This window comes from Haloparvum alkalitolerans (assembly GCF_055381565.1).
The window spans coordinates 2,163,913-2,216,313 of sequence record NZ_AP043938.1 but is presented as its reverse complement, the minus strand read 5'-3'; the positions used below and the strand labels follow the sequence as shown (position 1 = coordinate 2,216,313).

63 protein-coding genes and 1 tRNA gene (2 of these 64 cut by a window edge) are annotated in these 52,401 nt (G+C 71.0%); 30 read left to right on the top strand and 34 right to left on the bottom strand.

What is annotated here, in order from left to right:
* Positions 1-84, bottom strand: partial view of an MFS transporter gene (locus ACZ432_RS13345; protein ID WP_426961943.1) — the start only. It extends 1,101 nt beyond the left edge of the window; the window shows 84 of its 1,185 coding nt (coding positions 1-84); its start codon is at positions 82-84; its stop codon lies off the left edge, out of view.
* An 87-nt stretch (positions 85-171) separates the two neighbouring features.
* Positions 172-1,353, bottom strand: a complete 1,182-nt coding sequence (locus ACZ432_RS13340; RefSeq protein WP_426961944.1) for a M24 family metallopeptidase — start codon at positions 1,351-1,353, stop codon at positions 172-174.
* A gap of 283 nt (positions 1,354-1,636) precedes the next feature.
* Between ACZ432_RS13340 and ACZ432_RS13335 the strand changes: the two genes are divergently transcribed.
* The 4 genes from ACZ432_RS13335 to ACZ432_RS13320 all read left to right on the top strand — a co-directional run bounded on the left by ACZ432_RS13335 (position 1,637) and on the right by ACZ432_RS13320 (position 5,602).
* Positions 1,637-2,614 (top strand): transcription initiation factor IIB, encoded by a 978-nt coding sequence (locus ACZ432_RS13335; protein WP_426961945.1) that lies wholly within the window; start codon positions 1,637-1,639, stop codon positions 2,612-2,614.
* Between the two features lie 180 nt (positions 2,615-2,794).
* Positions 2,795-3,286 (top strand): redoxin domain-containing protein, encoded by a 492-nt coding sequence (locus tag ACZ432_RS13330; RefSeq protein ID WP_426961946.1) that lies wholly within the window; start codon positions 2,795-2,797, stop codon positions 3,284-3,286.
* A gap of 81 nt (positions 3,287-3,367) precedes the next feature.
* Entirely contained in the window at positions 3,368-4,192 is an 825-nt protein-coding gene (locus ACZ432_RS13325; protein WP_426961947.1) for an HD domain-containing protein, read from the top strand.
* Positions 4,193-4,300: 108 nt separating this feature from the next.
* Positions 4,301-5,602, top strand: a complete 1,302-nt coding sequence (locus ACZ432_RS13320; protein ID WP_426961948.1) for an MFS transporter — start codon at positions 4,301-4,303, stop codon at positions 5,600-5,602.
* A gap of 6 nt (positions 5,603-5,608) precedes the next feature.
* Here the strand turns inward: ACZ432_RS13320 and ACZ432_RS13315 are convergent, their stop codons facing one another.
* The 3 genes from ACZ432_RS13315 to ACZ432_RS13305 all read right to left on the bottom strand — a co-directional run bounded on the left by ACZ432_RS13315 (position 5,609) and on the right by ACZ432_RS13305 (position 7,579).
* Positions 5,609-5,923, bottom strand: a complete 315-nt coding sequence (locus ACZ432_RS13315; RefSeq protein ID WP_426961949.1) for a hypothetical protein — start codon at positions 5,921-5,923, stop codon at positions 5,609-5,611.
* Between the two features lie 128 nt (positions 5,924-6,051).
* On the bottom strand, positions 6,052-6,711 hold the full coding sequence (locus ACZ432_RS13310; RefSeq protein ID WP_426961950.1) for a fibrillarin-like rRNA/tRNA 2'-O-methyltransferase: 660 nt from the start codon (positions 6,709-6,711) through the stop codon (positions 6,052-6,054).
* Entirely contained in the window at positions 6,704-7,579 is an 876-nt protein-coding gene (locus ACZ432_RS13305; RefSeq protein WP_426961951.1) for an NOP5/NOP56 family protein, read from the bottom strand. Before ACZ432_RS13305 ends, ACZ432_RS13310 begins: the two co-directional genes overlap by 8 nt.
* A gap of 126 nt (positions 7,580-7,705) precedes the next feature.
* Here ACZ432_RS13305 and ACZ432_RS13300 point away from each other — a divergent pair, with 126 nt between their 5' ends.
* Positions 7,706-8,134, top strand: coding sequence for a GIY-YIG nuclease family protein (locus ACZ432_RS13300; RefSeq protein ID WP_426961952.1), 429 nt, complete (start codon positions 7,706-7,708; stop codon positions 8,132-8,134).
* A 499-nt stretch (positions 8,135-8,633) separates the two neighbouring features.
* On the opposite strand, the gene ACZ432_RS13295 is transcribed toward ACZ432_RS13300, so the two are convergent.
* Complete coding sequence (locus ACZ432_RS13295; RefSeq protein WP_426961953.1) at positions 8,634-9,782, bottom strand: pyridoxal phosphate-dependent aminotransferase; 1,149 nt, start codon at positions 9,780-9,782, stop codon at positions 8,634-8,636.
* Positions 9,779-10,183 carry a 6,7-dimethyl-8-ribityllumazine synthase gene (gene ribH / locus ACZ432_RS13290; RefSeq protein WP_426961954.1) on the bottom strand — a complete coding sequence of 135 codons (405 nt, stop codon included), beginning with the start codon at positions 10,181-10,183 and terminating at the stop codon, positions 9,779-9,781. The genes ACZ432_RS13295 and ribH overlap by 4 nt, the downstream gene beginning before the upstream one ends.
* A gap of 154 nt (positions 10,184-10,337) precedes the next feature.
* On the opposite strand from ribH, the gene msrA reads away from it, so the two are divergent.
* A complete protein-coding gene (gene msrA, locus ACZ432_RS13285) occupies positions 10,338-10,889 on the top strand; it encodes a peptide-methionine (S)-S-oxide reductase MsrA (RefSeq protein WP_426961955.1) in 552 nt (183 codons plus the stop codon).
* Between the two features lie 49 nt (positions 10,890-10,938).
* On the opposite strand, the gene ACZ432_RS13280 is transcribed toward msrA, so the two are convergent.
* The 4 genes from ACZ432_RS13280 to guaB all read right to left on the bottom strand — a co-directional run bounded on the left by ACZ432_RS13280 (position 10,939) and on the right by guaB (position 15,089).
* Positions 10,939-11,493 (bottom strand): DoxX family protein, encoded by a 555-nt coding sequence (locus ACZ432_RS13280; RefSeq protein WP_426961956.1) that lies wholly within the window; start codon positions 11,491-11,493, stop codon positions 10,939-10,941.
* A 93-nt stretch (positions 11,494-11,586) separates the two neighbouring features.
* Entirely contained in the window at positions 11,587-12,222 is a 636-nt protein-coding gene (locus ACZ432_RS13275) for a HalX domain-containing protein (protein WP_426961957.1), read from the bottom strand.
* Between the two features lie 91 nt (positions 12,223-12,313).
* Positions 12,314-13,486, bottom strand: coding sequence for a TrmB family transcriptional regulator sugar-binding domain-containing protein (locus ACZ432_RS13270; RefSeq protein WP_426961958.1), 1,173 nt, complete (start codon positions 13,484-13,486; stop codon positions 12,314-12,316).
* A 106-nt stretch (positions 13,487-13,592) separates the two neighbouring features.
* Positions 13,593-15,089: an IMP dehydrogenase gene (gene guaB / locus ACZ432_RS13265; RefSeq protein WP_426961959.1), complete on the bottom strand. Its 1,497-nt coding sequence runs from the start codon at positions 15,087-15,089 to the stop codon at positions 13,593-13,595.
* Positions 15,090-15,433: 344 nt separating this feature from the next.
* Here guaB and ACZ432_RS13260 point away from each other — a divergent pair, with 344 nt between their 5' ends.
* The 4 genes from ACZ432_RS13260 (at position 15,434) to ACZ432_RS13245 (ending at position 17,322) form a co-directional block, all read left to right on the top strand.
* Positions 15,434-15,634 (top strand): hypothetical protein, encoded by a 201-nt coding sequence (locus tag ACZ432_RS13260; protein ID WP_426961960.1) that lies wholly within the window; start codon positions 15,434-15,436, stop codon positions 15,632-15,634.
* Positions 15,635-16,720: a DUF5794 domain-containing protein gene (locus tag ACZ432_RS13255; RefSeq protein WP_426961961.1), complete on the top strand. Its 1,086-nt coding sequence runs from the start codon at positions 15,635-15,637 to the stop codon at positions 16,718-16,720.
* A gap of 59 nt (positions 16,721-16,779) precedes the next feature.
* Positions 16,780-17,007 (top strand): DUF5795 family protein, encoded by a 228-nt coding sequence (locus ACZ432_RS13250; RefSeq protein ID WP_058364960.1) that lies wholly within the window; start codon positions 16,780-16,782, stop codon positions 17,005-17,007.
* Positions 17,008-17,147: 140 nt separating this feature from the next.
* Positions 17,148-17,322: transfer RNA gene (locus ACZ432_RS13245), tRNA-Trp, on the top strand.
* Positions 17,323-17,461: 139 nt separating this feature from the next.
* Here ACZ432_RS13245 and ACZ432_RS13240 read toward each other — a convergent pair.
* From ACZ432_RS13240 to ACZ432_RS13225, 4 genes are all read right to left on the bottom strand, one after another.
* Positions 17,462-17,758 carry a DUF3006 family protein gene (locus ACZ432_RS13240; RefSeq protein ID WP_426961962.1) on the bottom strand — a complete coding sequence of 99 codons (297 nt, stop codon included), beginning with the start codon at positions 17,756-17,758 and terminating at the stop codon, positions 17,462-17,464.
* Complete coding sequence (locus ACZ432_RS13235) at positions 17,755-19,191, bottom strand: lamin tail domain-containing protein (protein ID WP_426961963.1); 1,437 nt, start codon at positions 19,189-19,191, stop codon at positions 17,755-17,757. The genes ACZ432_RS13240 and ACZ432_RS13235 overlap by 4 nt, the downstream gene beginning before the upstream one ends.
* 245 nt (positions 19,192-19,436) lie before the next feature.
* Complete coding sequence (locus ACZ432_RS13230) at positions 19,437-19,673, bottom strand: hypothetical protein (RefSeq protein ID WP_426961964.1); 237 nt, start codon at positions 19,671-19,673, stop codon at positions 19,437-19,439.
* A 179-nt stretch (positions 19,674-19,852) separates the two neighbouring features.
* Entirely contained in the window at positions 19,853-20,623 is a 771-nt protein-coding gene (locus ACZ432_RS13225; protein WP_426961965.1) for a GTP cyclohydrolase III, read from the bottom strand.
* Positions 20,624-20,786: 163 nt separating this feature from the next.
* Here ACZ432_RS13225 and ACZ432_RS13220 point away from each other — a divergent pair, with 163 nt between their 5' ends.
* Together ACZ432_RS13220 and ACZ432_RS13215 are read left to right on the top strand one after the other, a co-directional pair.
* Positions 20,787-21,566 carry an HAD-IIA family hydrolase gene (locus ACZ432_RS13220; protein ID WP_426961966.1) on the top strand — a complete coding sequence of 260 codons (780 nt, stop codon included), beginning with the start codon at positions 20,787-20,789 and terminating at the stop codon, positions 21,564-21,566.
* Between the two features lie 110 nt (positions 21,567-21,676).
* Positions 21,677-21,802 carry a hypothetical protein gene (locus ACZ432_RS13215; RefSeq protein ID WP_426961967.1) on the top strand — a complete coding sequence of 42 codons (126 nt, stop codon included), beginning with the start codon at positions 21,677-21,679 and terminating at the stop codon, positions 21,800-21,802.
* 186 nt (positions 21,803-21,988) lie between these two features.
* On the opposite strand, the gene ACZ432_RS13210 is transcribed toward ACZ432_RS13215, so the two are convergent.
* Positions 21,989-22,387: an OsmC family protein gene (locus ACZ432_RS13210; protein WP_058364954.1), complete on the bottom strand. Its 399-nt coding sequence runs from the start codon at positions 22,385-22,387 to the stop codon at positions 21,989-21,991.
* 101 nt (positions 22,388-22,488) lie between these two features.
* Positions 22,489-23,208 carry a metal-dependent hydrolase gene (locus tag ACZ432_RS13205; RefSeq protein WP_426961968.1) on the bottom strand — a complete coding sequence of 240 codons (720 nt, stop codon included), beginning with the start codon at positions 23,206-23,208 and terminating at the stop codon, positions 22,489-22,491.
* 434 nt (positions 23,209-23,642) lie between these two features.
* Here ACZ432_RS13205 and hflX point away from each other — a divergent pair, with 434 nt between their 5' ends.
* From hflX to ACZ432_RS13170, 7 genes are all read left to right on the top strand, one after another.
* The gene (hflX, locus tag ACZ432_RS13200) at positions 23,643-25,073 is read left to right on the top strand and encodes a GTPase HflX (RefSeq protein ID WP_426961969.1); all 1,431 of its coding nucleotides are present in this window, start codon (positions 23,643-23,645) and stop codon (positions 25,071-25,073) included.
* Between the two features lie 48 nt (positions 25,074-25,121).
* A complete protein-coding gene (gene hisC / locus ACZ432_RS13195; RefSeq protein WP_426961970.1) occupies positions 25,122-26,246 on the top strand; it encodes a histidinol-phosphate transaminase in 1,125 nt (374 codons plus the stop codon).
* On the top strand, positions 26,246-26,767 hold the full coding sequence (locus ACZ432_RS13190; RefSeq protein WP_426961971.1) for an adenylate kinase family protein: 522 nt from the start codon (positions 26,246-26,248) through the stop codon (positions 26,765-26,767). The genes hisC and ACZ432_RS13190 overlap by 1 nt, the downstream gene beginning before the upstream one ends.
* Positions 26,768-26,792: 25 nt before the next feature.
* Positions 26,793-27,395, top strand: a complete 603-nt coding sequence (locus tag ACZ432_RS13185; protein ID WP_426961972.1) for a CDP-alcohol phosphatidyltransferase family protein — start codon at positions 26,793-26,795, stop codon at positions 27,393-27,395.
* Between the two features lie 93 nt (positions 27,396-27,488).
* Positions 27,489-27,986 (top strand): LabA-like NYN domain-containing protein, encoded by a 498-nt coding sequence (locus tag ACZ432_RS13180; protein WP_426961973.1) that lies wholly within the window; start codon positions 27,489-27,491, stop codon positions 27,984-27,986.
* 23 nt (positions 27,987-28,009) lie between these two features.
* Positions 28,010-28,207 carry a hypothetical protein gene (locus ACZ432_RS13175; protein WP_426961974.1) on the top strand — a complete coding sequence of 66 codons (198 nt, stop codon included), beginning with the start codon at positions 28,010-28,012 and terminating at the stop codon, positions 28,205-28,207.
* A 99-nt stretch (positions 28,208-28,306) separates the two neighbouring features.
* Positions 28,307-28,810, top strand: coding sequence for a PUA domain-containing protein (locus tag ACZ432_RS13170; RefSeq protein ID WP_426961975.1), 504 nt, complete (start codon positions 28,307-28,309; stop codon positions 28,808-28,810).
* 48 nt (positions 28,811-28,858) lie between these two features.
* On the opposite strand, the gene ACZ432_RS13165 is transcribed toward ACZ432_RS13170, so the two are convergent.
* The 12 genes from ACZ432_RS13165 to ACZ432_RS13110 form a co-directional block, all read right to left on the bottom strand.
* Positions 28,859-29,863: a presenilin family intramembrane aspartyl protease PSH gene (locus ACZ432_RS13165; protein WP_426961976.1), complete on the bottom strand. Its 1,005-nt coding sequence runs from the start codon at positions 29,861-29,863 to the stop codon at positions 28,859-28,861.
* A gap of 75 nt (positions 29,864-29,938) precedes the next feature.
* Positions 29,939-30,784, bottom strand: coding sequence for a CPBP family glutamic-type intramembrane protease (locus ACZ432_RS13160; protein WP_426961977.1), 846 nt, complete (start codon positions 30,782-30,784; stop codon positions 29,939-29,941).
* Between the two features lie 169 nt (positions 30,785-30,953).
* Entirely contained in the window at positions 30,954-31,190 is a 237-nt protein-coding gene (locus ACZ432_RS13155; RefSeq protein WP_426961978.1) for an H/ACA ribonucleoprotein complex subunit GAR1, read from the bottom strand.
* Positions 31,187-31,471: a signal recognition particle subunit SRP19 gene (srp19, locus tag ACZ432_RS13150; protein ID WP_426961979.1), complete on the bottom strand. Its 285-nt coding sequence runs from the start codon at positions 31,469-31,471 to the stop codon at positions 31,187-31,189. Before srp19 ends, ACZ432_RS13155 begins: the two co-directional genes overlap by 4 nt.
* Before the next feature lie 297 nt (positions 31,472-31,768).
* Positions 31,769-32,845, bottom strand: a complete 1,077-nt coding sequence (locus tag ACZ432_RS13145) for an MBL fold metallo-hydrolase (protein WP_426961980.1) — start codon at positions 32,843-32,845, stop codon at positions 31,769-31,771.
* Between the two features lie 477 nt (positions 32,846-33,322).
* A complete protein-coding gene (locus ACZ432_RS13140) occupies positions 33,323-33,964 on the bottom strand; it encodes a 30S ribosomal protein S3ae (protein WP_426961981.1) in 642 nt (213 codons plus the stop codon).
* A complete protein-coding gene (locus ACZ432_RS13135; RefSeq protein WP_426961982.1) occupies positions 33,961-34,284 on the bottom strand; it encodes a KEOPS complex subunit Pcc1 in 324 nt (107 codons plus the stop codon). The genes ACZ432_RS13140 and ACZ432_RS13135 overlap by 4 nt, the downstream gene beginning before the upstream one ends.
* Positions 34,281-35,438, bottom strand: coding sequence for an exonuclease RecJ (locus ACZ432_RS13130; RefSeq protein WP_426961983.1), 1,158 nt, complete (start codon positions 35,436-35,438; stop codon positions 34,281-34,283). Before ACZ432_RS13130 ends, ACZ432_RS13135 begins: the two co-directional genes overlap by 4 nt.
* Positions 35,439-35,529: 91 nt before the next feature.
* A complete protein-coding gene (locus ACZ432_RS13125; RefSeq protein ID WP_058364939.1) occupies positions 35,530-35,997 on the bottom strand; it encodes a 30S ribosomal protein S15 in 468 nt (155 codons plus the stop codon).
* Positions 35,998-36,231: 234 nt separating this feature from the next.
* Positions 36,232-36,609 carry a hypothetical protein gene (locus ACZ432_RS13120; RefSeq protein WP_426961984.1) on the bottom strand — a complete coding sequence of 126 codons (378 nt, stop codon included), beginning with the start codon at positions 36,607-36,609 and terminating at the stop codon, positions 36,232-36,234.
* A gap of 369 nt (positions 36,610-36,978) precedes the next feature.
* Entirely contained in the window at positions 36,979-38,127 is a 1,149-nt protein-coding gene (locus ACZ432_RS13115) for an acyl-CoA dehydrogenase family protein (RefSeq protein ID WP_426961985.1), read from the bottom strand.
* Between the two features lie 126 nt (positions 38,128-38,253).
* A complete protein-coding gene (locus tag ACZ432_RS13110; protein ID WP_426961986.1) occupies positions 38,254-39,228 on the bottom strand; it encodes a calcium/sodium antiporter in 975 nt (324 codons plus the stop codon).
* Between the two features lie 151 nt (positions 39,229-39,379).
* On the opposite strand from ACZ432_RS13110, the gene ACZ432_RS13105 reads away from it, so the two are divergent.
* From ACZ432_RS13105 to ACZ432_RS13085, 5 genes are all read left to right on the top strand, one after another.
* Positions 39,380-40,030: a hypothetical protein gene (locus tag ACZ432_RS13105; RefSeq protein WP_426961987.1), complete on the top strand. Its 651-nt coding sequence runs from the start codon at positions 39,380-39,382 to the stop codon at positions 40,028-40,030.
* Positions 40,027-40,458: a hypothetical protein gene (locus ACZ432_RS13100; protein ID WP_426961988.1), complete on the top strand. Its 432-nt coding sequence runs from the start codon at positions 40,027-40,029 to the stop codon at positions 40,456-40,458. The genes ACZ432_RS13105 and ACZ432_RS13100 overlap by 4 nt, the downstream gene beginning before the upstream one ends.
* Before the next feature lie 65 nt (positions 40,459-40,523).
* Positions 40,524-40,913 (top strand): hypothetical protein, encoded by a 390-nt coding sequence (locus ACZ432_RS13095; RefSeq protein WP_426961989.1) that lies wholly within the window; start codon positions 40,524-40,526, stop codon positions 40,911-40,913.
* A gap of 127 nt (positions 40,914-41,040) precedes the next feature.
* Entirely contained in the window at positions 41,041-42,141 is a 1,101-nt protein-coding gene (locus ACZ432_RS13090) for an ATP-NAD kinase family protein (protein WP_426961990.1), read from the top strand.
* A 100-nt stretch (positions 42,142-42,241) separates the two neighbouring features.
* Positions 42,242-43,312 carry an NAD(P)/FAD-dependent oxidoreductase gene (locus ACZ432_RS13085; protein WP_426961991.1) on the top strand — a complete coding sequence of 357 codons (1,071 nt, stop codon included), beginning with the start codon at positions 42,242-42,244 and terminating at the stop codon, positions 43,310-43,312.
* A gap of 51 nt (positions 43,313-43,363) precedes the next feature.
* Here the strand turns inward: ACZ432_RS13085 and ACZ432_RS13080 are convergent, their stop codons facing one another.
* Entirely contained in the window at positions 43,364-43,966 is a 603-nt protein-coding gene (locus tag ACZ432_RS13080; RefSeq protein ID WP_426961992.1) for an amphi-Trp domain-containing protein, read from the bottom strand.
* Between the two features lie 138 nt (positions 43,967-44,104).
* Here ACZ432_RS13080 and ACZ432_RS13075 point away from each other — a divergent pair, with 138 nt between their 5' ends.
* Both ACZ432_RS13075 and ACZ432_RS13070 read left to right on the top strand, forming a co-directional pair.
* The gene (locus tag ACZ432_RS13075; RefSeq protein WP_426961993.1) at positions 44,105-44,356 is read left to right on the top strand and encodes a DUF7557 family protein; all 252 of its coding nucleotides are present in this window, start codon (positions 44,105-44,107) and stop codon (positions 44,354-44,356) included.
* Positions 44,353-44,754, top strand: a complete 402-nt coding sequence (locus ACZ432_RS13070) for a PIN domain-containing protein (RefSeq protein WP_426961994.1) — start codon at positions 44,353-44,355, stop codon at positions 44,752-44,754. Before ACZ432_RS13075 ends, ACZ432_RS13070 begins: the two co-directional genes overlap by 4 nt.
* 9 nt (positions 44,755-44,763) lie before the next feature.
* Here the strand turns inward: ACZ432_RS13070 and ileS are convergent, their stop codons facing one another.
* Positions 44,764-47,910, bottom strand: coding sequence for an isoleucine--tRNA ligase (ileS, locus tag ACZ432_RS13065; protein WP_426961995.1), 3,147 nt, complete (start codon positions 47,908-47,910; stop codon positions 44,764-44,766).
* Positions 47,911-48,077: 167 nt separating this feature from the next.
* On the opposite strand from ileS, the gene ACZ432_RS13060 reads away from it, so the two are divergent.
* A complete protein-coding gene (locus ACZ432_RS13060; protein WP_426961996.1) occupies positions 48,078-48,527 on the top strand; it encodes a DUF6653 family protein in 450 nt (149 codons plus the stop codon).
* A 60-nt stretch (positions 48,528-48,587) separates the two neighbouring features.
* Here ACZ432_RS13060 and cobT read toward each other — a convergent pair whose 3' ends face one another.
* Both cobT and ACZ432_RS13050 read right to left on the bottom strand, forming a co-directional pair.
* Positions 48,588-49,688 (bottom strand): nicotinate-nucleotide--dimethylbenzimidazole phosphoribosyltransferase, encoded by a 1,101-nt coding sequence (cobT, locus tag ACZ432_RS13055; protein WP_426961997.1) that lies wholly within the window; start codon positions 49,686-49,688, stop codon positions 48,588-48,590.
* 1 nt (position 49,689) lies between these two features.
* Entirely contained in the window at positions 49,690-50,184 is a 495-nt protein-coding gene (locus tag ACZ432_RS13050; protein ID WP_426961998.1) for a hypothetical protein, read from the bottom strand.
* A gap of 192 nt (positions 50,185-50,376) precedes the next feature.
* Between ACZ432_RS13050 and ACZ432_RS13045 the strand changes: the two genes are divergently transcribed.
* Together ACZ432_RS13045 and ACZ432_RS13040 are read left to right on the top strand one after the other, a co-directional pair.
* Positions 50,377-51,411, top strand: a complete 1,035-nt coding sequence (locus ACZ432_RS13045; RefSeq protein WP_426961999.1) for a S1C family serine protease — start codon at positions 50,377-50,379, stop codon at positions 51,409-51,411.
* An 84-nt stretch (positions 51,412-51,495) separates the two neighbouring features.
* Positions 51,496-51,639 carry a hypothetical protein gene (locus ACZ432_RS13040; protein ID WP_426962000.1) on the top strand — a complete coding sequence of 48 codons (144 nt, stop codon included), beginning with the start codon at positions 51,496-51,498 and terminating at the stop codon, positions 51,637-51,639.
* A 95-nt stretch (positions 51,640-51,734) separates the two neighbouring features.
* On the opposite strand, the gene ACZ432_RS13035 is transcribed toward ACZ432_RS13040, so the two are convergent.
* Positions 51,735-51,917 carry a hypothetical protein gene (locus ACZ432_RS13035; protein WP_426962001.1) on the bottom strand — a complete coding sequence of 61 codons (183 nt, stop codon included), beginning with the start codon at positions 51,915-51,917 and terminating at the stop codon, positions 51,735-51,737.
* Positions 51,918-52,083: 166 nt separating this feature from the next.
* Between ACZ432_RS13035 and ACZ432_RS13030 the strand changes: the two genes are divergently transcribed.
* A protein-coding gene (locus tag ACZ432_RS13030) for an AIM24 family protein (RefSeq protein WP_426962002.1) crosses the window boundary here: on the top strand, positions 52,084-52,401 show its 5' portion. 336 nt of this gene lie beyond the right edge of the window; only the first 318 of its 654 coding nucleotides appear in the window; its start codon is at positions 52,084-52,086; its stop codon lies beyond the right edge, outside the window.

Genomic DNA, 52,401 nt, shown 5'->3' with positions numbered 1-52,401 from the left:
ACTGATCGCCAGCCTGGCGACCATCGTCGCGAAGAACGCGAGGGTACACAGCGTCAGGGCGGTGTCGGCGTAGCGCCAGCGCACGACCGCCTTTCGCGGGGTCGGGAAAAGCGGCTTGCGGTCGCGGCACGGCGTGCGCCTCGGTACCACACCGGGGGCGAGGTGGCCGCTCTACTCGACGACGAGTTCCACGGGGTAGTCGGTGAGGTTCTCGTAGCCGTCCTCGGTGACGACGACGAGGTCCTCGATGCGGACGCCGCCCACCGCGGGGTCGTAGAGTCCCGGTTCGACCGTGATCACGTGGCCGGGCTGGAGCTCCTCGCCGCCGCTGGCGAGCCGCGGGCGCTCGTGGACGTCGAGGCCGATGCCGTGCCCCGTGGAGTGGATGAAGCCGGTCTCCGTCTCGGGGTCCGTGCGGAACGTCGGCTCGCCGGCCTCCTCGTACACCTCGCAGGCGGCGGCGTGGACGTCCTCGCCGGTCGCCCCCGGCTCCACCGCCTCGAGGGCAGCCTCGAGGGCCTCCTCGGTCAGCTCGAACCACTCGCGGACCGTCTCGCTCGGCTCGCCCTTCGAGAGGGTCCGCGTCATGTCGGCGTTGTAGTGGGAGGACTTGTCCCGCGGGAAGATGTCGAGGATGATCGCCTCGTTCGCCCGGAGCGCCCCGGAGCCGCGGTTGTGCGGGTCCGCGGCCTGCGCGCCGCCCGCGACGATGGTCTGGTCGAGCGAGCAGCCGTGTCGCAGCAGGGTCACCTCTATCGCCTCCGTCACGCGCTCGCTCGTCAGCGGTTCGCCCTCGAACAGCAGGACGCCGGCGTCGGCGTCGTCGCCCTCGTCGGCCACCTCCGCGGCGGCGATCAGGTCCTCGGCGGCGGCCATCGCGGCCTCGTTGGCCCGCTGGGCCTCGCGGACGTGCTCGACCTCCGCGTCGGTCTTCGTGGCCCGGATCTCGGTGAGCACGTCCTCGGCGTCGACTTGCACGTCGAGCCCGCGGTCGCGGAGGCCGTCGGCGGTGCCGACCGGGCCGCGCTCGGGCATCACCGCGGTCTCGACGCCCTTGTCGGCGACGAAGTCGGCGTACATCTCGAGCCGCTCGTCGCGGCCGCCGTACTCGAAGCCGTAGTCGGCGTGTCGCTCGACGGTGTCGGCGCGCGCCTCGTCCCGCGCACGGCCGTACTCCAGCCCGGAGACGAGCAGGTGCGTCTCGCCGTCCGCATAGAGGGTAAGAAACGGGTCCGGCCCGGTGAACCCGGAGAGGTAGAGCTGGTTCGAGTCGTCCTGGTCGGCGTCGATCAGGTAGCCGTCCGCGCCGACGTCCGCGAGGTACTCGTCGAGCCGCGAGAGGTCGGGATCCATGTCCCCGGGTCCGCGGGCCGGACAAAAAGCGGTTCGCCTCCCGGAACCTCGGGCCGGCGGCGGCCTCGACGCAACCGTTAAATATCCCTCCGGGGTGAGGTGACCTTCACACCGAATTCACCGCGGATCCATCATGATCCCTCACTACCCCGACGCAGTCATCCATTTTTCTCGATCCTGCAGATCGGAAATCTCCGGCAAGTTTAAGTGTCCTCGAACCTTTTGTTGGAGCGAGGAACACGGAACCCAGACCCATCTGTCGGTCCCCACCCCCACCCACACAATGAGCGACAACGTCCGAACGTACACTGGCGAGCACGCCGACGAAACCGAGCAGGAAACGACCGACGACGAGGAGGAGCGGCTCGTCTGCCCGGAGTGTGGCGGCCAGCTCGCCACGGACACCGAGCACGGCGAGACCGTCTGTGCGGACTGCGGCCTCGTCGTGGAGGAGGGCGAGATCGACCGCGGGCCGGAGTGGCGCGCGTTCGACGCCTCCGAGAAGGACGAGAAGTCGCGCGTCGGCGCCCCGACGACGAACATGATGCACGACAAGGGGCTCTCGACGAACATCGGCTGGCAGGACAAGGACGCCTACGGCAACTCCCTGTCGAGCCGCCAGCGCGAGAAGATGCAGCGGCTGCGGACGTGGAACGAGCGGTTCCGCACCCGCGACTCGAAGGAGCGCAACCTGAAGCAGGCGCTCGGCGAGATCGACCGCATGGCCTCCGCGCTCGGCCTCCCGGACAACGTCCGCGAGACCGCTTCCGTCATCTACCGCCGCGCGCTCGACGAGGACCTCCTCCCCGGCCGCTCCATCGAGGGCGTCTCCACCTCCTCGCTGTACGCGGCCGCGCGGCAGGCCGGGACCCCGCGAAGCCTCGACGAGATCGCGAACGTCTCCCGCGTCGAGAAGGACGAGATCGCGCGGACCTACCGGTACATCGTCCGCGAGCTCAAGTTGGAGATCAAGCCGGCCGACCCCGAGAGCTACGTCCCCCGGTTCGCCTCCGACCTCGACCTCTCCGAGGAGGCCGAGCGCCGCGCCCGACAGCTCCTCTCGACCGCGAAGGAGCAGGGCGTCCACTCCGGCAAGTCGCCGGTCGGCCTCGCGGCGGCGGCCGTCTACGCCGCCTCGCTGCTCACCAACGAGAAGGTCACCCAGAGCGAGGTGAGCGAGGTCGCCAACATCAGCGAGGTCACCATCCGCAACCGCTACCACGAGCTCCTCGAGGCCGAAGAGGAGATCGCGATGCCGTGACCCCGGCGGCTCGGACGGTTCTCTGACCCACCGGTCGCGGCTTCCTTCTCGGGTTTTCTCACGACGCGGAGCGGTCGCGCCGCCCGCCTCGAGCGCCGTCGGTCGCGACCGGTGACAGCGAACGGGGTCGTCCCTCGCCGCGGTCGGAACCGATAACCCACGGGCGACCGACCCGCCCGTATGATCGAGGAGGGCGACGACGCTCCGACCTTCGAGGCGTCGCTCGCGACCGACGACGTTGAACCGTTCGACCTGGGCGAGCACCTCGGCGACGGTGTCGTGGTGCTGGCGTTCTTCCCGGCGGCGTTCACCGGCACCTGCACGGCGGAACTGTGCACGTTCAGGGACCGCCTCGCCCGGTTCGACGAGTTGGACGCGACCGTGTTCGGGGTCAGCACCGACCTCCCGTTCGCGCTCCGCGAGTTCCGCAAGCAGGAGGCCCTTCCCTTCGGCCTCGTCGGCGACCCGGACCACGAGGCGGTCACGGCGTACGGCGTCGCCGACGACTCCTTCGCGGGCACGGGCGTCGAGACCGTCGCGCGCCGGGCCGTCTTCGTCGTCGGCCCGGCGGGGGAGGTACGGTACCGCTGGCTCGCGGACGACCCGGGGCAGGAGCCGCCCTACGAGGCGGTCGAGGAAGCGGTCGCGTCCGCGACCGTAGACGCCGCCTGAGTCGCGGACCGGGACCGGCCGGGCGGTGTCACCGACCGCGCGCCGGTCATTTTTACGCTTCCGGCGCATCGGAGGAACGGGATGAGCAACGCCGACGAAACGCCGGACGGTAACGAGCGCGGGACGTACGACCCGAACGCGGACCACGCGTTCCCGGACGAGCGCGTCAACGAGGTGCTGGCCGCGATACACGAGGACCCCGAGATCAATACGTACCTGAAGGCGCAGAACGTCAACGCCGTCACGCGGAAGGGATACAACGACCACGGGGCGAAACACATCGAGATCGTTCGGAACCGCGCGCTGCGGCTGTACGACCTGTTGAAGCGCGGCGGCGTGGCGTTCAACGGTGCCGCCGACCAGGGGCTCGAGGAGGCCGACGAGGCGGTGATCGTCGCGCTCGCCGCGACGCTACACGACATCGGTCACGTCGTCCACCGGGACGACCACTCCTACTACTCCATCCCGCTGGCCGCGGACCTGCTCGACCGGTTCCTCCCGCAGTTCTACGACACGTCCGAGACGGTGCGCGTGAAAGCGGAGGTGTTACACGCCATCCTCTGTCACCACACCGAGGAGGAACCGCTGACGAAGGAGGCAGGGGTCATCCGCATCGCGGACGGGCTCGACATGGAGCGCGGCCGGTCGCGGATCCCCTACGAGAAGGGTGGCCGCGGGATCAACACCATCTCCTCGCAGGCCATCGAGCGCGTCACGCTTCACGCCGGCGAGACCAAGCCCGTCGAGGTGGAGATCCGGATGAACAACGCCGCCGGCGTCTACCAGGTCGACTCGCTGTTGAAGAGCAAACTGGAGCGGTCGACGCTGGAGGAGCAGGTCCGGATCGTCGCGGTCAACACGAAGGACGACGCCGAGGACGTGCTGGTCGAGCGGATCGAGCTCTGAACGGCCGCCCGCCGTGCGCGGACGGCGCGATCACCCGGCGGCCGCGGCCGGATTCGAGAGCCTTTTGCGGCACCGGCGTGGCGTTTCGAACCGAAAGGGGAATCCTCCGTGGCACGGATCGGCAACTCGGTCGCGCTCCTGAAGGACAAGGAGTTCGCGGCGCTGGCGGGCACGGCGTTCGCGCGCAGTCAGGCGTACTCGACCATCCTGATCGCGTTGGCGCTGTACGCGGATCTGTTCGGCACCACGGGGTTCGTCGAGGGGCTGTTCGGCACCGCCTTCGCGCTCGTCCAACTCGTCATCGTCCTCCCGCTCGGCCGGAAGGTGGACACCGGGAACGCGAAGCGTTACCTGCTGGCGGGCTTCCTGCTCAACGTCGTCGTCTTCCTCGGGTTCATCGCGGTGTCGAACCCGGTCCACGTCATCCTCGTCCGCATGGTGCAGGGGCTCGGCGCGAGCGTGCTCTGGATCACCGGCGCGACGATCATCGGCGAGATAAGTCCCGACGGCGAGCGCGGGCGCTGGCTCGGCTCCTACAACCAGTTCGCCTCCTTCTCCTCGCTGGCGGGCGACCTGGTCGGCGGGTACCTGCTGTACGCGTACGACTTCACCACGACCTACGTCGTCCTGACGGTGGTCACGCTGGCGGCGTTCGCGCTCGTGTTCGCGTTCCTGCGCGACAACCCCGGCGGCCGGAAGGACCCCGAGGAGTCCGGCGGGATCGAGACGTTCCGCTCCCTCATCGGGCTCCCCCTGCTTCGCTCGCTCGTCACCTTCCGGTTCACCTTCAGCGTGGGGAAGATGGCGGTGATCATCTTCCTCCCCATCTACGCGCGCACCGAGTTCGGCATCTCCGCGTTCGCCATCGGCTGGATCATGGCGGGCGGAAAGCTGACGAAGGCGCTCACGCAGGGGTACGTCGGCGACCTCACGGACCGCTTCGGCGGGAAGCACCGCTTCGTCGCGGTCGGGGCGCTGCTGTACGGCATCGGCACGGCGATGGTACCGCTCGCCGCGCTCGCGGAGGGAACGCTCGCCCCCGTCACCGTCTCCTACCTCGGGGACACCCAGACCCTCGGCGGCGCCTTCTTCGCGCTGTTCGCCGCCTACTCGCTGCTGGGCGTCGCCGACTCCATCCGCCTGCCGGCGAGCATGGCGCTGTTCGTTGAGGAGGGCGAGGCGTACGACTCGGTTGCGAGCGCCATGTCGCTCCGCTCCATCTCGTGGAAGGTCGGGCAGGTCGCGGGCCCTGTCGCGGTCGGGTCCATCATGGACGTCTTCTCGACGGAGGTCGGGTTCCTCGTCGCGGCGGGCTTTATCGCGTTCGCGACGACCGCCTTCTGGTGGCAGGCGCGCCGGGCGGCCGCGGTGCGGGACGGCCCGCCCGACCCGGCCCCGGCGGAGTCGTGAGTGGCCTCAGAGCACGCCCGAGAACACGAGGAGGTTGTGACCGGCGGCCCCCAGCGACAGCAGGCCGACGCCCGCCAGCATGACCGCGAGCGCCGTCCGGCGGTCGAACCGGGCGGCCGCGACCGGCACCGCCACGACCGCCATCCCGACCGCCTTGGTGAGCAGCATGCCGGGAACGAGCCCGAACCGAGTGATGAGCCGGCGGCCGACCGGCGACGCCTCGACGTACGGGCCCGCGGTGAGCGCGACGTACGTCGTCGCCATGTCCGCGACGATGCCGACGCAAAACAGCGCGGCGCACGCGAGGAGGCGAGCGTCCATCGGGTCGAGAAATGCTCCGGGGGGTTAAAAATCCGGGTACCGCGGACGGTCGGATCGGCGGTCGGATCGGCAGTCGGAGCGGGCGAATGGATCGGTGGCCGGATCGGGCGATTGGCTCGCGCGGTCGACTACTCGCTCCGGTCGGGCGTCGCGACCACGCCGAGGTGGTCCTCGTGGTACGGCTCCAGCCGCGCCGTCTCCAGCACCTCGTAGGCTTCCGAGAGGGTCGCGAGCACGTCCTCGAACACGTCCGCCGGGTCGGCGGTCACGTCCTCGCTGCGGGCCTTCACCGCGAGCAGGAGGCGGCCGTCGTCCGCCAGGAACCGGGCGTTCCGCACCGCCACGTCGGCCTGCCCGCGCGTCGCCACGTCCTGCACGAGCGCGTCCACGTCCGACTCGACGACGTGCGCGTAGGTGTCGGGCTTGCGAGCGTCCTTCAGCAGCGGGAACAGGCGGTCGCGGTCCGCGGCCGCGTCCAGCAGGTCCCGGACCGGACGCGGCGCGAACTCCACCGCGTACGTCGGCCCCGCGAAGTCGGCGACGTGGCTGACGGTCGTCCCCGACGCCGCGCCGAGGTACAGCACCGTCTCGCCGCCCGCGAGTCCCACGTCCATCCCGGCGGCGAACATCGCGCCGAGCTTCGACCGCCCGGCGTCCCACGCGCGCCACGCGCCGTCGGTCGGCTCGCCGTACACCGGCTCCCCGCGCGTGGCCAGTCGGCGCTCGCCGTCGAACGTCCGCCGCTCGACGCCGGCGGGGAGGGTCGCGTCCGCGGCGTCCTCACTCATCGTCCGCCTCCTCGGGCGCGTCGTCGTCCGCGCCGCCGTCCCCTTCCGCGCGAGCGCGGATGGTCGCCATGCGCTCGCGGAGCTCCTCGTGGAGGTCCGGCCGGTAGTCGCCCGAGTAGTGGTCGATCCGGGCCGCGATGGCGAGCTTGCCGGCGAACGCCCGCGCGGCGGAGCCGCGGTCCTCCGGCCGCGTCCCGCGGACGTAGTCGTGCGTGTAGATGATGCCGTGCTTCGGCGAGGGGGCGCGCCCGGCGAGGTGCGCGAACAGGGCGTCCTCGGCGCCGAGCACCTGCACCGTCCCCGAGGGCTTCCGCGCGAGGGGTTTGAGCCCGCCCGCGAGGGCCATGAGCCGCGACGCGAGGACCGGTCCGGCCATCTCGGCGAGGTTCGGCGCGACCGCGGGCGCGGTCTCCTCGATGAACCGCTCCAGCTCGTCGGCCTCGTCGGCCAGGTCCGCGACGCGTTCGGCCAGCGAGACGGCGCGGCGCTCCGCGGCGGTGTCGGGCTCGCGCTCGGCGACCGTTCGGGCGCCGTCGACGCCGCTTCCCGCTTCGTCGAACAGCGCGCCCGCCCACTCGGCGGCGCGCTCCGCGAGCTCGTTGGCGGTGCGCTCGCAGTCGTCCATCGCGCGGACCGCGTGGACGAGCTGCTGGTCGTCGGCGCGCTCGCGCTCCGTCACCGCGGCGCGGGTCGCCGCCAGCGTCGCCTCGCGGAGCCGGTCGTAGTAGTCCGCCTCGTCGTCGGCGAAGCCGGACTCGACCGCCAGTCCGGGCCAGTCGGCCGGTTCCGGCGCGGACCCCTCCCGGATCCGCCGGGCCGCGGCGTCGCCGTCGCCGGGGTCGAGGCCGGCGAACCATCCGTCGTTCATGGTCCCCACTCGTGGGCCCGGCGACAGGAACCTGTCGGTCCCCGACCGCGCCGAGGCGGCCGGGCCGGCCCTACCGGCCCGCCTCGTCCCGACGGGCCTTTCGGCACGCGGCTCGACCCATCGCGCATGGACGAGGGCGGCACGTACACCCTGCTGGTCACGCTCCCCGAGGCGACTCGGATCGGGGTCGGCGCGCTCGGCGACCACGCGTTCCCCGCGGGCGCGTACGCCTACACCGGCAGCGCGCTCGGCAGCGGCGGCTTCGCCCGGGTGGACAGACATCGGCGCCTCGCGCGCGGCGAGTCCGACGCGCGCCACTGGCACGTCGACTACCTGATCGGGCACCCCGAGGCGACCCTCCGCGAGGTCGTCACCTCGCCCGGCGCGGACGCGGAGTGCGCGGTCGCAGAACGCCTGAACGAGGGGCCGGTCCCCGGCTTCGGCGCCTCGGACTGCGACTGTCCGTCGCACCTCGCGCACGAGACAACGCTCGAAAAACTCCACGAGATGGTCGAAAACGCACACGAGGCCGCAAGGGAAACGGACGACTCCTGATCTGCCCCCGTGGTGAGGCTGGTCGGTGCGACAGTAGCGCTGAGGCGTGCTGTTGTGTGGTGGTCTGTGTAGTGCTGTGCTGTCGGCGCGCGCCGCGGCGACCGCGAAGCGTGTCGCCGCGACCGCGCGAGGGAGGCGGCGGCGCGGCCGCCTGCTGTGCGGTTTCGCGGCCGCGCCGGCGCCGAGGCTGGGGAGGTGTGAGGCTGCGGGGCGGTTGCGGTGCGGGGTGGGACTGAAAGGGGCAGTCGGCTCGATCCGGCCCCGACGACGTAAGCACCGCAGCGGGCGTTGCGGAGAGCGAGGAGCGCAGCGAGGCGCGGCCGGTCGAGCCGACTGGGGCTTTCTGGGTGGTGCTGTCCAAAGCAGCAGCATCTGCAGCAGAACCAGATCAGTAATTGGGAGAGCCGGTTGGGGCTTTCTGGGTGATGCGGTCCAGATCAGCAGAAGTAGCAACTGAGACAGCCGTTTCAAAAACGCCGTACAGAGAGCCGCCCGAGACCTAGATCAGGTCCGCGTCGGCCAGTCGCTCGACCGCTTCACGCAGGCGGTCCTCGCTCGCGGCGTAGGAGATGCGGGCGTAGCCGGGCGCGTTGAACGCGCTGCCGGGAACCGTCGCGACGTTCGCTTGCTCGATGGCTGCCTCGCACCACGCCTCGTCGTCCGCGTCGACGGGGAGCATCATGTAGAACGCGCCGTCGGGGACCGCCACGTCGACGCCGTGCTCCTCGAACAGGTCGATCAGGAGGTCCCGCCGGCCCCGGAACGCCTCCCGCATCTCCACGACCGCCTCCTCGGTGTTCTCCAGCGCCTCGATCCCGGCTCGCTGGACGAAGTTCGTCGCACAGGAGACGGAGTGGGAGTGGAGCTTGCCCGCCTCGCTCACGAACTCCTCGGTCGCGTGGAGGTAGCCGAGCCGCCAGCCCGTCATCGAGTAGGCCTTCGAGAAGCCGTTGACGGTGACCGTGCGGTCGGCCATGCCGTCGAGCGACGCCAGCGAGGTCGGCTCCACGCCGTAGCTGATGCGCTCGTAGATCTCGTCCGAGATGACGGCCACGTCGTGCTCGACCGCGAGGTCGCGGACGCCCTCCAGCGCGGCGTCGGTGTAGACCGCGCCCGTGGGGTTCGACGGCGAGTTGACGATCAGCAGTTCGGTGTCCTCGGAGACCGCGGCCGCCAGGTCGTCGAGGGCGGGTTCGAGTTGGAAGCCGTGGGGCGCCAGGTCGACGCGGTTGAGGTCGCCGCCCGCGAGCTTGACCTGCGCCTCGTAGGAGACCCACGCGGGGTCCAGCAGGACGACCTCGTCGCCCTCGTCGACGAGCGTCTGGACGACCTCGTAGAGCGCCTGCTTGGCGCCCGGCGTGACGATCACCTCGTCCGCCTCGGCGTCGACGCCGCCGTCGCGGAGCTTGTCGGCGATCGCTTCTTTGAGACCGGGGACGCCGTTCGTCGACGTGTAGCCGGTGTGGCCGGCGTCCATCGCCGCCTTGCCCGCCTCGGTGACGTTCTCGGGGGTCGGGAAGTCGGGCGCGCCGACCGACAGGTCGACGACGTCCGCGCCCTCGGCCTCCTTCTCGGCGGCGAGGTTGGAGATGGCAAGCGTCGCGCTCGGTTCGACTCGTTGAATGCGCTCGGAGAAGTCGTAGCTCATGGGAGTTCCTCCACTAGGTCGAGTGCGGCGTCGACGGCCTCAGCGCCCTTGTCGGTGCGTTCGCGCGCCTCCGCGCCGGACATCCCCGGCCCGCTCACGCCGAACGTGACGGGGGTGTCGCGGTCGAGGCTCACCTCCGTGAGCGCCTCCGCCGTCGCCTCCGCGATCACGCGGTCGTGGTCGGTGTCGCCCGTCACGATGGCGCCGACGACCGCGACGGCGTCGACGTCGTCGCGGCGCGCCAGTCGGTCCGCGGCGAGCGGCGCGTCGTACGCCCCCGGCACGGGCACCTCCTCGGCGACCTCGGCGCCGCGGGCGGCGGCCGCCTCGCGGGCCGTCTCGGCCATCGGTCCCGTCACGGAGTCGTTGAACTGCGCCACGACCAGTCCCAGCGTAACCATACTCCGGAGATACCTCGGCGCGGCCTAATGTCTACCGTTCGCGCGCGATGTTGCAGGCCGACATCGGCGGTGAGAGTTCGACGCGTCGGTGCCGGCCACCGGCGGCCTCGCCGCCGCCGATGCGTCTATACGCCGGGAGCACCTATCGTGGGGCATGAGCGAGACAGAAACCGCGACGCTCGGCGGCGGGTGCTTCTGGTGCGTCGAGGCGGCCTTCGAGGAGGTCCCCGGCGTCGAGTCGGTCACCTCCGGCTACGCGGGCGGGCGCGTCGAGGACCCGAGCTATCGGGCGGTCTGTACCGGCGAGACGGGCCACGCGGAGGTCGTGCAGGTCGAGTACGACCCCGACGAGCTCTCCTACGCCGACGTGCTGAAGGTGTTCTTCACCGTCCACGACCCGACGCAGCTCAACCGGCAGGGGCCCGACGTGGGGAGCCAGTACCGGTCGATAATCCTCACGCACGACGACGAGCAGGCGCGCGCGGCCGCAGAGTACGTCCGCGGGCTGGAGGCCGAGGACGTCTACGACGACGAGATCGTCACGGAGATCGAGCCGCTGGAGACGTTCTACGAGGCCGAGGAGAAACACCAGAACTACTACGAGAAGAACCCCGGCGACGCCTACTGCACGTTCCACGCCGACCCGAAGATCGAGAAGGTCAGGAAACTGGTCGCGGACGGCGCCGACGCGGCGGCCGCGGAGTAGCCGCGGAGTAGCCGCAGTCGGCCGCGATCCCGGCTCGATCTCCGTTCTCTCACCCGAGGAAGTACCGCGCCCAGGGGTACCGCTCCACGAGCGGCTGGCCGTCGATCTCGTACGCCTCGATGTAGGCGTCGAGCCCGAGGATCCGCCCGGCGCCGAACGCCGCGACGGAGAGGAACACCAGCATGTACGCGAAGTCGCCGTTGATGTAGCCGTGGGAGATGTCCCAGTTGCCGAGGTAGAACAGCAGCATCATGAACGCCCCCCAGAAGGCGGCCAGCCGGGTGAACGCGCCGACGAGGAGGCCGAGGCCGATCAGGACCTCACCCCACGGGACGGCGATGTCCACGAAGCTGACGAACCAGGGCGTCTCGCCCATGGCCACGAACAGGCCCGCGACCGGACTCCCGTTGCTCGGCGGCGCGTTCTGGAGGTAGCCCGCGGCGCTGAAGCTTCCCGAGAGCACCTTCCCGAACCCGCTCTGGAAGAAGGCGATCCCCATCATCAGCCGCAGCGCGAGGATGAACCAGACGCTCAGGGTGTGGAGCTTCCCCGTCGCGGTGAATCCCCCGATCGTGCTTCGTAACTCGACTTCGGTCGATGACATGCGTTCTGACAGTTCTCAGTGGTGGTACATAAAAACACTCGCCAGTCCGACAGTTGGGGAGCGAGGCCGAGGAAGGTACAGCCCCGTGGACGGCTACTCGTCCGCGTCGGCTTCGCCGCCGTTGTCGGCGTCCGCGGCGTCGTTCGCGTCGGGCGCCTCGCCGTCCTCGAACTCCTTAAACATCCGCTCGAAGTCCTCGTGCTCCTCGAGGGAGCTCACGGTCGTGTCGAGTTCCGACTGCAGCTCCGCGAGCCGGTCGGACAGCTCCTGGTACTCCTCGCTGTCCGCGAGCGCGCTCTGTCCCTTCTCGGTCTCCAGCAGGGCCTTCTTGGAGCTGAGCGCGAACAGCTCCTGGACGCCGGCGTCGTACTGGCTGCGCTCCAGCAGGTCGTCGACGGTCTCCCGGAGCGTCTCCTTCGTCACCGGCTTGACGAGGTAGTCGTCGAAGCCCATCGCGACGATGTCGAAGTCGGGCTCGACCGCGGTCACCATCGCGACGCGACAGTCGATGTCGCGGTCGCGGACGGTGACGAGCACCTCGTCGCCGGACAGCCCGGGCATCCGCCGGTCCAGAAGGACAACGTCAACCTCGTCGTTGAGCTGTTCCAGCGCCTCTCGGCCGCCGTAGGCGGTTCGAACCCGGTAGTCGCTGCCGAGCCACGCTGCATAGAGGTCCGCCAGGTCGGGTTCGTCCTCGACGACGAGCACGAGTGGGGGTTCATCGCTCATTGGTCCTCGGTCCTGCAACGTCCGCTCACACGATTCATCGCACGCCCCGCTATATCAAAATGTCCCTTGTGTCGCCGGGGTCGGAGATCGGTCACGCCGGGTTCGCCTCCTCGATGCGCTCGCCGTCCGGACGCTCGACCGCGGTGACGGAGATCCGCGTCAGCTCGATGTCCTCGAGGTTGGCGCCCCACCCGCCGACGGACCACTCGCGGTCGCCGTCGTCGACGTAGGCGGTCACGCGGCCGGCGAGTTTCGGGAGCGGGACCGGATCGTCCCCCTCGCCCCCCTCGTTCGACCCCCGGCTCCCGGTCTCGTCGTGCGTGGCTCCCTCGTTCGCCTCGTCGCCGGACTCGCCCGCGTAGACGAACTCGGTCACGGTGCCGTCGATCGTGACCGGCTCGCCGTTCGCGCGGGCCGTCCCGCGGACGCGGACCTCCACGGTGCCGCCGGCGCTCACGATGGGCTGCACCTCGCGTAGGAAGCGCCGGATGTCGACGTAGTCGGCCGCGAGCCGCCCCGCGCGCTCGTCGTACACCTCGTCCCACACCTCCCACAGACACGTGCTGAAGTACCAGTGGAAGACGTACGTGAGCGAGAAGTCGTCGACGAGCACGCCGTACTCGTTGAGCGAATCCCGGTGCGGAGCGAAGCAGGTCACCGTCCGGTCGACCACCGCGAGGAACGGCGCGGGGAGCGGCCGGTGTCGCACCTCGGTCGCGACCGCCTCGAACGCCGCCGCGTCCACGACCCCGTCGTCGTCCTCGCCGACCAGCGTCAGCTTCACCACCGCGCCGTTCTCGTGGGCCGCCGCGAGGGCGTCGTGAAAGCGGTCGAACCCCTCCGGGCTCACCGCGAGCGCGACCTCGTTTTCCGCGTTCGCGACCGCCTCTACCGCGCGGTCCGTCACCGTCTCGAACCGCTTGACGATGTCGACGCGGTGGCGGTCCGGCGCGGGCGCCTCCCAGCGGGACTCCGCCTCCTCGGCCGCCGAGACGAGCCTGTCGGCGCGGTCACGCAGGTCGTCGAGGGCCTTCCGCGGGTCGCGAGCGCGGGCCCGCAGCGCGTCGCCCTCGTACGTCTCGACGTATCCCCGCTCCTCGAGGTCCCGCAACACGTCGTAGATACGTGCGCTCGGGACCCCGCTGGCGTCCGCCAGCGCCGTGGCCGACGCGGAGCCGAGCTCCAGCAGGCTCACGTACGCGTCCGCCTGGTACTGGGAGAGCCCGGCGTCTTCCAGAGTACGGCGCACCTCCGCGATATCCATGTGTAACCACACGGATACGCTCGTCTTAACCCCTGTGCTGTCGGAAGCTGCCTCGCGTGACGGGTCGAGAAAACGAGAACCGCCGCCCGGGAAGGCGTCGCTCCGCCTACTCGTCGGGGGAGTAGTTGGGCGCCTCGTCCGTGATCATCACGTCGTGGGGGTGGCCCTCCGTCTGGCCGGCCGCGGAGACGCGGACGAACTCCGCGCGCTCCTTCACGCCGGGGACCGTCTCGGCGCCGACGTAGCCCATCCCCGAGCGCATGCCGCCGACGAGCTGGTACAGCTCCGAGGAGAGCGTCCCCTTGTAGGGGGTCGCCGCCTCGACGCCCTCGGGGACGAACTCCTCGTCCTCGTCGGCGTCCTTCAGGTAGCGGTCGCCGCCGCCGGACTTCATGGCGCCGACCGACCCCATCCCGCGGTACTGCTTGTACTTCTTGCCGTTCATCGTGATGACGCGACCCGGCGCCTCCTCGGTGCCCGCGAAGTAGGAGCCGAGCATCACCGCGTCCGCGCCCGCCGCGATGGCCTTGATCGCGTCGCCGGAGTACCGGATGCCGCCGTCCGCGATGACCGGCACGTCGTGCTGGCTGGCCACGTCCGCGACCTCGGCGACGGCGGTTATCTGCGGCATCCCCGCGCCGGAGACGACCCGCGTGGTACAGATCGACCCCGGCCCGATGCCGACCTTCAGGCCGTCCGCGAAGTCGACCGCGGCCTCGGCGGCCTCCCGCGTGCCGACGTTGCCGACGACCACGTCCGCGTCGACCGTTTCCTTGATGGCGCGCGCGGACTCCAGTACGTTGAGGTTGTGCGCGTGCGCGCAGTCGATGAACAGCACGTCGGCGCCCGCCTCGTCGGCGGCGACCGCGCGCTCCTCCTCGAAGGGGCCGACCGCGACGCCGGCGATCAGGCGGCCGTCGTCGTCGCGAGCGGCGTCCTCGTGCTCGCGGCGCTGGAGGATCCCCTGCATCGTCACCAGCCCGACGAGTCGCTCGTCGTCGTCGACGACCGGGACGCGCTCGATCTTGTGGTCGTACATCAGCTCCAGCGCCGCGCGGGCGTCCACGTCCTCGTCGACGGTGATGACCTCGTCGGTCATCGCCTCGCGGACGGCGTCCTCCTCGCCGACCTCCAGATACGGGCGGATGTCGGTCCCGGAGATGATGCCGAGCACGGTGTCGTCCTCGTCGACGACTGGGGCGCCGGAGACGCCCTCGCGCTCCATCGTCGAGTCGGCCTCGCGGACGGTCATCTCGGGCGAGACGGTGACGACGTTCTCGCGGCGGATCACCAGTTCGTGTGCGCGCTTGACCCGCTCTATCTCGGCGGCCGTCTCCTCGACGGTCATGTTGCGGTGGAGCACGCCGAGTCCCCCCTCACGCGCCATCGCGATCGCCATCCGGCTCTCGGTGACGGTGTCCATCGCCGCCGAGAGGACGGGCAGGGTGAGTTCGACGTTCCGCGACACGCGCGTCGACAGGTCCGCGTCGTCGGGTTCGACGCGGCTCTCCTTGGGTCGGAGCAGCACGTCGTCGAAGGTCAGCGCTTCCGGTTCGCGGAGTTTCTCCGAAAAGGGCTCGTCGGTGGGAGCGTCCTTCGCCATGTCAAGGGTCGCGGCGGATCCGGGAAAAGCGTTGCGAGTCAGCACCGACGTGCGGGTCGGACGCATCCGAATTCGGGATATATGCGAACCCGTGGATCGATCCGGCGGCCGGCGCTCCGTCTCGCGTCTCGGGTCCGGCGGACGGTGACCGCGCGCGAGCCGATCGACGCGAACGGTCGTTCGTGAGGGACCGGATCCCGGCGCCCGAAACCGTGGAACTCTCGGCGAAATCGGACGATCGTCTACGACTCACAAGCGCTATTTAAAAAGAACTGTACGAATATTCTGGCGTATGCGGACAACCCTCACGCAACGTTTAACCCCCGCCGTTCGGATGATGAAGTATGGACTCCGACAGTCCCGCTGTGACGAGTGTTGCCGGCCAGCCGATCCGCCGTCTCGGCGCCCTCTTTAAAACCGGCAATATTCTCACATTCACACGGGACTGGACGGCTCCGTTCGGACGCACTCACGACGACGCGCTCGGCTATCGTGGGGAGTCCGCACACCACCGTCGGCCCGCCGGTGAGGGCCACGCCGCCTGAATGAGCGTTTCCCAACACCCGATCGCGCTCCGCTTAGAGCGGCAGGTCGGGGGCGCGACGAAGCTGCTGGCGACCGTGATGGCGCTGCCGCTCGTCGACGGCATCTTCCCCGCCCTGGTGCTGGCCGGGGTGCTCGACAGCGCGTTCGGCATCCTCGAGACCGGGCTGCTGATCTTCGGCGGCTCCGCGACCGTCGCGGTCATCCTCGCGGAGATGGACGGCACCCGCCGCCAGCAGGCGACGTCGGTGCTGCTCATCGGCGCGCTCATCGTCCCGGTCGCCGGGATACAGGCCGCGCTGGCGCCTACCATCGAAGGGCTGCTGAACATGGCCGTCTTCGAGCGGTTCGCGGGGCTGGTCATCCTGACCATCGCCGCCAAGACCGCCTCCTCGAAGGTCGGCGAGAGCCTCCCGAGCCCGGCCGTCATCATCGCGCTCGGGCTGGTGGCGAGCTTCGAGCCCGCCGGCGCGGAGCTGGCGCTTCTGAACGACCCGGAGACGGTGCTGCGCGGCGCCGCGGCCGCGGGCGTCGGCGTCGCCTTCGCGTTGGGCGTCGCGACCCTGTCGCCCCAGCTGCGCGGGCGCGTCGACATCGACCGCTTCCGGTTCGGCTCCGCGGTCGCGCTGGGCGTCCTCGCGCTTCCCATCCTGCTCGGCCCCTTCGGCGTGATGCAGACGGACGCGCCGGTCGCGCTGGCGGTGCTCGCCGTCACCGGCCTGTTCGCGTACGACCCCGAGGCCGAGGGAGTCGGCAGCGAACGGGACGACGACAGCCCGGACGACCGCGGCGCGGAGCCGGCGGACCCGGACGCTCCCGCCGCGGAGGACGACTCCCTCCCCGGGGCCGAGCCGACCCCCGACCCGGTTCGCGGCGACGCGCCGGCCGCGACCGAACCGGCCGCCGACGGGGCCGGATCGAACCCCCCGGCCGGCTCACCGGCGGTCGTGGCCGACGGCGACGCCGAGTCTCCCGACTCGTCGACCGCGGTCGACGACGACGGCGAACCGGCCGACTCGGTCGAGGAACCGGACGCGTCGGACCACGACGGCGACGACACGGGCGAGTCGCGCGCGCCGTGGCTGTAGCCGGTCCCCCGCCCCTCCCGACCGTCGGGCTTTAGGTCGCCGCCGCGCTCTCACCACGCATGAGCAACCGCGTCGTGCAAGGGCGGATGGTGACGCCGGAGAAGTTGGCCGAACTTATCGAGGGCGAGGCCCCGCTGGAGGCGGAGTCGATCGAGGACGCCGACCGCGACTGCCCGGACTGCGGCAGCGACGTGATCCGGGTCGGCTACATGCCGACCGTCACCGAGTTCGTCACCGGCTACAAATGCCAGGAGTGCGACTGGAGCGACACCGACCGCGACGAGTAGCGTCGGCGGTGCGCGAGCCCGCGCTCTCGCCGCTGGTCGCCCCCGGAAGACACTCCGCGGACGGCCCCGCCCTGCCCCGATCACGGCGTATCGAAACCCCTTTACGTACCTCCGGACAACCCACATTCGCAAGATCGCTCGGGGCTGTGGCCAAGCCAGGGATGGCGACTGACTCCAGAGGCCGCGCCGGGGACGACACTCCAGACTGGTATTCCGAGCGGCCGACTGATCATCGGCCGCGTTGACGACCCTCTGGAGTTCCGAGGCGCAACCGGAGATATCAGTCGATCGGGGGTTCAAATCCCTCCGGCCCCATGGCGGTTCTAAGGTTAACTTATCACTTCTTAGAGATACGTCTCCGACTAAAAGCACTTCTGTCCCAAGAAGGGCCGCCGCGTGAGCGTCGGATGCGCCGGACCGTTCACCACGGAGAGGGATTCCGAGGACCTCCCTGTCACGAGTCGTCCTCGGAGGGTGGCCGCTTCGATAAACGGTCGAACCGGTCCTGTGCCGCGTTCGCGCGGGTTTCGGTCGACTCGGGGTCGTAGGACGCGGCCGCGAGGGCGCCGTCGCGGACGGTCACCGAGAGGACGGCGTCCGCGTGGCGTGCGTCCGCGGGGAGCCGTGCGGCCTCCAGGACCGCGTTCCCGACTTCCTCACTGCCGCGTTCGAAGAACACGGTCGCGAGCCCGTCCTCGACGCTGTCGACGACCGCGGTGTACTCGCCGTCCGGGAGTTCGATGTCGGTCATTCGTAGCTCACCGCCAGGACGCGTTCTCCATCGTCGTCGGAGAGTATCACCGTGTCGCCGTCGTTGTTCCAGACCGGCGATCCCGCCCCCCAGTACAGGTCGGTGTCGGTGTCCGTTCCGCTCCCGGTTCGCAGCGTCACCCTCGCACCGGCTTCGAGCGTGAAGCCGTCCGGGAACGCGTAGCTGTGACCCGCCTCGTCTTCGACCGTCCAGCCGGAGAGGTCGATCGCCTCGTCGCCGGTGTTCTCGAAGACGACGTACTCGTCGTTGAGGTTCTCGCGGTCGTCGCCCGCGGCGTCCGCGTTGATCGCGGCGACCTCGAGCGCCGCGTCCGGCTCGTTGTCCGTCGTCTCGGTCTCCTCGCCGGTGTCGTCGGTCGCGTCGCCGTCGCTTCCGGACCCGCCGTCGACCGGGTCGCCGCCGATCCGAGCGCGCTCGACGACCTCCTCGGTCGTGCCCGGGGCTATCGGGTCCGCGTCGCGGATCGCGAGCGCGTCCGTCGGCGCGTCGCGTTGCGTGCGCACGGAGACGCCGCTCCCGTCGCTGACGAGCACGATATCGCCGTGCGTCGCCGTCCAGTACGTCGGGAGGGACCGCTCGGACAGCCGCTCGAGGACCTCCTCGTGCGGGTGTCCGTACTGCGAGTCGTACGCGCTCGAGACGACGACCGCCCGCGGCCGTACCGCGTCGATGAACGACTCGCTCGAGGAGCTCGCGGAGCCGTGGTGGCCGGCCTTCAGCACGGTCGACCGGAGTTCCGTGCCGTAGGTGTCGATCAGGTACGCCTCCTGGTCGTCCTCGGCGTCGCCGGTGAGCAGGAAGCTCGTCTCTCCGTGTGCAACCGCGAGAACGATGCTGTTCTCGTTGCGCGCTTCGTTCTCGAGGTACGGGTCCGGCGGTCCGAGAACGTCCACGTCGACGTCCCCGAACGGGATGGCGTCTCCCTCCCGCGTCTCGTACAGCGTCACGTCGTGCTCCTCGACGGCGTCCAGGTACTCGGCGTACGTCTGGCTACTCGACGCGATCCCCGGGTCGTAGACCGCGCCGATCCCCTCCGCCTCCGTCTCGTAATACTCGATGACCGCCGCGTTGCCGCCGATGTGGTCCGCGTCGTTGTGCGAGGTGACGAGGTGGTCGATCCGGGTGACGCCGTGCCGGCGGAGGTACTGTAACACGTACTCGCCGTCGTCGTTGTAGTGACCGGTGTCGACGAGCATCGTCTCCCCCTCTGGACCCACGATGAGCGTACTGACCGACTGCCCGACGTTGATGTAGTGGACCTCGAGGGTGCCGGCCGCCGCATCGGCCGGCGAGCCCTGGCTCGGAACCGGCTGTGACGGCGTCTGATCGCCCGGAACCCCGCCCGCACAGCCCGCGAGGAGAACGAGACAGACCGTCAGGAGGGCCCGTCGCTTGCCTCCGGCTACTCGCATGTGGCATACAGACCCTACGCTACCAAACCGGTTGCCGTTTGTTACCTACCCACGCACGGTTGAGTTTGTGCCGATCGGCGGCCTAGAATCGCCGAAAAGGCGGTCCAGTTCCTTCCCGCTGCCGGATCGGAACGAAACGGCCGGAGACGCCCGTCTCGTCTCGCGGGTCCTCTTCGACCCCTCGTGAAACGACGGACACGCTGGTCAGGATGGCCGGATCGGTACCCCGCGGGCCTCGCGGTGCGTTACGACTCGTCTTCGGCGCGTGCGCCCTCCGGGTTCCCCTTGTGCTGGAGGTTCCTGTTGTCCTGCGACTCGACGTTCGTCGCCGGAATCGGCTCGGCGTCGACCTCGCCCCGCGGGCGTCCGGTGTACGCGTGGCCCGACTTCTCGGCGCAGTGGGCCATCGCATCGTGGGCTCCCTCCCACGGTCCCGCCGTGCAGTCGTCCGACGTGCAAATGAATACGATATCGCCCGGCATTCCAGTTAGGTCGAACAGAATACGCATATAAAAATCTGTGTGAACGGACCGAAAAACATAATAATTCTTGACATCGCGCCCGTCGATCGCCTCGAAATCATCGGGCGGTCCGAAGCGCCGGGGACGCGACTCCCCGTTCCGAGGTCGGACCGGTTCCGGGAGGGCGTACCGGCGAGGGCCTATTCCGGCAGGGGCACGCCGGCGAACTCGACCGCCGTTTCGCGCTCGCGGCCGACCTCGAGCGCGTGCTTGGCCGCGAAGCCGGCCTCGTGGGCGTGTCGGCCGCGTCCCACCCCGACGCGGACCTCGACGCCGGTCTCGCGGCGGACGTGGTCGATCGCGTCGCGGTAGCCTGTCTCGGTCACGTCCGGGCAGACCGCGATGACGTTGTCGCCGCCGACGAAGAAGGAGAGCGCGCCGTGTTCCGCCCGCATGTATCGCATCAGCGCGGCGTACGCCTGCTCGATCTCGATGAACGTGTCGAAGGCGTTGAGCCGGTCGGTGTAGGTGCCGGTGGCGTCGACCACGTCGAAGTGCGCCAACGCGAGGTCGTCGTCCGCGCGGTCGGCGAGGAACTCGCCGTCGAGCACCTCGGTCCGGGCCTCGTCCTGCGCGCTGCCGCGGACCTGCAGGCGCTCGGTCGCGGACTCCAGCGCGTCGATGGGTCGGGTCGCCACGTCGACGCCGAGGCTCACCGTCACCGGGTAGCGGTTGCGGACCGTCTCCTGGAGTGCGGCGTGGTCCTCGCCGTCGAGGCCGTTCGTCACGGCGATCATGTTGTCGAACCGCGTGAAGAAGACGTAGCCGTTCCGCGAGCCGACGAACTGCGCGAGGTCCGCGAACAGCCGCGACTGGAGCGTCTGGAGGTCCATCTCCCGGCGCGGCTCCGGCGTCACGGTCCACGGCCCGTAGTTGTCGATCTGGACGAGAGTCAACTGGGTGGTCGTCACGGGTACCCGGTGTTCGGACCGGCGCCCGCTTTACCCTTCCGTTATCCACAAGCCGTGACCCATCCCGATACTGGGACGAGAGGATGATTGTCGACGGTCCGCCCCACCGTCCGACCGGGTGCGCGGACGGAACCGATACGGTTCGCCGGCCCCTGTGACCCCCATGGACTACCGAGGCGCCGTCCTCGACGTCGACGGCACCGTGGTGCGCGGCAACGACCCCATCCCCGGCGCGCCGGAGGGGTACCGTCGGCTCCGGGCGGCCGGGCTGGAGACGCTGTTCGTCTCGAACAACCCGACGAAGGCGCCGCCCGCGTACGTGGATCGGCTCGGCGACGCCGGCTTCGAGGTGACCGCGGAGCAGGTGGTGACCGCGGGAACGGTCGCGACGCGGTACCTCCGGGAGCACCACGCGGACGACGACCTCTTCCTGATCGGCGCGCCCGGACTGCGTGAGCAGCTCGCGGCCGCGGACCTTTCGACGACCGACGCGGTCGAAGCCGCGGACGCGCTGGTGGCCTCCATCGACCACGGGTTCGACTACGAGGACCTCTGCGAGGCGCTGTGGGTGCTGGAGCGGGACGTCCCCTTCATCGGTACCGATCCCGACGTGGTGATCCCCGCGCCCGATCGGGACGTGCCGGGCTCCGGCGCGATCATCAACGCCGTGGCGGGCGTCGCGGAGCGCGACCCCGACGCGGTGCTCGGCAAACCCTCCGACGCCGCGGTCGAACTCGTGCGCGAGCGCCTGCCGCACCCGCCGGAGCGGTGCCTGCTCGTCGGCGACCGCCTGAACACGGACATCGCCCTCGGCGAGCGCGCCGGGATGACCACGGTGCTCGTGCGCACGGGCGTCACCGACGACGCGACGCTCGCCGCGAGCGACCACGACCCCGACTACGTGCTCGACTCGCTGGGCGACATCGACCGCGTTCTCGGCTGAGCGGCCGGTCCGCTCGCCGCGACGGCCGCGGTCGCCGCGGGTCGACCTCCGCCGAGGTGCGTGCCACCACGTGCCAAAGATTTAAGCCGGCGAATCGCAATCGGACGCACATGGACCACGACTCGCCGCACGTGTGGGACGGCGAAACCGAGGCCAACCGCGAGGAAGACCCCGAGGACGACCGCGTGGTCGTCGTCGAAGGCCACGCCGTACAGTTCAACGAGTACCGCTACTGACTCGCGGTCGGCGGTCGACGGAGGCGGGCCCATCTGGCGCTCCTCGGACGCGGACCGGGAGTGACGGCGCTCCGAGCGGCGCCGCTCCGTGGCCGGCCTCGTCGCTCAGCGGGACGGAACGCGAATCGCTCGCTCGGAGGCGCGGAGCGGCTGCGGAAAAGTCGAAAGGGCGGGTCGTGCCGGGGTTCAGAAGGCGTCGCCGTACGCGGAGATGTCGGCGTGGAGCTCCTCGCGGAGGGCGGAGTGGACGTGGCAGATGTCCTCGGCGCGGTCGACGATCTCGTCGAGTTCGCCCTCGCTCAGGTCGGCCTCGACGTGGAGGTCGAAGCTGATCGCGGCCAGGTCGTCGTCGTCGTCCAGCTCCGCGGAGGCGTCGATCTGGAGCTTGCCGAGGTCTTCCTCACCGCGCTGGCTGCCGCCGACGCGGAACGCGGGGAGGAAACAGGAGGCGTACGTCGCGACGAGCGTCGCGTTCGGGTTCGGGCCGGTCTCGTCGGTGGCGTCGATCTGCAGGTCGAAGTCGCCGACGTGACTGGTGGACGCGTAGCCCTCCTCGCTGACCGTGGTGGTCTCGATGTCAGACATACGCGCTCACGTTCGGTCGGTCGCATCCTAAAGATGGCGGTCGTGGGCGGTCCGCGCGCAGACGCGCCGTCGGTCGATCGGCGGAGCGGACCCCGGCCCGTCTACAGTTCGTAGGACTCGTCGCCGTCGAGGACGACGGCCTCGGCGGCGCCGGCCGTCGCCTTCACCTCGCGCACGAAGTCGTCGGTGTCGATCTCGATCGGCGGGAAGGAGTCGTAGTGCATCGGGAAGACCACGTCCGCGCCGACCCAGTCCGCGGCGATCGCGGCCTGTGCCGGCCCCATGGTGAAGTGGTCGCCGACCGGGAGCGCGGCCGCGTCGGGTTCGAGGAACAGCCCGATCACGTCCTTCATCTCGGACATCAGCGCCGTGTCGCCGGCGTGGTAGAACGCGGTCGCGTCGGCGTCGGACTCCTGTGTCGGCTTCTTGTCCGAGACCACGAAGCCGGCGGGCATCCCCGCGGAGGTGCCGTAGCCGGTCTCGATGCCGTTGGAGTGGTCCGCGCGCACCATCGTCACCCACGCGTCGCCGCACGCGACGGTGCCGCCGAGGTTCATCCCCATGCCGCCGACCGCGTTCTCGTGACCCATGTTGTCCTCGAGATAGCCCGCGAGCTCCGGAGTCGCGACGACGGTCGCGCCCTCGTAGCGGTCGGCGTCGCCGATGTGGTCGGCGTGGCCGTGGGTCAACAGGAGATAGTCGGGGTCCAGTTCCTCGGGCGAGACGTCCGTCTTCGGGTTGTCGAAGAACGGGTCGATCAGCAGGTCGGTGTCGCCGACGGTGACGTGCCACGTGGAGTGGCCGTGCCAGGTGAGTTCCATGGTTCGGTCGGAACGTGTCGCGGAGAGGTAATAAATGTCGTCGCCGGCGAGGTTCCGACCGGGGCGCGCTCCGACCCACGTGCCGTTTGGTTCCGATCACCACACCCCACGAACGGTTAAGTGGCGACGCGGGAACGCTGTGGTGAATGAAGACCGATCCCCGTTTCCGCTGACCGGGCCCTCGACGGGACCGCCGCGTGCGCCGCCCCCCGGGACGCCGGGGTGTCGCGGCGCCGCGTCGGCGCGGCCGCGGTCGGCACCGACGACGCGCCCGGGAGCGGAACTCCGCCGTCGCGGCGACGGTGTGGCTCCCCTCCCGGTCGCGGTGGGACAGCGTTCCGAGTCGGTCGACCGACCCGCCGTGGCGGCCCCCGTCGCGCCGCCGCGTCGCGTCGGCCGACCCCTCCGCGGGCCGACGCGAGCGCCCGAGACGAATGTCGAACACGAACGACGCATCTGCGGACCGACGAGACGGATCGACGCGAACGGAAACGGCGGACGGGTCCCGGGCCATCGTCGTGGCCCGCGACGCGGACGCGGTCCCCGACACGACCGAGATACGGGCGCTGACCGAGGCGGTCGGCTACTCCGTGGTCGACGCGGTGACACAGCGCCGCCGCGAGGACCCCACCTACGCGGTCGGGCGTGGGAAGGCCGAGGAGTTGATGCGGCGCGCCGCCGAGACGGACGCCGACGCGGTGGTGTACGACGGCGAGTTGACGCCCGGACAGACCGCCGCGCTGACCGACCTGCTCCCCGCGGGGGTGTCCGTGCTGGACCGGACCCGGGTCGTGCTCGACCGCTTCGCGGACGGGGCCGACTCGCGGGCCGCGACGCTTCAGGTCGATTTGGCCCGCCTCCGCTACTGGAAGCCCCGGCTTCGTGAACTGATCGCCCGCGACTACGCGGACGACCTGCGGTTCCACAACGAGGACGATCGGCGCGTGCTCGACGTGGAGCGACGCATCGAGGCGACCGAGCGCGCGCTCGACGCGGTGACGGAGACCCGACGCGAGCGCCGTCGCGAACGGCGCGAGGCGGGGTTCGACCTCGTCGCGCTCGCGGGCTACACCAACGCCGGCAAGTCGACGCTCCTCCGCCGGCTGGCGGACGACCTCGACGACCCTGACGGGGTCCCGGCGACCGGCGGAACCGCGGCAGCCGGAGCGACGCCGGCGACCGGGGGCGACGGTCACGCGGACGTCGCGACGGCCGCGACCGTCGCGGACCGCCTCTTCGAGACGCTGGAGACGACGACGCGTCGCGCGACGGTCGGCGGGCGGCGACTGCTGGTGACCGACACCGTCGGGTTCGTCGACGCGCTCCCGCACGAGGCGGTTCGGTCGTTCCGGGCGACGATAGCGGCGACGCGCGAGGCCGACGCCGTCCTGCTGGCGGTCGACGCGACCGACGCGCCGGACCGCCTGCGCGAGAAGGTCGCCGTCTCGCTCCGCGCGGTCGAGGAGACTTCGGGACCGGTGCTCCCGGTCCTGACGAAGGTCGACGCGCTGGCGGGGCCGGAGTCGATCGACGCCCGCCTCGCGGCGGTCGACGAGGCGGCGGCCGCGCTGTCGGGCGCGGGGGTGCCCGCCGCGGACCGCCTCCTGGACCCGGTGCCGGTCAGTGCGCTCGACGGGACGGGGATCGACCGGTTGCGCGAGCGGACCGTGGCCGCGCTCCCGACGGCCGAGACCACGCTCGACCTCCCGAACGACGGGGCGACACAGCGCCTGCTGGCGTGGGCACACGACCACGGGGACGTCCGCGACGTCTCGTACGAGGCCGACGCCGTGCGGGTCCGGTTCGCCGGCCGTCCCGACGTCGTCGCGGAGGCCGACCGACGGGCCGCGGCGCTCGGCGAGTAGCCGACCGGTTCGGGCAGTCTTAAGGGCGCCCACGGCCGACGAGGACGTATGCAACCACGGGACCTCTCAGCGAACTCCCCGTACGTCCCCGGCCGCGGCGTCGAGGAGGTCGCCCGCGAGTTGGGACTCGACCCCGAGGACCTGATCAAGCTTTCCTCGAACGAGAACCCCCACGGCGCTAGCCCCGACGCCGTCGCCGCGATCCGCGAGCACGCCGACGGAATCAGCGTCTACCCGAAGGCCTCGCACACGGACCTGACGAGCCGCCTCGCCGAGAAGTGGGGCGTGACCGACGAGCAGGTGTGGCTCTCGCCGGGCGCGGACGGCTCCATCGACTACCTCTCGCGGGCGATGCTGGAGCCCGACGACGACATCCTCGTCCCGACGCCGGGCTTCGCCTACTACGGCATGTCCGCGCGCTACCACCACGGCGACGCCAACGAGTACGAACTCGAGAAGGCCGACGACTTCGTCCAGACCGCCGAGACGGTGCTGGAGCAGTACGCCGGCGAGCGCATCGTCTACGTCACCTCGCCGCACAACCCCTCCGGCTCCACGATGGACCTCGACGACGTGGTCGCGCTCGCGGACGCCACGGCCGACAGCACCCTCGTCGTCGTCGACGAGGCGTACGGCGAGTTCGACGAGAGCGAGAGCGCCGTCTCGCTGATCCGGGAGGGCGGAGGCGACGCCACGCGCGACGACGCGCGGGACGATATCGCGGTCCTCAGGACCTTCTCGAAGGCGTACGGGCTCGCCGGGCTCCGGGTTGGCTACGCGGTCGTCCCGGAGGCGTGGGCCGACGCCTACGCCCGCGTGAACACGCCCTTCGCCGCGAGCGAGTTGGCCTGTCGGGCCGCGCTGGCCGCGCTCGACGACGACGACCACGTCGAGAAGTCGGTCGAGAGCGCCCGGTGGGCGCGCGCGTACATCCGCGAGGAGCTCGACGCGCCGACGTACCCCTCGGCGGGCAACTTCGTGCTCGCGGAGGTCGGCAACGCCGAGGCGGTCTGCGAGGCCGCCCAGCACGAGGGCGTCATCGTCCGGGACTGTAGCTCGTTCGGGCTGCCCGCCTGCATCCGGATCTCGACCGGCACGCGGGAGGAGACCGAGCGGGCCGTCGCGACCCTCAACGACGTGCTCGCCGACCTCGAACAGGGTGTCCACGCCTGATGCGGCTGGCAGTCACCGGCACGCCCGGGACGGGCAAGACGACCGCGACGGAGCTGCTGGCGGACCGATGGGAGGACGCCCCCGAGGTGATCCACCTCAACGAGCGGATCAAGGGCGACGACGACCTCTGGACCGAGCGCGACGACGACCGCGGCGGCTCGCGCGTCGTCGACCTCGAGGCCGTCCGTGAGGAACTGGGCGACTGGGAGGGGATCCTGGAGTCGCACCTCGCGCACCACTTCGACGCCGACGCGGTCGTCGTCCTCCGGTGCGCTCCGGCCGTCATCGAGGAACGCCTCCGGGAGCGCGGCGAGTCCGCCGAGTCGGCCGCGGAGAACGCCGAGTCGGAGGCGCTCGACGTGGTGCTCGCGGAGGCCGTCGAGCGGTTCGGGCGCGAGAACGTCTACGAGATCGACACCACGGACCGGAGTCCGGCGGAGGTGGCCGACGCCATTCGCGCGGTGCTGGAGGGCGACCGCGAACCGAGCGCCGGGACGGTCGACTTCACGGGGTACATATAACCGTGAACCGGGAGAGTGACCGCGTATGACGCTCGATCAGTATCGGTCCGTAGCGGAACGCCTCCTCGGCCCGTGGGTCGCCGCGGCCGACCGGCTCGGGCTGACCCCGAACCAGGTCAGCGTGATCGCCTTCGCGGCGGCCGTCGCCGCCGGTGGCGCGTTCTACGTCGGCACCGCGGCGGCGTACGCCGCGGGCGCGGCGCTGGTGTTTCTAAACGGCTGGCTCGACCTCGTCGACGGCGCGCTCGCGCGCGAGCAGGCGGTCGCCTCGGAAGGGGGCGACCTGCTCGACCACGTGCTCGACCGCTACGCCGACATCGCGATCATCGCCGGGTTCGCCGCGGGGATCGGGCGGTACGACCTCGGGCTGCTCGCGGTGACGGGCGTCCTGATGACCTCCTACCTCGGCACGCAGATCCAGGCGGTCGGGCTCGGCCGCGAGTACGGCGGCCTCCTCGGCCGCGCCGACCGGCTCGCGCTGATGGGGTTCGTCGGGTTCGCGGCCGCGGTCGTCCCGCGGGAACTGGTCGCGGGACTCGGCGTCGTCGGGCTCCTCCTCGTCCTCTTCGCGGTCGTCGGCCACCTCACCGCGCTCCAGCGGTTCCTGGGCGCGTGGCGGGACCTCTGATCTGGGGACTGACCGACGACCCGGGAGGCCGACCGCGCCGACCGGCGCCCGCGGCCCGAAGTTGATAAACGATGGCGGCGAAACGACCCGACAATGAGCGTGACCCACGCCGACCAGCGCGTCGCGGTGCTGGCGGACTCACAGAACCTCTATCACTCCGCGCAGAGCAAGTACTCTCGGAACGTCGACTACGCCGGCCTGCTGGAGCGGGCGGTCGGCGACCGGTCGCTCGTGCGCGCCATCGCGTACGTCATCCGCGCCGACTCGCCGGAGGAGGAGAGCTTCTTCGAGGCGCTGCGGGACATCGGCTTCGAGACGAAGATCAAGGACATCAAGACGTTCCCCGACGGGACGAAGAAGGCCGACTGGGACCTCGGGATGAGCCTCGACGCCGTCTCGCTGGCGAGCCACGTCGACACGGTGGTCCTCTGTACCGGCGACGGCGACTTCGCGCGGCTCTGCACCCACCTCAGACACGAGGGCGTCCGCGTCGAGGCTGTCGGGCTCGGCTCGTCGACCGCCGAAGAGCTGATCGACGCGGCCGACTCCTTCCACGACATGGAGGACGAGGAGGACGCGTTCCTGCTTTAACCTCGGCCGTTCCAGACCTCTCCATGAGCTCTCGTCAGCGCGGCCCGGACCCGGTCGACGACCGCCTCGTCGTGCTCGCGCTGCCCGCCGTTCTCGGCATGGCGCTCGGGCTCGCGGTCGGCGGCCAACTGGACAGCCTCGCGGCCGGAATCGCCCTCGGGATCGCCCTCGCGGCCGGGTTCGGCTGGCTGCGGCTGTGGCTGGCGAACCTCCCACAGTAGTCCCCGTCGGCGGACCTCCCGCGGTCACCCCGACCGGCGGTTCCTCCCGCGACGCCCACGGTCCGGAACCGCTTTGAGCGCGCCGCCGCGAGTGCGCCCATGAGCGACGCGGAGGATCTCGCGGATCTGCGGGTGACCGCCGACTACCAGTTCGGCGCCGGCGCGGGCGCGGCGCTGTTCCCGCCGAGCGACGAGCACACCGTTCGGCGGTCCAGCGGCGGCCGCCCGCGGCAGGTGCTGGCCGGCGACGTGACCGAGACACCCGGTAGCGCGGAGGGCGACCGGCTCGTGACGTACGGCACCGACGGCCGTTTCCGGCTCGGGATCGCGGGCGGCGCGCGCCTCCACGAGGCGCTCGATCCGCCCGCGTACCGCGTCACCGTCGGCGACGAGAGCGAACCGTTCGTCCGCGACGGGAGCAACGTCTTCGCGAAGTTCGTCACCGCGGTCGACGACGCAGTCCGACCCGGAGACGAGCTGCTGGTCGTCCACGAGGACGGCCGCCTGCTCGCGGTCGGGCGCGCGGAGCTCTCCGCCGCGGAGATGCGCGCGTTCGACACCGGGATGGCCGTGAAGGTTCGTGACGGCGTCGAGGACCTGTAACTCGACCGCGAACCACGCAGGCTGGCCGAGCGACGGAGACGCCTCGACCTACAGGAACCGCGCCAGCCCGACCGCCTCGATCAGCGGGATGCCGGCCGCGATCGAGCCGACCAGGAAACCGGCGATGGCGCCGCCGTTCAGCAGGGGGAGTCCGGCGTGTGCCCGGCCCTTCATGACCCAGCTCATCAGCACGAGCAGGCCGGCGACGGTGCCGACCATCGCGCCGAGCGCGGGCAGGTTCAGCCCGATCAGGGGCACGTCGAGCGCGCCCGCCTCGGGGAGGAACGTCGCCGCGCTGGCGACCAGCACCGCGGGGATGACCGCGTCCCCGAGTCCGATGAAGAACGCGTCGCGGTCCTCGATGTCGGGTGCCTCGGCCTCCGTCTCCGCGGGCTCAGCAGCCTCCGCGGGCTCAGCAGCATCCGTGGCCTCCTCAGCATCCGCGGCTCTATCAGCCTCCGCGGACCCTTCCTCGCGGTCGGCCAGCAGCGAGTAGGACAGCGACAGCGGAATAACGAGCACCACCGGGATGTTGAGGTCCATCACGCCCTCGGCGAGCGAGAGCATGTGCTCGGTGCCGTAGACGGAGATCGCGTCGTAGACGGCCAGGAGGGTCAGCAAGACGAGCGCCGGGAGGACGCCGAAGGAGATGCCGAACAGCCCCGCGGCGCCGGCCCCCATCAACACCCCGGCGGTGTCGATGACGTACCACTCCGGATGGACGAGCAGCGCGACGCCGACCGCGAGCGCGGGGACTGCGGCGAGGACCGGCGAGAACAGCGCGGAGAAGACGTACCACGAGAGCCACGCGGAGGTCCCGACGATGACGAGCCGGACGGCCCAGTCGAACTCGTACTTGAACGCCGCGAGCATCAGCGCCGTCATCACGAGGATGGCGGCGATGTAGAGCACGCTGTTTGTGGGGTCCTGCGGGTTCTCGACGGGTTGGTAGCCGCTCTCGACGAACTCCGGCACGAGCGCGAGCGCGCCAAGCTGGACGAGGACGAAAAGCGCCACGGCGAAGCCGACGCCGCGATACGCGCGGGGGATCATCTACCGCCCGTTCGACGCGGGGGCGTTTTGCAGTTGTGCTTGCGGCCGACCTCCGGGCGAGGGCCGGCCGCCCCGTCACTCCCCGGCCGCGAACGACCGGTCGAGCGTCGGCGCCCCGCGGATGGCGATGGCGACCGCCGCGAGGCCGAACGCCGCGATCCCCGCCGCGCCGACCGGGCTCGCGACGAACTCCGCGATCCGGGCGTTCTCCGCGACCGCGTAGACGAGCACGAGCCCCGCGGAGCCGTTGAACACCCCGTGGAGCAGCGCGGCCGCGAGCGCCGACTCCGCGCGAACGACGAGGAACGTGTACGCCGGCGAGAAGGCGACGCAGGCCAGCGTCATGACGGCGACCCCCACCGTCGGGAACGAGGGGTAGTTGTAGCCCGCCGCGACCACCGGCGCGTGCCAGACGCCCCACAGCGCGCCGACGCCGAGCGACGCGCGCCAGAACCCGAGCGGCGCGAGCTCCCACAACAGGTAGCCCCGCCAGCCGAACTCCTCGCCGAACGCGAACACGGCGTTGACGGTCGCGCCGAGCGCCAGCGCCAGCCCGAGCGCCGCCGCGACGCCGAGCGCCCCGGCCGGAAGCCCGACGCCGGGGAGGGGGTCGCCGTCCAAGCCGAACGCGACGCCGGGAACGGCGACCGCCACCGCCAGCGTCACGCCGACGAGCCCGAGGGCGACAAACGGCGCCGCGAGCAGCCACCGCGGTCGGCCGATGCGGAGTCCGACCTCCCGGACCCCGACATCGTGACGCAGACAGACGACCAGTCCCGCGACGAGCGGCGAGAACATGTAGACCGGCGCGAGCGCGACGGTGGAGACGCCGAGCGCACGGGCGGCCGCGACGAGGAGCACCGCGGCCGCGATCAGAGCCCCGACGAACAGTCCGAGCCGGTCGCGGTCGATGTCAGACATCGTCGCTCCGCCGGACTTCTCGTCCGATGTCCGGGTCGTTCGGTACTCGTTCGGCGCTCGTCACCGCTCCTCCGCCGACTGCGGTCGCTCGCTCGGGGACCATGACTGCCGGAGGATACGCCGGGGGGCGCAAAACCGTTACGCCGGCGTGTGAGGATCCCTCGCGGCCTCACCGCGCGTACAGCTGCTGGCCCACCAGCGACGCCAACTCGACGCCGTCGTTCGGCGTCACCGCAACGTAGGGGCGCTCCACCGGGCCGAACACGTCCACGACGCGACCGACCGTCGAGAGCGACTCGTCGACGACCACGTCGCCGATGTCGGCCGCCTCCCCCGCACCGTCCGCGTCCGCGCGCGCGATCGCGAGCCCCTGCGCGATTCGGACCACGTTGCCGACGCGCTTCACGCTTCGTCGCGCAGGATGTTGACGTACGCGGCGACCGCCTGCACGAGGTCGTTCTTGGCCGTGTCCTCCGTCCCCTGAACGAGCACGCGTCCCCGCGGCTCGAACTCCCGTGAGTACGCCTTGTCGCGTTCGATCACCGCGTCGTACCCCACCTGCTGGACCGCCTTCGCGATCTCGTCGACGGCCGGCTCCTCGACCGCCTGATCCGCCGGCACGCGCCGCCCCTCCGACCGCGTCAGCGCCGCGTCGATGTAGGCGGGATAGATGACGTTCTCGACCATACCGGGAGAGCGAGCGCGCGGGGTAAGATCCTTTCGACCGACCTTTTTCTGCGTCGGGTTCGCGCGGCGCAAGCGCCGCGCTCACCGCTCCTTGAAAAATGTCGATCAAAAAGGGGCCGCGGTCGGCGCTGCGGGCGCTTCGCGCCCTCGCGCCGCCGCGGTACCACAACCTCGACAGAAACAGCACCGCACCGCCACCGCATCAGCACCGCACCGCCACCGCATCAGCACCGCGCCGCGGCTCCGACGGTAATCGTCTCTGGGCTACCGCCGAGAAAAATCGCGACTGCAGCCGCGTCAGCGCCCTTCGGTCTCGGCTTCGACCATGCCCGAGAACCTAGTGTTCGGGAACAGCGCGTTCACGTCCGGGTCCGCGTCGAGAAGCCGATACTGGCTCCCGTCCCGATCCACGACGCCCGCGTCCTCGAGATGGTCGAGATGCGCGTGCGCCTCGCCCGGCCCGTGCAGGATGTGGATCCGGTCGAGGTCGCCGAACAGGTGCGCGGAGACGGTCCACGTGTCGCAGGGCCCGTGCTCGTCCAACACGTCGATGACGCGCTCCGTGCGCTCGCGGTGGTGCTCGAGGATGACCGCCGCGCGGCGACTCGGCTCCGTGATCGCGTCACGATGTCCCGGATGCGCGCGCGTCCAGTCCCGCTCGACCACGCGAACCAGGCTCTCGGCGTACTTCTGCAGGGGCTGCGCGACGCGCGTGTCCGCGCCGCCGACGTTCGGCGTGTAACGCGGCAGGATCGCGTCGCCGACGAACGCCTGCTCGCCCCCGCGGTCCCCGAGCAGGGACTCGTCGGGACCCACGTCGGCGCCGCCCCCGTCCGCGACCGAGTCCGCGTCGAACGCGAACGCCGTCAGCCCGGCCGCGTGGCCGGGGAGGTGAACCGCCTCCAGTTCCGTCCCGTTCACGTCGAACCGGTCGCCGTCCACGATGGGCGTCACGTCCGCGTCGGCTCCCCGGAGGTCGTCCATCGACCCGCCGATGAACGACTGGAGCGCCTCGCGGGCGTCCGCGGGCATCCCCCACAGGTCGAAGACGCGCTCCTGTGCGTCCCGGTCCTGGAGGAAGGACGGCTCCGCACCCGAGACCAGGGGCGCGTCCGCTTCGTGGACGAACACCTCGCAGTCGCTCTCGGCCTGCACGTCGCCCGCGAGGCCGGCGTGGTCCGGGTGCCAGTGCGTGAGGTACACCTCGTCCACGTCCGCGAGCGCGAGCCCCGCGGTCGCGAGCCCCTCCTCCAGCTCCGCCCGCACCTCGGGGAGCGCGACGCCCGTGTCCACGAGCGCCGTCGTCTCGCCGTCGAACAGGTAGACGTTGTTCAGCCCCTCGAAGACGGTGTTCCCGAGCCTGATTCGCTTCACTCGTGTACGTGGGTCGCGCGCCTTTTTGAGCGTTGCCACTTTCGACACTACGGAGACCGAGTCGCGTCTGCCGGTGTTCACCCGGAGTTCCGCGCCTCCGTTTTTGTGGCGACTCCGCCGATCGTGCCAGCACCACCCCGAAAACTCCACCCACCGCCCCGCATCGCGGCCGCATCAGCACCCCACCGCGACCGCATCAGCACCTCACCGCGACCGCATCAGCACCCCTACCGCGACCACTTCAGCACCCCACCGCGACCGCATCAGCACCTCACCGCGACCGCATCAGCACCTCATCGCGACCGCATCAGCACCTCACCGCGACCGCAGCGGACGGGGTCGGTTCGCAGCGCACAGTTCTGCATTCGGTCGGTCGGATGCCGACGCTGGGTCGTTCCACTGGGGACCGGCGCCGCCGCTGAAAGGCGCGATAAACGGAGAAATCGGATGGTCGAGTCGGTCGGGAGCGGCGCGGCGCTACTCCTCGACGGCGACTTCGTCCTCGTCCACGTCGACGGAGGCCTCCTCCTCGGCGGCGACCTCCTCCGGGCGCGCTTCGAGGGTCAGCTTCTGGACCTCGACGCGGCGCAGCGGGTAGATGGTCTTCGCCTCGCCGTAGATGGCGGAGGAGAGCCGGCCCTCGACGATGGAGTCGACGAACTCGGCGAAGGTGCGCTCCTCGGCGGCCGCCTCCACCTGGTCGATCATGACCCGGCGGATGGCCTTCTCCTGAGAGCGGTCGGCCTTCTTCGTCGTGAACGCCACCGGCTGCACGCGGATGCGGTGGTCGTCCGTCGTCAGCACCGTGATCGACGCCTCGACCTTCGAGGCGCCGCGGCGCACGAGCGAGCGCAGGTAATCGCGCGTCAGCTCGTACTTGATGAACTCGGTGTAGGCCGCGTCCGAGCCCACGTCGGTGATCTTGAACGTCAGCTTCGTGTTGTTGGCGCCGGAGTCGCCCGTCAGGTCGCCCAGCGTCGTGGTGATCGTGCGCCCGAGCACCATGTCGGGCTCCTCGGCGACGGTCTCCCCGATCTCCTCCCGGTCGAACTGCTCGGGGGCGATCACGGAGTACCAGCGCTTGCCTCGCTTCTGCTTGGATACGGATCGTTCGCTCATGTGTCGTGTGTGTTGTCGTTGGATGTGGCGGACTCGCCCGCGTGGGCGCGTCCGCGCTCGATGACGCGGTCCGCCACCGTCAGGTTCACCACGTAGTCGTCGACCGTGGACAGCAGTCCGCCGGTCGTCTCCCGCCCGACCTCGCAGACGATCGCGTCGCCGTCGACGCGCGCGTCCATCGAGGCCGTGTCGTCGGGGCCGAGCGCGGCCGCGACGAGGTCGGCGTCGGCGTGAGTGGTCCGCAGGGTCGCCGTCCGGGTGACGGCGCCGTCCGCGGACGCGCCCTCGCCGACCGCCGCCTCGCTCGCGTCCTCGCTCATAGCGCCCCCCTGACCGCCGCCGCGACCTCGGTCGCGTCCCCGTCGAACCGGGCGGCGCCGCGGGTCGGCGTCCCCCAGCCCGTCCCGCCGAAGTCGGCGGCGACGGTCCGGAGGGCCTCGCCGAGGCCGACCGGCTCCGTCGCCGCGGCCGCGAGCGCGCCCGCCTCCGCGGAGAGCGCGAGCGCGATCGGCTCCGGCGACAGGTAGTCCCGCGCGAGGCGGGCGACCGTCGGGAGCGTCGCGGCCGACGCGTCCGTCCGGACGACGGTCGCGCCGTCGTACCGGCCGGTCGTCGCGCCCGCCAGCGCGCGGTGGGCCGCCAGCCCGTGGGTGCGCCACGCGTCGAGCGCGGCGGTACGGAGGCCGTCGCTCGGCTCGTCGGCGAGCGCGAGCGCGATCCCCGTCCCGGGCGCCGCGCGCGACAGCGCGTCGAGCACGTCGGCGTAGCCGCCGACCGTGGCGAACGGCGCGTCGTCGCCGTCCGTGGCGTACGGGCGGAGTGCACGCTCGACCGCGGTCGCGGCCCGTCGGCTCGCGTCCGGCGCGGTCGCGGCGTCGACGGCGACCAGCGACGCTAGCCGCCGGTGGGCGTCGGCGTCGAGGTCGGACGGGAGCGACAGCTCCGCGAGCGCCGCCCGCGCCGACTCCGGCTCGCCCGAGTAGGGGAGCCGGAGCAGCGTGGACGCCGAGAGCCCGTCCGCCAGGTCGGCGGTCGGGACCGCGACGCCGGGGCGCCGCTCGACGCGACCGGTCCGCTCGGCGGCCGCCAGCGCGTCGCCGGAGCCGTCCGTGCCGGGGACCGATCCCGCGGCGACGACGCCGGCGAGCGCCAGCACCGGGTCGGGGTCGGCGCCCAGCTCGCGGGCGACCGCGAAGGCGGTCGTGCTGGCCGGGCGCCCCTCGCCGGCGACGGCGTGCGGTCCCGCGTCGGCGCCGACCGTCACCGACACGTCCTCCTCGGACGGGGTCGGGTCGGGGTCGGCCGCCACCCGCGCCTGGAACGGAGTGCTCCGGGCGCGGAGCGCGCGGGCGAGCAGCGCCGCCGCTGCCAGCGAGTCGCCGTCGTCGCGGGCGACGAGCCGAACGAACGGCGCGTCGCGCAGGACGCCGGCGAGCGCGTCGGGGGCGGCGTCGGCGGATGCGGTTTCTGTCACGGTCGGGTGTGGATCGGGCGTGGGTCGGATGTGGGTCAGTTGACTGTGGATGTCGGGTCCGTGGTGGACCGTTCGGTGGCCGTGCGTCGGGTTACTCGTTCAGCAGTTCGGCCGCGGTCTCGTAGTCGTAGACGAAGTCCTCGTCGAGCTGGTCGCCGCGGTAGTAGTCGACGAGTCGGCGGATCTTCGACTCCGTGTTCTGCAGCGCGCGCTTGTTCTGGTGGTCCTGCTGGTTCTCCGCCATGTGCTCGCGCAGGTTGACGGCGCGTTCCATCAGGTTCCGGAGGTCGGACGGCAGGTCGCCGGCCGCGTCGTTCTCCTCGAGGATCTCGGTCACCTTCTTCCCGGTCGCCAGCTTCACGTCCGGGATCGGGGTGCCCTTCACGCCCTCGTCGCGCAACTTGAGACCGATGACGGCGGGCTCGTGGCCCTGTTCCGCCAGTTCGACGACGCGGGACTCGATGTCCTCGGCGTCGACGTCGCTCCACTCGGGGTCGTCTGCCGCCACGGGCTTGTCCGAACCGGACGAGCCGCGGCGACGGGTATGCATTCGTGCCATCGTTCGAAGTTGGAACGGCACAACCGCGGACGCGTGACCGCGGCTCCGCGCGACGCTGGTCGGCGGCAGAGGCCGCGACGACCGTCGCCGGGGGAGCCGGCGGTGCACTGCCGCAATCCCAAGCGCGCCAATCGACGCGCGAGTCGGATTTGCGGCTGTGCTGTTCCCGTCGAAAACCTGTCCGTCCGGGGACTTAAGAGCTTGCTATTCGTTCGAATCGCGGCCGTTCGGCGGTCACAGAAGCAGTCGACCCGCCACGTAGACGACGACCGCGCCCGCGACACCGAGCGCGAGGGCCTTCGTGTTCAGCCGAACTGCCCGTTTTCTGTCGGCTTCCCGGGCCGCGTCGTCGGTGACCTCGCGGTTCCCCGCTCCCACGTCGAAGACGCCCAGCGCCGCGAAGCCGACGCAGAAGCGTTCGCGGTACTGCAGGAACCCCATCGCCGCGCCGTACAGCGGGAAGACGGTCGCGAGCAGGTAGACCGCCGGGAACGACCCGAGGACGACGACCGCACCCAGAGCGACTGCCGCGGCGAGCGACCCCCCGCCGAGCGCGAGGCGCTTGCGGCGCTCGCCGGGGCCGATGTTGCAGACGCCGGGTTGATACTCCATGCTTGCGGGTTCGAGCCGGCGCGGATAAAGACGCGTCGGTGCCTCCGCCAGGGCGTGAGGGAGATCGGCCGCTTCTGAGGCCGGTTTCGGGAAGCGCGATCACAGAGCTACTTTGTCGCGGTCGGCGCGTGCGAGCAACGCGCGCGAGGGAGGTCGCGGGGCGGGCGCGATGCGGTGCGATGCGGTTCCGCGCCCGCCCCGCGGTCGAGGCTGGGGAGGGACGAGGCTGCGGTGCAGTTGCGTGGCGGTGGGTGGGACTGAACGGAGCGACCGGCGGCTCGAAGATCCCCGATTCTCGGTGCGCTACTGCGCGCCGGTGGCTCGCGAGACGCGGGTTGCTCGAGAAAACTGGAAGGGCGCGAGCGCGCTTCAGAGCCCGAGCTGGCGTCCGAGCACGACGTGCTGGATCTCGGAGGTCCCCTCGCCGATCTCCATCAGCTTCGCGTCGCGGTAGAAGCGCTGCGGCGAGAAGTCCTCGGTGTAGCCGTAGCCGCCGAGCACCTGCACGGCGTCCTCGGCCACCTCGCGGGCGGACTCGGAGGCGTCGAGCTTTGCCAGCGCGGACTCCTCGGTCACCCGGTTCCCCTCGTCGTACTTCACGGCCGCCTTGTGGGTGAGGAGGCGGGAGCGCTCCGTCTTGCGGTGCATGTCGACGATCTTGTCGCGGATGGCGTCGAACTTCGAGATGGGCTGGCCGAACTGCTCGCGCTCGCCGGCGTACTCCTTGGCGGCCTCGTAGGCCCCTTGCGCGAGCCCGGTCGACAGCGCCGCGATGGAGATCCGGCCGCCGTCGAGCGTCTTCATCGTCTGTGTCCACCCCTCTCCCTCTGCTCCGAGCAGGCGGTCCTCGGGGATCCGCACGTCGTCGAGCCGGATCTCGCAGGTGGGCGAGCAGTTGAGGCCCATCTTGTCCCAGACGGTGGTGACCTCGAAGCCGTCGTCGTTCTCGGGGTCGACGATAAACGTGGAGATGCCGTCGTAGCCCGCCTCGGGCTCCGTGACCGCCTTCACCAGCACGCTGTTGGCGACGGTCGCGTTGGTGATGAACTGCTTCGTCCCGTTCAGGACGTACTCGCCGGCGTCCGCGTCGTACTCCGCGGTCGTGTCCATGTCGGAAGCGTCCGAGCCGCTGCCGGGCTCCGTGAGCGCCCACGCACCCATCCCCTCGCCCTCCGCGAGCGGGCGGAGCCACTCCGCCTTCTGTTCGTCGGTGCCGAACAGCTCGATCGGCTTCGAGCCGAGCGAGACGTGCGCGGCGTAGGAGAGCCCGATGCCGCCGGAGACGCGGCCGAGCTCCTCGGTGACGAGCGCGTACATCAGCTGGTCGCCGCCGAGGCCGCCGTACTCCTCCGAGACGGGGACGCCCATCATGTCGAGGGCGGCGAGTTCGTCGAACACCTCCGCGGGGAAGCGGTGCTCGTCCTCCACCTCCTGGGCGATCGGGGCGATCTCCTCCTCGCAGAACTCCCGGACGGTGTCCCGGATCATCCGGTGCTCCGCGGGCAGGTCGAAGTCCATACCGCAACTGGGTCCACCCGGAGTATAAATGAAGCGAACGACCGTGAGGGACTCCGCCCGGCCGGCCGTCCTGCGCCCGCGGACGCCGTCTCCGGTCCGCACCCGATCCGCCGCCGTCAGCCGCGCTCAGCCGAAGACCCGGAACAGTCCGAGCACCCAGCGGAGGGCCTCCGAGCAGGCGAACAGCGCGCCCTCGACCCGGGAGAGCCGGCGCCCGGACCAGAGCGCGGCGACCATCAGCACCGTCACGGCGGTCAGCCAGAGCGTCGTCTCGATGGCGGCCCCGGAGACGGCAAGGGGTCGGAGCCCGGCCGCCAGCCCCATGATGCCGAGCGCGTTGAACACGTTCGAGCCGACGATGTTGCCGACGGACATGCCGACGTGGCCCTGCCGCATGGCGACGAGCGAGACGGCGAACTCCGGGGTGGAGGTGCCGGCGGCGACGATGGTCCCGCCGATAACCCAGTCGGAGACGCCGGCCGAGCGCGCCAGCGCCGACGCCGCCTCGACCATGAAGTGCCCGCTGACGAGGACGACCGCCAGCCCGCCGACGAGCAGGAGCGCGTCGCGGCCGCGGAACGCCGTGCGGTCCGCCCCGGACCGGTGCGACGCCGGGTATTCGGTCTCGATCGAGGCCCCCGTGCGCTCGTCGTAGAGCAGGTACGCCGTGTAGGCGAGGAACGCGAGGGCGAGGAGCAGGCCCTCCGGGCGCGTCACCGTCCGGTCGAACAGCACCGCGAACGCCAGCAGCGTCGACAGCACCAGCGCCGCGCCGTCCCGGTGGACCAGCGACCGCTCGACGGGGATCACCCGGAGCAGCGACACCGTGCCGAGGATGAACGCGAGGTTGTAGACGTTCGATCCGACGACGTTCCCGACCGCGATGTCGCCGAGACCCGCGAGCGCCGCGTCGGTCGTGACGACCAGTTCCGGCGTCGAGGTGCCCATCGCGACCACGGTGAGGCCGATAGTCAGCTCCGCGACGCCGAACCGGCGAGCCAGCCGGACCACGGCGTCGACGAGCGCTCGCGCCCCGACCCAGAGCCCGAGGATCGTCGCGGCGATCACGGCGACCTGGACGATCGGTCCTCCCTGTACCATCGTGACGACGGTCGCGCCCGCCGTACGTAAACCCCGTGCCCGACGTCGCCGTCCGCGGTCTGTTTCGGTCCTCACCGCCCGCGGTCGGTCCGCGGTGTCTCCCTCCGCAGTCGACCCACAAGATTATCTACGAGCGTTGACACCCCGACGCATGAACAGACGAGAGCTGCTGCGGAGTTGTGGCGGGCTTGCGACCGCGAGCGCGGTCGGGGGTATCGGTGCGGCGGGCTGTCTGGGCGCGCCGGACGCGGCCGCCTTCACGGAGGGGTTCGAGGACGGACTCGGCGACTGGGAGACGGACGCAGCCATCGGCCCGGAGGTCGACATCGCCGACTTCGAGTGGGAGGTCGACGTCTCCGAGGAAGAAGCGTCCGCCGGCGACCGCTCGCTGCGGGTCTGGAACGAGGGCGACTACGACGACGGGGTGTCGTGGGCGGTCCACCCCGTGTCGGTCGAACCCGGGCGGCGCTACGAGGCGACGGTCACCGCGCAGTTCTGGAGCGACTCGGAGTCGTTCAACACGATCCGCCACGCCGTCATGCGCCTCGGCGCGGAGCGACCCGAGGCCGAGGAGGACTTCCCGGACCTCGGGCTGAACACGACGGATCTCGGCGAGACGCCCTACGGCGGTCTGCGGGAACCCCTGTGGCTCGCCGACGGCTGGCGCGAGTACACGTTCGAGTGGACCACGCCGGAGATCGCCACCGACACGCTGTACGTCGCGGTCGGGACCGCCGTCATCTGGGAGGCGGACGCGACCCACTACGTCGACGAGATCAGCGTCTCGTTCGACCCGCGGTGACGACCCTTCTCAACGGTCTGCTCGGCGGGTTCGCGGCTGGCATCGTCGCGACGATCGCGGTTCGGGCGGTCGTCGCTCGGACGGTCACGTCCCGGGCGGGCGTGTCTGTAGAGGGCCCGCGCTCGATCCCCCTCGGCGTCGCCTACGGTGCGCTGGCCGGTCTCGGCTTCGTGGCGGGCGAACTGTACGTGGCGGGCGCCCTCGGCGTCCCCCCGTCGTTCGGCGAGGCGCTCGCCGCGGCGGCCGTCTGGAGCGCCCTGCTGTGTCTCGGTCTGCTGGCGATCGGACGGCTCCTGCGGTCCGGCGGCGCGGACGGCGGCGTGGACGGCGGCGTCCCGGTCGTTCCGCCGGCGCGTCTCCTGGTCGCGTACCACCTCGCGTTCGCGGTCGGATTGGGGGTGTGGATCCGCCTCACGTGGATCACCTGACCGGACCGAGCGCGACGGGCCCGCCCGCTCGGCGGCTTGAAGTGGTGTCCCGTCGTCCGTCCCCTATGCACAGACGCCAGTTCCTCGCGGCCGGCGCGGCCGGAACGGTCGCGGGATTCACGGGCCTCGCGGGCTGTCTGGGCGGCTCCGACGAGAACGGGAACCTCGACCTCACCGTGCAGAACGAGGGCGACGAACCAGTCGAGGCGCGGGTCGTGGTGACCGGCGCGGACGGGACCACCTACGAGGACGAGGCGGACCGGATCGACCCCGGCGTCGCGCGGGCGTTCGAGGTGACGGTCGCGGCGAGCGGCCGTCACGAGGCCGTCGTCTCGGGCGGCGGGTGGGAAGGAGCGCTGGCGTGGGACGCCGAGCGGTGCCGGCTGTACGACGGGACGGTGCGCGTGGCCGCCGACCGCGTCGAGGTGGCCGGCGAGTGCGCGGGGCCGCGCTGATCCTCGTTTCTGTCGCTGTCGTCGTTCACCGGAAACGCGGTGTCTCGCACCGCGAAGCGCGCGACCGCGCCTCCGGGGCGCCCTCCGTCTCACCCGGCTTAAGTAGCCCGCGGCGGTAGGGGCGGCCATGCACGTGGGCGTCGTGGTGAACCCCGTCGCGGGGATGGGCGGCCGGGTCGGGCTGAAGGGGACCGACGGGAAGGTGGCGGAGGCGCGCGAGCGCGGCGCCGAGCCCCGAGCTCCCGACCGCGCCCGCCGGGCGCTCGCGTCCCTGTACGAGCGCGCGCCGGACGCGACGGTCTCGACGGCCGCGGACCCGATGGGTGCGTCGCTGGTCCGCGAGGCCGGGTTCGACCCGGAGGTGGTCGCGGAGCCCGCCCGCGCCTTTTCTGAGCCCCCCGCGGACGACGACGCCTACGCCGCGGCGGAGACGACCGCGGCGGACACACGCGAGGCGGTCACCGCGCTCGCGGACGCCGGCGTCGACATCGTCCTCTTCGTCGGCGGGGACGGCACCGCCGCGGACGTGGCCGAGGCGCTGGAGGGCACCGAGACGCCGATGCTCGGCGTTCCCGCGGGGGTGAAGGTGTACTCCTCCGTGTTCGCGGTCTCGCCGGAGGATGCCGCCGCGGTCGTGGCCGACTTCGAGCGCACGGAGCGCCGCGAGGTGATGGACATCGACGAGGATGCCTACCGCGAGGGGGAGGTCCACCCGGAACTGCGGGCGGTCGCGCACGTCCCGGTCGCGGAGGACCTCCAGTCCTCGAAACAGACCGGCGGCGGTACGGTCGAGGCGCTCGCCGAGGGGGTCGCGGACGACGTTGAGGACGGCGTCACCTACGTCCTGGGTCCCGGCTCGACGCTCGGGGCGATCAAGGACGAACTCGGCTTCGACGGATCGCCCATCGGCGTCGACGTGTGGCGCGACGGCGAGGTACTGGTCCGAGACGCGACCGAGGCGGAGATCCTCGACGCCCTCGGCGAGCGCAACGTCGTGGTCGTGACGCCCATCGGCGGGCAGGGGTTCGTCTTCGGCCGCGGCAACCCCCAGCTCTCGCCGGCGGTGATCCGCGCGTGCGAGGTGTCCGTGGTCGCCTCGCGGAGCAAGCTCGACGACCTCTCGGTGCTCCGCGTCGACACCGACGACCCCGAGCTCGACGAGCGACTGCGCGGCTGGACCCGCGTCCGCGTCGGCAAGTTCGAGACCCGGATGATGAAGATCGTCTGAGGCAGGTGGGGACCCCCTCGAAGGGCCTCTCACCGACCGCGGTTGCGGCATCGCCGCCGGACAGCGCAACGTACAAACGGCCCGCTGGCGAAGGTCCTGTATGAGCGACGACATCGTCGAACACCGCCGGCTGATCATCGCCGGCACCGGTGCAGCAGGGCTGACGGCGGGGATCTACGCCGCCCGGTCCAACAACGACCCCCTGATCCTGGAGGGCGACGAGCCCGGCGGACAGCTCACGCTGACGACCGACGTGGAGAACTTCCCGGGCTTCCCGGAGGGCATCTCCGGCCCCGAGCTGATCAACGACATGAAGGCGCAGGCGGAGAAGTTCGGCGCCGAGACGAAGAACGGCGTCGTCGCGTCGGTCGACGCGGACGACCGGCCGTTCCGCGTCGAGTTGACCAACGGCGACGTCTACACCGCCGACGCGTTCATCGCGGCCTCCGGCGCCTCCGCGCGCACGCTGGGGATCCCCGGCGAGGACGAGCTGATGGGCTACGGGCTCTCGACGTGTGCGACCTGCGACGGCGCGTTCTTCCGCGGCGAGGACATGCTCGTCGTCGGCGGCGGCGACGCCGCGATGGAGGAGGCCAACTTCCTCACCAAGTTCGCGGACACCGTCTACATCGCCCACCGCCGCGACGAGTTCCGGGCCGAGGACGTCTGGATCGACCGCATCATGGAGAAGGTCGAGGACGGGGCAGTCGAGGTCCTCTGGAACACCGAGGTGACGGAGCTCCACGGCACGCCGGAAGAGGGCATCGACCACGTCTCGCTCGTCGAGCACCCCGAGGGCCACCCGAAGGAGAAGCTCGACGACCCCGAGACCGCCGACGAGGTCGAGGCGTACGACTTCGACGTGGGCGCCGTCTTCTTCGCCATCGGCCACACGCCGAACACGGGCTACCTCGAGGGGACCGGCGTCGAGACGGACGAGGAGGGCTACCTGCTCACCGAGGGCGGCCGCGGCGCGAACCAGACCGCGACCGGCGTCGAGGGCCTGTTCGGCGCCGGCGACGTGGTCGACTTCCACTACCAGCAGGCGGTCACCGCCGCCGGCATGGGGTGTCAGGCCGCGCTCGACGCCGACGAGTACCTCACCGAGTTGGAACGCGCGGGCGAACTCGGCGAGCCCGCGAGCGCCGACGCGCCGACCGCGGACGACTGACTCCGGACCACCGATCGCAGGAACCCGATCGCGGCCGGCGCGGCCGACGGATCAGTCGCTAAACTCGTCGCTGACCGTCGCGCCGGGCGAATTTTTCACCACGCTGCGAAGCCCCTTCAGCGCGTTGTGCTTGCGCGTGTAGCCCTCGCCGCCGGTCGCGATAATGTTCCCGTTGCGGTGGCGGAGCCGCCAGCGCCACTCCCCGCCGGCGTCCCGATACACCTCGAAGCCGGCCAGCGACTGCGTCGCGTCGGCGGCGCCGGCGATCGTCGGTGCCTCGATCTCGACGTCCGAAGGGGACTCGGCCGACCCCGCGGCCGCGTCGGTCTCGGGGACCGCGTCCGTTTCGGCCGCCCCCTCGGCGGCCGCGTCCATTTCTGTCGCCGCGTCCGACTCATCCACTGCGTCCGTTTCGGCCGCCGCGTCCGCCTCGGACACCGGCCACTCGAGTTCCAGTTCCAGGCTCTGCTCGCCGTCCTCGGTTTCGAGTTCGACCTCCAGCGTGAGTTCCTCCGGCGTCGCGACGGTGACGGCGTCGCCGTCCTCGCCGAGGCGTACGGCGCCCGACCGAAGCCCGTCAGCGACGTCGTTCAGCACCGTGGCGATCTCCTCGCGGCTGCCGGTCAGTTCGCGTTCGTAGTCGTCGTTGGTCATACCGACAGTTGTCCGGGAGTCGGCATAAGTCTCCCCGGCATACGAGGCCAGATCAGAACGGAGACGGGGAGAGGTGGAGCGAGCTCTTCGAACCCGTGCCCAACGATTAAGCGATGTCGACGCCAACGTTGACACGAGATGGCCACCGCCGACGAACAGATCCGAGTCAGTGACCGGGTGAAGCGGAAACTCGACCGACTCAGGGAGACCGGGGAGAGTTATAACGACGTTCTCGAACGCGTCCTCGGCGAGGAGACCGAGGGGGCGGACTTCGACGGCGGATTCGGACGATGGTCCGAGGAGAAAGCCGACCGCGTCCGCGAGGAGCGGAAGGCGGCCAAGGAGGAGCGGAAGCAGCGAACCCGCGACCGTACAGAAAACGCGACATGAGGGTCCTCGACGCGTCGTTCCTTATCGACTATCTCGAGGGCGTCAACGCGACGAAGACGTACTACGAGGAGAACGGGGGCGAGTCGGAAGACTGGGTGATTCCCGTGCCGGCGTACGCAGAGGTGCTGGTGGGTGAAGGGAACCTTCCGAATGGCGACGTCGCACAGGCTCGGATCGATCTCTCATGGGCCGAGCCATACGCCGTCGACACCGATATTGCGGTGACCGCGGGGATCATTGCTGACGAAATCGCCCCCGGCGGACCGTACCTCGACGGTCCGGACGCGCTCATTGCCGCGGTCGGTCGCGAACTCGGTGCGCCCGCCGTCTCCAGCGACGGCGACCTGACTCATTCGGAGACGAAGAACGTCGTCGAAGTCGAAGAGTATCGGCCGTGAAGCCCGCGATCAGCTCGCGCGCTCGAGCCCGATGGTGACGACCACGTCCTCGACGTCCCACGCCTCGACGGCGCCGGCGGCCGCCTCGGGGTCGTCGAGCCATTCGGCGGCGCGCGTCTCCTCCGCGATCAGCTCGCGGTGCTCGTCGACGAAGCCGGCCACGCGGTCGTCGTCGACCGCGACGCCGAGGCGGACGGGTTCCTCGACGTCGAGGTCGAGGTCCTTCCGCATCTCCTGCACGCGCCGGATCACGTCGCGGGCGTACCCCTCGGCCTCGATCTCGTCGGTGAGGCTGGTGTCGACGTAGACGACGCCGCCGTCGAACTCCGCGCCGGAGACGTGTTCGGGCGGCTCCGCGACGTACTCGACCATCTCGTCGTCCAACTCGACCGGCTCGCCGTCGACCAGCACCTCGCCGTTCTCGACCTCGGCGCGGGTCGCCCCCTTGACCGCGTCCATCACCTTCTGGGCGTCGCCGCCGAAGGCGGGACCGATCTGGGCCATCTGCGGCTCGGCGTGCTCCACCAGTTCCTCGAAGCCGTCGGTGACCTCGAGCGCGCGGGCGTTCACGCGGTCGAGGATCAGGGCCTCGAGGTTCCGGACCGCCTCGGCCACCTCGTCGTCGTCCGTCTCCACGACCACGCGCGGGACGGGCCACCGGAGCTTCCGGCCGGCCTGCTGGCGGGCGTTCGCGGCCGCCTCCTCCACGTCCCGGAGCACCGCCACGTCGCGTTCCAGTTCCTCGTCGTGGAGGTCGGCGTCGTACTCGGGGTACGCGAGCGCGTGGACCGTCGTGGCCTCGCCGTCCAGCGTCTGGTACATGCGCTCCGCGAGGTAGGGCGCGAACGGCGCGAACATGCGGACCGTCTCGTCGAGGACGGTCGCGAGCGTCGCGTAGGCGCCGCGCTTGGAGGCGGAGTCCTCCTCCTCCCACATGCGGTCGCGGACCGCCTTCACGTAGAACCGCGAGACGTCCTGCGTGACGAACTCGATCAGCGCGTTGACGGCGTCGCTGACGCGGTAGTCGTCCCACGCCTCGGCGACCTCCCGCTCGACGGACTGGAGTCGTGAGAGCACCCACTCGTCGACGACCTCGAGGTCGCCGTCGGAGAGGTCGGCCTCCGCGGGGTCGTAGCCGTCCAGGTCCATGTACTCCAGCGGGAACCGGAAGACGTTCCAGAAGATGTTGAGCTTCCCCTGGATCTCGCCGAGCCCGTCCCACTCGAACGCGAGGTCGACGCCCTGCTGGTCGTGGCTGAGGAGGTAGGTGCGCAGGGGGTCGCGGCCGGCGCGGTCGATGGCCTCCTCCGGCGTCACGATGTTGCCGACGGACTTCGACATCTTGCGGCCGTCGCTGTCGTTGGCGAAGCCGTGCATCAGCACCTCCTTATACGGGATCTCGCCGACCGCGGCCGTCCCCATGCCGAGCTGCGACCAGAACCAGCCGCGGGTCTGGTCGTGCGCCTCGACGATGAGGTCGGCGGGCCACAGCTCGTCGTGCGCCTCGGTCTCGCCGGGGTAGCCGAGCGTGCCCCACGAGGCGACCGAGGAGTCCAGCCACACGTCGAAGACGTCCTCGACGCGGCGGTAGGTCGTCCCGTCCTCGCTGATCGTCAGGTCGTCCACCGAGGGGCGGTGGAGGTCGATCTCCGCGGGGTCAATCTCCTGGTCGACGCGGTCCGCGAGCTCCTCGCGCGTGCTCACGACGACCGTCTCCTCTTCGAGGTCGATCTCCGCGGGGTCCTCGCCCTCGGGCACCCAGATCGGGATGGGGATGCCCCAGTAGCGCTGGCGGGAGACGTTCCAGTCCGGCGCGTCCTCGATGAAGTCCCGGAAGCGGTTGTCGCGCGCCCACTGCGGGTGCCACTCCGACTCCTCCATGTTCTCGAGGAGCTCGTCTTTCACGTCCGTGATGGAGATGAACCACTGGTCGGTGACCAGCTGGATGATCCCCGTGTCACACCGCCAGCAGTGGCCGTAGCTGTGGTGGACCGTGCCGTGCGCGAGCATGTGCCCCTCCGCGACGAGGTCCGCGATGATCTCCTCGTTGGCGTCGCGGACGAACTGGCCCGCGTAGTCGCCGGCGGCGTCGTCGTAGACGCCGTCGGGACCGACCGGACAGAACACGTCCAGCCCGAGCTCCTGCCCGCGGTGGAAGTCCTCCTCGCCGTGGCCGGGCGCGGAGTGGACGAGGCCGGTGCGGTCCGCCTCCACGTAGTCGGCGGGATACACCTCGCCGGCGCCCTCGAAGTCGGGGTACTCCGCGAGGTGGTCCGCGAGCGGGTGGTCGTACTGCCAGCCGACCAGATCCTCGCCGGAGAGTTCCGCCTCCACGGCGTAGTCCTCGTACCGGCCCTCCTGTAACACGTCCTCGACGCAGGCCTCGGCGACGTACAGGACCTCCTCCTCGCCGTCCTTCTCGGCGCGGACGGCGTTGTAGGTGAGGTCGGGGTCGACCGCGACGAAGGTGTTCGCGGGGATGGTCCACGGCGTCGTCGTCCAGATGACGAGGCTCCCCTCGCGGTCCGCGAGCGGGAACTTCACGTAGATGGAGGGGTCCTCCACGTCCTCGTACTCGACCTCGTTGTTGGCGAGGCCCGTCTCACAGCGGGGACACTGCGAGATGGAGCGCTTGCCGCGCTCGACGAGGCCGCGGTCGGCCACCTGCGAGAAGGCCCACCACGCCGACTCCATGTACTCGGGCGAGACGGTCTTGTAGGGGTTCTCCCAGTCCATCCACGCGCCGATGGACTCGAAGTCCTCGTCCATCGCCTCGCGGTTGGTCTCGGCGAACTCCTTGCACTCCTCGATGAACGCCTCCATCCCGTACTCCTCGATGTCCGTCTTGGAGTCGAAGCCGAGTTCCTCCTCGACTTTCACCTCGATGGGGAGCCCGTGCATGTCGTAGCCCGGACGGTCGGTGACGCGGTGGCCCGTCATCCGCTTGTACCGGATGATCGCGTCCTTCAGCGTCTTGTTCCACGCCGTGCCGAGGTGCATCTGTCCGGAGGTGTACGGCGGTCCGTCGACGAAGAAGAAGGACGGGTCGTCCGCGTGCGCCTCCTTGGCGGCCTCGTAGGCGTCGTGTTCCTCCCAGTAGTCCGTCACGCCGGATTCGACGTTCTCGGGGGTGTACTGGTCGTCTACCTGCTCCATATCCGAGGGTCAGCGCCCGCGTATTTCAATACGGCGGAGTTGCAGTCGCGCGGGCCTCCGGTGTGGCGGCGAACGGGGCCCGCGGCCCTCCCGGCGTGCACGCGGCACACGGGGGTCGCCGCGTCGAGCGGCACAGGTTGATAGGCTCGGTCCGCGTACGGGGACCCATGGCGCTGACCGACGGTCTCGGCGAGGAGTTCTGGGCCCGGCACACCAACCCGTGGAGCGGCTACACGCGGCTTCCCATGGGGCCTGTCCTCCTGCTCGGGCTGTTCCGGCGTGACTGGCGAATGGTCGGGCTGACCCTTCTCTACGTCGCCGTCAACCCGATCCTGTTCCCGGAGCCGGAGACCACGGACGCGTGGATCAGTCGGTCCGTCCTCGGCGAGCAGCGCTGGCTGGCGGACGGTCACGGGGTGTTCGAGCCCAGCGTGCCGGGCGCGCTCAACGTCGCGAACGCGCTCGCGTACGGGTACGGTCTCTACGGCGCCTACAGACGCGATCCCCGCGTGACGGCGCTCGGCGGGGGCGTCGCCCTCGCCTGCAAGCTCGCGTACCTCCACGTGCTGGTGAGGTACTACGACGAGCACGCGCCCGGCCGGGCGCCGCCCGCCTGAACGCGATTCCGTCCGTCCCCGCCGAGGCGGCTCGCGAGTCGCGTCACGCCGTTTCCGCCGCTACCGTTCCCCGATCCCCGCCTCCGCGAACGTCGCCATCCCGTCGTGGGTCGCGCAGGCGGCGCGGTAGGTCGCGAGCGCCAGACACGCGCCGCTCCCCTCGCCGAGTCTGAGGTCGTGGTCGAACAGGGGGTCCAGCCCGAGTGCGTCCAGTTGGACCGCGTGACCCGGCTCCGCGCCGCCGTGGGAGGGGAGCAGGTAGGGGCGGACCGCGCCGTCGACGGCGGCCGCCACGAGCGCCGCGGCGCCGGAGACGACGCCGTCCACGACCACCGGCGTCCTGTCGGCCGCACAGCCGAGCGCCGCGCCCGCGAGCAGGCCGACCTCGAAGCCGCCGACGCGCCGGAGCACCTCGACGGGGTCGGTCGCGGTCTCGGTCGGCCGACCGTCCTCATCGCGGAGGTCGTTCTCCCGCAGGCCGCGCTCCACGACCGCGACCTTGTGGGCGCGCGTCTCCTCGTCCACGCCCGTTCCGGGGCCCGTGACCGCCTCGGGGTCCGCGTCCGCGAGGGCGGCCGTGAGCGCGCTCGCGACGGTGGTGTTCCCGATGCCCATCTCGCCGAGTGCGACGAGGTCCGCGGTCGCCAGGTCCGTCTTCGCGACCCGGACGCCCGCCTCTAGCGACGCGACGGCTTGCGCGCGCGTCATCGCCGGCCCGTCGACGAGGTTCGCCGTCCCGCGGGCGACCTTCTCGTTTCTGACTCCGGAGACGGGAGCGCCGTCCACGCCCGCGTCCACGAGGACGGTCGCCGCGCCGACCACGTCCGCGAGGGCGTTGACCGCCGCGCCGCCGTCAGCGAAATTCGCCAGCATCGCCCGCGTCACGTCGCCGGGGTACGCGGAGACGCCCTCCGCGACGACGCCGTGGTCCGCGGCCGCGACGAGGACCGCGGGCTCCGAGAGCGCGGGCCTAGCGTCGCCCGTCAGGCCCGCGAGGGCGACCGCCAGGTCCTCCAGTCGACCGAGGCTCCCCGGCGGCTTCGTCAACTCCTGCTGGCGCGCACGAGCGGCGTCCGCGGCCGCGTCGTCGAACGCGGGGATCGTCGGCGCGTCGAACGCGGCGCAGTCGTCGGCCGGCGGAGCGGAGCGTTCCTTCGCCACGTCAGGCCTCGAAGTCGGGGAGGTCGTCGGGCGCCTCGTAGTCGGCCTCCCAGTCGATGTACTCCTGCTTCAGCGTCTCGCAGACGATCTGGCCGAGTTCTGTCAGCCCGGCGTTGATCCCGGAGACGGTCGACCACGAGTCCAGGTCGGGGTGGAGGTCGCGCTCCTTCCAGTCCTCCGGGATGCCGGGCGCGTGGTAGCCCACGCGGTCGGCGAAGTCGTCCCAGAAGAAGTCGAAGCGGTCGACGAGTCCCATCTCCTCGACGATGCGCCACTCCTCGGCGTCGAGGTCGCTCGTGGCGGCCCACTCCTCGAACGCCTCGGCCCACGCGCCCTCGTTCAGGAACCGCTCGAGGTCGTCGCGGCGGTACTCGTCCTCGGTCACGTCGTCGGCGGCGTCCTCGTTGCCGGTGCCGCCGACGGTGGTGTCCTCGTACTGGTTGGGGTCGACCGCGACGAGCGTCGGCGGGTCCGGCGGGTCGACGTGCAGGGTCATGGGCGCCCTTCGCTCCGGCGGGCAAAAAGCCCGCGGCGTCGCGGCCGGGACGCGTCGGCCGAGGAGGGGCGGTCGGGGCCCATCGCCGAGGCCCATCGACGAGGCCCATCGTCGGGGCCCATCGCCCGGGCGTCGACGCGTTCGGCCCGCCGCGGTCCGGGCGTTTATGCGGCGGCCGCCGTAACCGGGCGCATGGAGCAGACCCGACGCGGCTTCCTCGGTGCCGTCGGCGCCGCCGCGGCCGCGACGGCCGGCTGTATGGCCCCCGCCAGCGACCCCGGCGGGACCCAGCGGTTCGAGCGCGCCTACGAGTCCGTCTCGGGCGCGGTCGCCCGCGTGCGGACGTACACCGACGCGGGCGGCGGGCAGGGCTCGGCGTTCCGCGTCGACGGCGGCCACCTCGTCACGAACGAGCACGTGGTCGCCGGCGCGGACCGCGTGAGCGTGCAGTACGCCGACGGTGCGTGGCGCGACGCCGAGGTCGTCGGCGCGGACCCCTACAGCGACCTGGCGGTGCTCCGCGCCGAGTCCCCGCCGCCCGGCCCGGAACTCCCGTTGCGCGAGGACCTGCCGAACGTCGGCGCGGAGGTGCTGGTGGTCGGCGCGCCGTTCGGCCTCGACGGCAGCGCGACCGCGGGCATCGTCAGCGGCCGGAACAGAACGATCCCGGCGCCCAACGACTTTTCGGTCCCGGACGTGGTGCAGGTGGACGCGCCGCTGAACCCCGGCAACAGCGGCGGTCCGATCGTCGACCTCGACGGGAGCGCCGTCGCGGTCGCGACCGCGCGCGTCCCCGGCGCGGACAACCTCGGCTTCGGCGTCTCCTCGCGGCTCGCCCGTCGGGTCGTTCCCCGACTCGTCGAGGCGGGGAGCTACGACCATGCGTACATGGGAGTGGGCGTCGCTGGCGTGGACCCGGCGATCGCGGCCGCGAACGACCTCCCCGAGGCGCGCGGCGTCTACGTCGTGAGCGTCGTGGACGGCGGTCCGGCTGACGGGACCCTTCGGGGCAGCACCGGCGAGACCACGGTCGAGGGGATGCCGGTGCCCACCGGCGGCGACACCATCGTCGGACTCGACGGCGTCGGGATCGCCACGCGGGCGGACCTGTCCAGACACCTCGCGCTGGAGACCTCGCCTGGCGACGACCTCGAGGCGCGCGTGCTGCGGGACGGGAGCGAGGAGACGGTCTCGTTCGCGCTCGGCGAGCGGCCGGCGCCGAGGTGACGGGAGCCGCCCGGGACCGGAATCGAGGTAGGAATGCGCCGTCGGCCGCACAACCGTTTTCGAGGTCCGTCCCGAAATTCCGGCATGGCCGACGACTCGATCCCCGAAGCCGGCGAGCGGGAGCGCTCCGGGAACGCGAACGGCGAAGCAGCCGACGAGGACGCGGACGGCCGGATCAACCGCCGTCTGGACCGGCTCGTCGACTTCCTCGCTACGTATCTCCCCTGACCTCGTCCGAGCAGTCCCGTCGTCGGTCGTTCGCGCGTGCGGCCGGCAGCGAAGCCACCCGCTCTGACTTACCGGAACTCCAAAGCGGGGACACTTCAGAGCGCCCGCAGGACCCGGTCGAGCGTGATCACACGCGTTTCGTCGGCCGGAAATGCCGGGCGGCGCTCGCTGTCGAACCGTTTCTCCACGTCGATCGTCGCGTGCGTCCTCGTCCGTTCGCGTATCGTCCCTTTGACCCGCTCGCCGTCCGCGAACTCGACGAGCACGGCGTCGCCCACGTCGAACTCCCTCTCGGACACGGGTCCACGTCCGCACGGAAACACAAAATACCGGGGCCTCGAGAGGTCCTTCGACCGTCTCGGACTACCGCCGCGATCCAGCCAGTAGCTTCTTTTCGCTGCGGGGCCATCCCTCGGTCGAGTTGCCCTCCAACTCGTGATCACGATGGACATCGACCAATTCAAAGCCGAACACGTCCCCGTGGAGTCCGACGAGCGCTTCCAGCTCGAGAACAGCTACACCCTCGACGTCGCGGTCGACGGGACCGCGATGGCGAAGGCCGGATCGATGGTGGCGTACACCGGCGACCTCTCGTTCAAGGGGAAGGCCTCGGCCGAGGGCGGGATCACCGGCTTCCTCAAGGAGGCGGCCTCCGGCGAGGGGACGCCCGTGATGGCCATCGAGGGGCAGGGTCACGCCTACCTCGCGGACGGAGGCAAGAAGGTGCAGGTGCTGGAGCTCGGCGCGGACGACGCGATCACC

What these genes read in the sequence shown, in the direction of transcription:
- ACZ432_RS13165 (WP_426961976.1), bottom strand. Translation starts at nt 29,863, where the DNA reads ATGATCCCCCGCGCGTATCGCGGCGTCGGCTTCGCCGTGGCGCTTTTC.
- ACZ432_RS13115 (WP_426961985.1), bottom strand. Translation starts at nt 38,127, where the DNA reads ATGGACTTCGACCTGCCCGCGGAGCACCGGATGATCCGGGACACCGTC.
- ACZ432_RS13105 (WP_426961987.1), top strand. Translation starts at nt 39,380, where the DNA reads ATGAACAGACGAGAGCTGCTGCGGAGTTGTGGCGGGCTTGCGACCGCG.
- ACZ432_RS13250 (WP_058364960.1), top strand. Translation starts at nt 16,780, where the DNA reads ATGAGCAACCGCGTCGTGCAAGGGCGGATGGTGACGCCGGAGAAGTTG.
- ACZ432_RS13045 (WP_426961999.1), top strand. Translation starts at nt 50,377, where the DNA reads ATGGAGCAGACCCGACGCGGCTTCCTCGGTGCCGTCGGCGCCGCCGCG.
- ACZ432_RS13240 (WP_426961962.1), bottom strand. Translation starts at nt 17,758, where the DNA reads ATGACCGACATCGAACTCCCGGACGGCGAGTACACCGCGGTCGTCGAC.
- ACZ432_RS13235 (WP_426961963.1), bottom strand. Translation starts at nt 19,191, where the DNA reads ATGCGAGTAGCCGGAGGCAAGCGACGGGCCCTCCTGACGGTCTGTCTC.
- ACZ432_RS13040 (WP_426962000.1), top strand. Translation starts at nt 51,496, where the DNA reads ATGGCCGACGACTCGATCCCCGAAGCCGGCGAGCGGGAGCGCTCCGGG.
- ACZ432_RS13215 (WP_426961967.1), top strand. Translation starts at nt 21,677, where the DNA reads ATGGACCACGACTCGCCGCACGTGTGGGACGGCGAAACCGAGGCCAAC.
- ACZ432_RS13335 (WP_426961945.1), top strand. Translation starts at nt 1,637, where the DNA reads ATGAGCGACAACGTCCGAACGTACACTGGCGAGCACGCCGACGAAACC.
- ACZ432_RS13210 (WP_058364954.1), bottom strand. Translation starts at nt 22,387, where the DNA reads ATGTCTGACATCGAGACCACCACGGTCAGCGAGGAGGGCTACGCGTCC.
- ACZ432_RS13255 (WP_426961961.1), top strand. Translation starts at nt 15,635, where the DNA reads ATGAGCGTTTCCCAACACCCGATCGCGCTCCGCTTAGAGCGGCAGGTC.
- ACZ432_RS13110 (WP_426961986.1), bottom strand. Translation starts at nt 39,228, where the DNA reads ATGGTACAGGGAGGACCGATCGTCCAGGTCGCCGTGATCGCCGCGACG.
- ACZ432_RS13175 (WP_426961974.1), top strand. Translation starts at nt 28,010, where the DNA reads ATGAGCTCTCGTCAGCGCGGCCCGGACCCGGTCGACGACCGCCTCGTC.
- ACZ432_RS13340 (WP_426961944.1), bottom strand. Translation starts at nt 1,353, where the DNA reads ATGGATCCCGACCTCTCGCGGCTCGACGAGTACCTCGCGGACGTCGGC.
- ACZ432_RS13185 (WP_426961972.1), top strand. Translation starts at nt 26,793, where the DNA reads ATGACGCTCGATCAGTATCGGTCCGTAGCGGAACGCCTCCTCGGCCCG.
- ACZ432_RS13075 (WP_426961993.1), top strand. Translation starts at nt 44,105, where the DNA reads ATGGCCACCGCCGACGAACAGATCCGAGTCAGTGACCGGGTGAAGCGG.
- guaB (WP_426961959.1), bottom strand. Translation starts at nt 15,089, where the DNA reads ATGGCGAAGGACGCTCCCACCGACGAGCCCTTTTCGGAGAAACTCCGC.
- ACZ432_RS13310 (WP_426961950.1), bottom strand. Translation starts at nt 6,711, where the DNA reads ATGAGTGAGGACGCCGCGGACGCGACCCTCCCCGCCGGCGTCGAGCGG.
- hisC (WP_426961970.1), top strand. Translation starts at nt 25,122, where the DNA reads ATGCAACCACGGGACCTCTCAGCGAACTCCCCGTACGTCCCCGGCCGC.
- ACZ432_RS13060 (WP_426961996.1), top strand. Translation starts at nt 48,078, where the DNA reads ATGGCGCTGACCGACGGTCTCGGCGAGGAGTTCTGGGCCCGGCACACC.
- ACZ432_RS13140 (WP_426961981.1), bottom strand. Translation starts at nt 33,964, where the DNA reads ATGAGCGAACGATCCGTATCCAAGCAGAAGCGAGGCAAGCGCTGGTAC.
- msrA (WP_426961955.1), top strand. Translation starts at nt 10,338, where the DNA reads ATGAGCGAGACAGAAACCGCGACGCTCGGCGGCGGGTGCTTCTGGTGC.
- ACZ432_RS13230 (WP_426961964.1), bottom strand. Translation starts at nt 19,673, where the DNA reads ATGCCGGGCGATATCGTATTCATTTGCACGTCGGACGACTGCACGGCG.
- hflX (WP_426961969.1), top strand. Translation starts at nt 23,643, where the DNA reads ATGTCGAACACGAACGACGCATCTGCGGACCGACGAGACGGATCGACG.
- ribH (WP_426961954.1), bottom strand. Translation starts at nt 10,183, where the DNA reads ATGGTTACGCTGGGACTGGTCGTGGCGCAGTTCAACGACTCCGTGACG.
- ACZ432_RS13300 (WP_426961952.1), top strand. Translation starts at nt 7,706, where the DNA reads ATGGACGAGGGCGGCACGTACACCCTGCTGGTCACGCTCCCCGAGGCG.
- ACZ432_RS13220 (WP_426961966.1), top strand. Translation starts at nt 20,787, where the DNA reads ATGGACTACCGAGGCGCCGTCCTCGACGTCGACGGCACCGTGGTGCGC.
- ACZ432_RS13095 (WP_426961989.1), top strand. Translation starts at nt 40,524, where the DNA reads ATGCACAGACGCCAGTTCCTCGCGGCCGGCGCGGCCGGAACGGTCGCG.
- ACZ432_RS13125 (WP_058364939.1), bottom strand. Translation starts at nt 35,997, where the DNA reads ATGGCACGAATGCATACCCGTCGCCGCGGCTCGTCCGGTTCGGACAAG.
- ACZ432_RS13315 (WP_426961949.1), bottom strand. Translation starts at nt 5,923, where the DNA reads ATGGACGCTCGCCTCCTCGCGTGCGCCGCGCTGTTTTGCGTCGGCATC.
- ACZ432_RS13275 (WP_426961957.1), bottom strand. Translation starts at nt 12,222, where the DNA reads ATGAGCGATGAACCCCCACTCGTGCTCGTCGTCGAGGACGAACCCGAC.
- ACZ432_RS13270 (WP_426961958.1), bottom strand. Translation starts at nt 13,486, where the DNA reads ATGGATATCGCGGAGGTGCGCCGTACTCTGGAAGACGCCGGGCTCTCC.
- ileS (WP_426961995.1), bottom strand. Translation starts at nt 47,910, where the DNA reads ATGGAGCAGGTAGACGACCAGTACACCCCCGAGAACGTCGAATCCGGC.
- ACZ432_RS13135 (WP_426961982.1), bottom strand. Translation starts at nt 34,284, where the DNA reads ATGAGCGAGGACGCGAGCGAGGCGGCGGTCGGCGAGGGCGCGTCCGCG.
- ACZ432_RS13160 (WP_426961977.1), bottom strand. Translation starts at nt 30,784, where the DNA reads ATGTCTGACATCGACCGCGACCGGCTCGGACTGTTCGTCGGGGCTCTG.
- ACZ432_RS13280 (WP_426961956.1), bottom strand. Translation starts at nt 11,493, where the DNA reads ATGTCATCGACCGAAGTCGAGTTACGAAGCACGATCGGGGGATTCACC.
- ACZ432_RS13080 (WP_426961992.1), bottom strand. Translation starts at nt 43,966, where the DNA reads ATGACCAACGACGACTACGAACGCGAACTGACCGGCAGCCGCGAGGAG.
- ACZ432_RS13170 (WP_426961975.1), top strand. Translation starts at nt 28,307, where the DNA reads ATGAGCGACGCGGAGGATCTCGCGGATCTGCGGGTGACCGCCGACTAC.
- ACZ432_RS13180 (WP_426961973.1), top strand. Translation starts at nt 27,489, where the DNA reads ATGAGCGTGACCCACGCCGACCAGCGCGTCGCGGTGCTGGCGGACTCA.
- ACZ432_RS13090 (WP_426961990.1), top strand. Translation starts at nt 41,041, where the DNA reads ATGCACGTGGGCGTCGTGGTGAACCCCGTCGCGGGGATGGGCGGCCGG.
- ACZ432_RS13295 (WP_426961953.1), bottom strand. Translation starts at nt 9,782, where the DNA reads ATGAGCTACGACTTCTCCGAGCGCATTCAACGAGTCGAACCGAGCGCG.
- ACZ432_RS13325 (WP_426961947.1), top strand. Translation starts at nt 3,368, where the DNA reads ATGAGCAACGCCGACGAAACGCCGGACGGTAACGAGCGCGGGACGTAC.
- ACZ432_RS13050 (WP_426961998.1), bottom strand. Translation starts at nt 50,184, where the DNA reads ATGACCCTGCACGTCGACCCGCCGGACCCGCCGACGCTCGTCGCGGTC.
- ACZ432_RS13120 (WP_426961984.1), bottom strand. Translation starts at nt 36,609, where the DNA reads ATGGAGTATCAACCCGGCGTCTGCAACATCGGCCCCGGCGAGCGCCGC.
- ACZ432_RS13070 (WP_426961994.1), top strand. Translation starts at nt 44,353, where the DNA reads ATGAGGGTCCTCGACGCGTCGTTCCTTATCGACTATCTCGAGGGCGTC.
- ACZ432_RS13085 (WP_426961991.1), top strand. Translation starts at nt 42,242, where the DNA reads ATGAGCGACGACATCGTCGAACACCGCCGGCTGATCATCGCCGGCACC.
- ACZ432_RS13190 (WP_426961971.1), top strand. Translation starts at nt 26,246, where the DNA reads ATGCGGCTGGCAGTCACCGGCACGCCCGGGACGGGCAAGACGACCGCG.
- ACZ432_RS13205 (WP_426961968.1), bottom strand. Translation starts at nt 23,208, where the DNA reads ATGGAACTCACCTGGCACGGCCACTCCACGTGGCACGTCACCGTCGGC.
- srp19 (WP_426961979.1), bottom strand. Translation starts at nt 31,471, where the DNA reads ATGGTCGAGAACGTCATCTATCCCGCCTACATCGACGCGGCGCTGACG.
- ACZ432_RS13260 (WP_426961960.1), top strand. Translation starts at nt 15,434, where the DNA reads ATGGACTCCGACAGTCCCGCTGTGACGAGTGTTGCCGGCCAGCCGATC.
- ACZ432_RS13330 (WP_426961946.1), top strand. Translation starts at nt 2,795, where the DNA reads ATGATCGAGGAGGGCGACGACGCTCCGACCTTCGAGGCGTCGCTCGCG.
- ACZ432_RS13305 (WP_426961951.1), bottom strand. Translation starts at nt 7,579, where the DNA reads ATGAACGACGGATGGTTCGCCGGCCTCGACCCCGGCGACGGCGACGCC.